Annotated in this window: 54 protein-coding genes, 2 tRNA genes and 2 pseudogenes (1 of these 58 cut by a window edge); 27 read left to right on the forward strand and 31 right to left on the reverse strand. The window is 67.5% G+C overall.

The genetic code is table 11. The features are described from left to right. Positions 1-96 precede the first annotated feature (96 nt). On the forward strand, positions 97-642 hold the full coding sequence (locus tag GQS65_RS18205) for a dihydrofolate reductase (RefSeq protein ID WP_368280318.1): 546 nt from the start codon (positions 97-99) through the stop codon (positions 640-642). Positions 643-657: 15 nt separating this feature from the next. On the opposite strand, the gene GQS65_RS18210 is transcribed toward GQS65_RS18205, so the two are convergent. Both GQS65_RS18210 and GQS65_RS18215 read right to left on the reverse strand, forming a co-directional pair. Next, positions 658-1,530, reverse strand: a complete 873-nt coding sequence (locus tag GQS65_RS18210) for an ABC transporter permease (RefSeq protein ID WP_158206054.1) — start codon at positions 1,528-1,530, stop codon at positions 658-660. Next, entirely contained in the window at positions 1,527-2,570 is a 1,044-nt protein-coding gene (locus GQS65_RS18215; protein WP_158206055.1) for an ABC transporter ATP-binding protein, read from the reverse strand. Before GQS65_RS18215 ends, GQS65_RS18210 begins: the two co-directional genes overlap by 4 nt. 206 nt (positions 2,571-2,776) lie before the next feature. Between GQS65_RS18215 and GQS65_RS18220 the strand changes: the two genes are divergently transcribed. The 4 genes and pseudogenes from GQS65_RS18220 (at position 2,777) to GQS65_RS18235 (ending at position 6,380) form a co-directional block, all read left to right on the forward strand. Beyond that, positions 2,777-2,965, forward strand: coding sequence for an HVO_2922 family protein (locus tag GQS65_RS18220; RefSeq protein WP_158206056.1), 189 nt, complete (start codon positions 2,777-2,779; stop codon positions 2,963-2,965). Between the two features lie 179 nt (positions 2,966-3,144). Continuing rightward, positions 3,145-4,963: pseudogene (locus tag GQS65_RS18225) on the forward strand (acyl-CoA dehydrogenase family protein). Between the two features lie 96 nt (positions 4,964-5,059). Continuing rightward, positions 5,060-5,986, forward strand: a complete 927-nt coding sequence (locus tag GQS65_RS18230) for a poly-gamma-glutamate hydrolase family protein (protein WP_368280320.1) — start codon at positions 5,060-5,062, stop codon at positions 5,984-5,986. Between the two features lie 25 nt (positions 5,987-6,011). Continuing rightward, positions 6,012-6,380 carry a carboxypeptidase-like regulatory domain-containing protein gene (locus GQS65_RS18235; protein WP_158206057.1) on the forward strand — a complete coding sequence of 123 codons (369 nt, stop codon included), beginning with the start codon at positions 6,012-6,014 and terminating at the stop codon, positions 6,378-6,380. A gap of 7 nt (positions 6,381-6,387) precedes the next feature. Here the strand turns inward: GQS65_RS18235 and GQS65_RS18240 are convergent, their stop codons facing one another. The 3 genes from GQS65_RS18240 to GQS65_RS18250 form a co-directional block, all read right to left on the reverse strand. Beyond that, positions 6,388-7,551 carry a poly-gamma-glutamate hydrolase family protein gene (locus tag GQS65_RS18240; RefSeq protein ID WP_158206058.1) on the reverse strand — a complete coding sequence of 388 codons (1,164 nt, stop codon included), beginning with the start codon at positions 7,549-7,551 and terminating at the stop codon, positions 6,388-6,390. Positions 7,552-7,689: 138 nt separating this feature from the next. Further along, positions 7,690-8,880 carry a Mur ligase family protein gene (locus GQS65_RS18245; RefSeq protein ID WP_158206059.1) on the reverse strand — a complete coding sequence of 397 codons (1,191 nt, stop codon included), beginning with the start codon at positions 8,878-8,880 and terminating at the stop codon, positions 7,690-7,692. Continuing rightward, positions 8,880-10,055: a poly-gamma-glutamate biosynthesis protein PgsC/CapC gene (locus GQS65_RS18250; RefSeq protein ID WP_158206060.1), complete on the reverse strand. Its 1,176-nt coding sequence runs from the start codon at positions 10,053-10,055 to the stop codon at positions 8,880-8,882. The genes GQS65_RS18245 and GQS65_RS18250 overlap by 1 nt, the downstream gene beginning before the upstream one ends. Before the next feature lie 380 nt (positions 10,056-10,435). Between GQS65_RS18250 and GQS65_RS18255 the strand changes: the two are divergent. The 3 genes and pseudogenes from GQS65_RS18255 to GQS65_RS18265 form a co-directional block, all read left to right on the forward strand. Beyond that, a pseudogene (locus GQS65_RS18255) lies at positions 10,436-13,516 on the forward strand (FAD-linked oxidase C-terminal domain-containing protein); the annotation flags it as partial. 356 nt (positions 13,517-13,872) lie between these two features. After that, positions 13,873-15,045, forward strand: coding sequence for a helix-turn-helix transcriptional regulator (locus GQS65_RS18260; protein WP_158206062.1), 1,173 nt, complete (start codon positions 13,873-13,875; stop codon positions 15,043-15,045). Between the two features lie 67 nt (positions 15,046-15,112). Further along, a tRNA-Glu gene (locus GQS65_RS18265) sits at positions 15,113-15,187 on the forward strand. A 168-nt stretch (positions 15,188-15,355) separates the two neighbouring features. Here GQS65_RS18265 and GQS65_RS18270 read toward each other — a convergent pair. Continuing rightward, positions 15,356-15,835, reverse strand: a complete 480-nt coding sequence (locus GQS65_RS18270) for a Rieske (2Fe-2S) protein (RefSeq protein ID WP_158206063.1) — start codon at positions 15,833-15,835, stop codon at positions 15,356-15,358. A gap of 57 nt (positions 15,836-15,892) precedes the next feature. Beyond that, complete coding sequence (locus tag GQS65_RS18275) at positions 15,893-16,660, reverse strand: SDR family NAD(P)-dependent oxidoreductase (RefSeq protein ID WP_158206064.1); 768 nt, start codon at positions 16,658-16,660, stop codon at positions 15,893-15,895. Positions 16,661-16,863: 203 nt separating this feature from the next. Here GQS65_RS18275 and GQS65_RS18280 point away from each other — a divergent pair, with 203 nt between their 5' ends. Next, positions 16,864-17,481 carry a class I SAM-dependent methyltransferase gene (locus GQS65_RS18280; RefSeq protein ID WP_158206065.1) on the forward strand — a complete coding sequence of 206 codons (618 nt, stop codon included), beginning with the start codon at positions 16,864-16,866 and terminating at the stop codon, positions 17,479-17,481. Positions 17,482-17,559: 78 nt separating this feature from the next. Here the strand turns inward: GQS65_RS18280 and GQS65_RS18285 are convergent, their stop codons facing one another. Continuing rightward, positions 17,560-18,396 (reverse strand): YihY/virulence factor BrkB family protein, encoded by an 837-nt coding sequence (locus GQS65_RS18285; RefSeq protein WP_158206066.1) that lies wholly within the window; start codon positions 18,394-18,396, stop codon positions 17,560-17,562. Between the two features lie 71 nt (positions 18,397-18,467). After that, the gene (locus GQS65_RS18290; RefSeq protein ID WP_158206067.1) at positions 18,468-19,346 is read right to left on the reverse strand and encodes an amidohydrolase family protein; all 879 of its coding nucleotides are present in this window, start codon (positions 19,344-19,346) and stop codon (positions 18,468-18,470) included. Between the two features lie 147 nt (positions 19,347-19,493). Here GQS65_RS18290 and GQS65_RS18295 point away from each other — a divergent pair, with 147 nt between their 5' ends. Both GQS65_RS18295 and GQS65_RS18300 read left to right on the forward strand, forming a co-directional pair. Continuing rightward, positions 19,494-19,904 carry a DUF7518 family protein gene (locus GQS65_RS18295; RefSeq protein WP_158206068.1) on the forward strand — a complete coding sequence of 137 codons (411 nt, stop codon included), beginning with the start codon at positions 19,494-19,496 and terminating at the stop codon, positions 19,902-19,904. A gap of 46 nt (positions 19,905-19,950) precedes the next feature. After that, positions 19,951-20,472 (forward strand): hypothetical protein, encoded by a 522-nt coding sequence (locus tag GQS65_RS18300; protein WP_158206069.1) that lies wholly within the window; start codon positions 19,951-19,953, stop codon positions 20,470-20,472. Between the two features lie 16 nt (positions 20,473-20,488). Here the strand turns inward: GQS65_RS18300 and GQS65_RS18305 are convergent, their stop codons facing one another. Then, positions 20,489-21,403, reverse strand: coding sequence for an EamA family transporter (locus GQS65_RS18305; protein WP_368280326.1), 915 nt, complete (start codon positions 21,401-21,403; stop codon positions 20,489-20,491). 90 nt (positions 21,404-21,493) lie between these two features. Here GQS65_RS18305 and GQS65_RS18310 point away from each other — a divergent pair, with 90 nt between their 5' ends. After that, positions 21,494-21,946, forward strand: a complete 453-nt coding sequence (locus GQS65_RS18310) for a DUF4112 domain-containing protein (RefSeq protein ID WP_158206070.1) — start codon at positions 21,494-21,496, stop codon at positions 21,944-21,946. Positions 21,947-21,952: 6 nt separating this feature from the next. Here GQS65_RS18310 and GQS65_RS18315 read toward each other — a convergent pair whose 3' ends face one another. The 4 genes from GQS65_RS18315 to GQS65_RS18330 form a co-directional block, all read right to left on the reverse strand. After that, positions 21,953-22,426 (reverse strand): SRPBCC family protein, encoded by a 474-nt coding sequence (locus GQS65_RS18315; RefSeq protein WP_158206071.1) that lies wholly within the window; start codon positions 22,424-22,426, stop codon positions 21,953-21,955. Between the two features lie 96 nt (positions 22,427-22,522). Continuing rightward, positions 22,523-22,951: an HTH-type transcriptional regulator LrpA1 gene (gene lrpA1 / locus GQS65_RS18320; protein ID WP_158206072.1), complete on the reverse strand. Its 429-nt coding sequence runs from the start codon at positions 22,949-22,951 to the stop codon at positions 22,523-22,525. A 477-nt stretch (positions 22,952-23,428) separates the two neighbouring features. Continuing rightward, positions 23,429-24,364, reverse strand: coding sequence for a thiamine pyrophosphate-dependent enzyme (locus GQS65_RS18325; RefSeq protein WP_158206073.1), 936 nt, complete (start codon positions 24,362-24,364; stop codon positions 23,429-23,431). A gap of 2 nt (positions 24,365-24,366) precedes the next feature. Next, the gene (locus tag GQS65_RS18330) at positions 24,367-26,256 is read right to left on the reverse strand and encodes a 2-oxoacid:acceptor oxidoreductase subunit alpha (RefSeq protein WP_158206074.1); all 1,890 of its coding nucleotides are present in this window, start codon (positions 26,254-26,256) and stop codon (positions 24,367-24,369) included. Between the two features lie 283 nt (positions 26,257-26,539). Here GQS65_RS18330 and GQS65_RS18335 point away from each other — a divergent pair, with 283 nt between their 5' ends. Continuing rightward, entirely contained in the window at positions 26,540-27,265 is a 726-nt protein-coding gene (locus GQS65_RS18335; protein WP_158206075.1) for a DICT sensory domain-containing protein, read from the forward strand. 38 nt (positions 27,266-27,303) lie between these two features. On the opposite strand, the gene GQS65_RS18340 is transcribed toward GQS65_RS18335, so the two are convergent. Continuing rightward, a complete protein-coding gene (locus GQS65_RS18340) occupies positions 27,304-28,176 on the reverse strand; it encodes an RAD55 family ATPase (RefSeq protein ID WP_158206076.1) in 873 nt (290 codons plus the stop codon). A gap of 90 nt (positions 28,177-28,266) precedes the next feature. After that, positions 28,267-29,064, reverse strand: a complete 798-nt coding sequence (locus GQS65_RS18345; protein ID WP_158206077.1) for an N-acyl homoserine lactonase family protein — start codon at positions 29,062-29,064, stop codon at positions 28,267-28,269. A gap of 110 nt (positions 29,065-29,174) precedes the next feature. Between GQS65_RS18345 and GQS65_RS18350 the strand changes: the two genes are divergently transcribed. From GQS65_RS18350 to GQS65_RS18370, 5 genes are all read left to right on the forward strand, one after another. After that, on the forward strand, positions 29,175-29,975 hold the full coding sequence (locus tag GQS65_RS18350; protein ID WP_158206078.1) for a translation initiation factor IF-2 subunit alpha: 801 nt from the start codon (positions 29,175-29,177) through the stop codon (positions 29,973-29,975). Positions 29,976-29,987: 12 nt separating this feature from the next. After that, entirely contained in the window at positions 29,988-30,170 is a 183-nt protein-coding gene (locus GQS65_RS18355; protein WP_158206079.1) for an RNA-protein complex protein Nop10, read from the forward strand. A gap of 5 nt (positions 30,171-30,175) precedes the next feature. Further along, positions 30,176-30,916 (forward strand): proteasome assembly chaperone family protein, encoded by a 741-nt coding sequence (locus GQS65_RS18360; RefSeq protein ID WP_158206080.1) that lies wholly within the window; start codon positions 30,176-30,178, stop codon positions 30,914-30,916. A 106-nt stretch (positions 30,917-31,022) separates the two neighbouring features. Beyond that, the gene (locus tag GQS65_RS18365) at positions 31,023-31,652 is read left to right on the forward strand and encodes a DnaJ domain-containing protein (RefSeq protein ID WP_368280321.1); all 630 of its coding nucleotides are present in this window, start codon (positions 31,023-31,025) and stop codon (positions 31,650-31,652) included. Positions 31,653-31,664: 12 nt separating this feature from the next. After that, positions 31,665-32,363, forward strand: coding sequence for a metallophosphoesterase (locus GQS65_RS18370; protein WP_368280322.1), 699 nt, complete (start codon positions 31,665-31,667; stop codon positions 32,361-32,363). A gap of 39 nt (positions 32,364-32,402) precedes the next feature. Here the strand turns inward: GQS65_RS18370 and GQS65_RS18375 are convergent, their stop codons facing one another. Further along, on the reverse strand, positions 32,403-32,768 hold the full coding sequence (locus GQS65_RS18375; protein WP_158206082.1) for a hypothetical protein: 366 nt from the start codon (positions 32,766-32,768) through the stop codon (positions 32,403-32,405). Between the two features lie 161 nt (positions 32,769-32,929). Continuing rightward, positions 32,930-34,192: an NAD(P)/FAD-dependent oxidoreductase gene (locus GQS65_RS18380; protein WP_158206083.1), complete on the reverse strand. Its 1,263-nt coding sequence runs from the start codon at positions 34,190-34,192 to the stop codon at positions 32,930-32,932. Positions 34,193-34,279: 87 nt separating this feature from the next. Here GQS65_RS18380 and GQS65_RS18385 point away from each other — a divergent pair, with 87 nt between their 5' ends. Both GQS65_RS18385 and GQS65_RS18390 read left to right on the forward strand, forming a co-directional pair. Continuing rightward, on the forward strand, positions 34,280-35,452 hold the full coding sequence (locus tag GQS65_RS18385) for a pyridoxal-phosphate dependent enzyme (protein ID WP_158206084.1): 1,173 nt from the start codon (positions 34,280-34,282) through the stop codon (positions 35,450-35,452). Between the two features lie 268 nt (positions 35,453-35,720). Beyond that, positions 35,721-36,389 (forward strand): LysE family transporter, encoded by a 669-nt coding sequence (locus GQS65_RS18390; protein ID WP_368280327.1) that lies wholly within the window; start codon positions 35,721-35,723, stop codon positions 36,387-36,389. A gap of 27 nt (positions 36,390-36,416) precedes the next feature. On the opposite strand, the gene GQS65_RS18395 is transcribed toward GQS65_RS18390, so the two are convergent. Next, the gene (locus GQS65_RS18395) at positions 36,417-37,115 is read right to left on the reverse strand and encodes an HD domain-containing protein (protein ID WP_368280323.1); all 699 of its coding nucleotides are present in this window, start codon (positions 37,113-37,115) and stop codon (positions 36,417-36,419) included. A 106-nt stretch (positions 37,116-37,221) separates the two neighbouring features. On the opposite strand from GQS65_RS18395, the gene GQS65_RS18400 reads away from it, so the two are divergent. Then, positions 37,222-37,998 carry an alanine--tRNA ligase-related protein gene (locus GQS65_RS18400; RefSeq protein ID WP_368280324.1) on the forward strand — a complete coding sequence of 259 codons (777 nt, stop codon included), beginning with the start codon at positions 37,222-37,224 and terminating at the stop codon, positions 37,996-37,998. 113 nt (positions 37,999-38,111) lie between these two features. After that, positions 38,112-38,843 carry a GNAT family N-acetyltransferase gene (locus tag GQS65_RS18405; RefSeq protein ID WP_158206086.1) on the forward strand — a complete coding sequence of 244 codons (732 nt, stop codon included), beginning with the start codon at positions 38,112-38,114 and terminating at the stop codon, positions 38,841-38,843. A gap of 257 nt (positions 38,844-39,100) precedes the next feature. On the opposite strand, the gene GQS65_RS18410 is transcribed toward GQS65_RS18405, so the two are convergent. The 8 genes from GQS65_RS18410 to GQS65_RS18445 all read right to left on the reverse strand — a co-directional run bounded on the left by GQS65_RS18410 (position 39,101) and on the right by GQS65_RS18445 (position 47,862). After that, positions 39,101-39,204: transfer RNA gene (locus GQS65_RS18410), tRNA-Gln, on the reverse strand. A 68-nt stretch (positions 39,205-39,272) separates the two neighbouring features. Beyond that, the gene (locus tag GQS65_RS18415) at positions 39,273-39,719 is read right to left on the reverse strand and encodes a metal-dependent transcriptional regulator (protein ID WP_158206087.1); all 447 of its coding nucleotides are present in this window, start codon (positions 39,717-39,719) and stop codon (positions 39,273-39,275) included. Positions 39,720-39,780: 61 nt separating this feature from the next. Continuing rightward, a complete protein-coding gene (locus GQS65_RS18420) occupies positions 39,781-40,269 on the reverse strand; it encodes a ferritin-like domain-containing protein (protein ID WP_158206088.1) in 489 nt (162 codons plus the stop codon). A 66-nt stretch (positions 40,270-40,335) separates the two neighbouring features. Continuing rightward, the gene (locus GQS65_RS18425) at positions 40,336-41,187 is read right to left on the reverse strand and encodes an alpha/beta fold hydrolase (RefSeq protein ID WP_158206089.1); all 852 of its coding nucleotides are present in this window, start codon (positions 41,185-41,187) and stop codon (positions 40,336-40,338) included. Between the two features lie 157 nt (positions 41,188-41,344). Further along, positions 41,345-42,565 carry a Fe-S cluster assembly protein SufD gene (sufD, locus tag GQS65_RS18430; protein WP_158206090.1) on the reverse strand — a complete coding sequence of 407 codons (1,221 nt, stop codon included), beginning with the start codon at positions 42,563-42,565 and terminating at the stop codon, positions 41,345-41,347. Then, on the reverse strand, positions 42,566-43,993 hold the full coding sequence (sufB, locus tag GQS65_RS18435; protein WP_158206091.1) for a Fe-S cluster assembly protein SufB: 1,428 nt from the start codon (positions 43,991-43,993) through the stop codon (positions 42,566-42,568). Positions 43,994-44,022: 29 nt separating this feature from the next. Beyond that, entirely contained in the window at positions 44,023-44,934 is a 912-nt protein-coding gene (locus tag GQS65_RS18440; protein ID WP_158206092.1) for an ABC transporter ATP-binding protein, read from the reverse strand. A gap of 126 nt (positions 44,935-45,060) precedes the next feature. Next, positions 45,061-47,862 carry a DNA-directed DNA polymerase gene (locus GQS65_RS18445; RefSeq protein ID WP_158206093.1) on the reverse strand — a complete coding sequence of 934 codons (2,802 nt, stop codon included), beginning with the start codon at positions 47,860-47,862 and terminating at the stop codon, positions 45,061-45,063. Positions 47,863-48,064: 202 nt separating this feature from the next. Between GQS65_RS18445 and GQS65_RS18450 the strand changes: the two genes are divergently transcribed. Genes GQS65_RS18450 through GQS65_RS18460 form a run of 3 tightly spaced genes read left to right on the forward strand, consistent with a single transcriptional unit; the run spans position 48,065 to position 49,081 of the window. Next, a complete protein-coding gene (locus GQS65_RS18450; protein ID WP_158206094.1) occupies positions 48,065-48,250 on the forward strand; it encodes a DUF7331 family protein in 186 nt (61 codons plus the stop codon). Positions 48,251-48,285: 35 nt separating this feature from the next. Further along, positions 48,286-48,621 (forward strand): DUF7322 domain-containing protein, encoded by a 336-nt coding sequence (locus GQS65_RS18455; protein WP_158206095.1) that lies wholly within the window; start codon positions 48,286-48,288, stop codon positions 48,619-48,621. 25 nt (positions 48,622-48,646) lie between these two features. Continuing rightward, positions 48,647-49,081: a DUF7346 family protein gene (locus GQS65_RS18460; RefSeq protein WP_158206096.1), complete on the forward strand. Its 435-nt coding sequence runs from the start codon at positions 48,647-48,649 to the stop codon at positions 49,079-49,081. Between the two features lie 11 nt (positions 49,082-49,092). Here the strand turns inward: GQS65_RS18460 and rad50 are convergent, their stop codons facing one another. From rad50 to GQS65_RS18480, 4 genes are all read right to left on the reverse strand, one after another. Next, a complete protein-coding gene (rad50, locus tag GQS65_RS18465) occupies positions 49,093-51,762 on the reverse strand; it encodes a DNA double-strand break repair ATPase Rad50 (protein ID WP_158206097.1) in 2,670 nt (889 codons plus the stop codon). Continuing rightward, positions 51,762-53,096 carry a DNA double-strand break repair protein Mre11 gene (mre11, locus tag GQS65_RS18470; protein WP_158206098.1) on the reverse strand — a complete coding sequence of 445 codons (1,335 nt, stop codon included), beginning with the start codon at positions 53,094-53,096 and terminating at the stop codon, positions 51,762-51,764. Before mre11 ends, rad50 begins: the two co-directional genes overlap by 1 nt. A gap of 1 nt (position 53,097) precedes the next feature. Further along, positions 53,098-53,394, reverse strand: coding sequence for a hypothetical protein (locus tag GQS65_RS18475; RefSeq protein WP_158206099.1), 297 nt, complete (start codon positions 53,392-53,394; stop codon positions 53,098-53,100). A gap of 66 nt (positions 53,395-53,460) precedes the next feature. Continuing rightward, complete coding sequence (locus GQS65_RS18480) at positions 53,461-53,730, reverse strand: winged helix-turn-helix domain-containing protein (RefSeq protein WP_158206100.1); 270 nt, start codon at positions 53,728-53,730, stop codon at positions 53,461-53,463. A gap of 161 nt (positions 53,731-53,891) precedes the next feature. Between GQS65_RS18480 and pan1 the strand changes: the two genes are divergently transcribed. Continuing rightward, complete coding sequence (gene pan1 / locus GQS65_RS18485; RefSeq protein ID WP_158206101.1) at positions 53,892-55,109, forward strand: proteasome-activating nucleotidase Pan1; 1,218 nt, start codon at positions 53,892-53,894, stop codon at positions 55,107-55,109. Positions 55,110-55,348: 239 nt separating this feature from the next. Beyond that, positions 55,349-55,729 carry the 5' portion of a DUF7541 family protein gene (locus GQS65_RS18490; RefSeq protein ID WP_158206102.1) on the forward strand. It continues 45 nt past the right edge of the window, so 381 of the gene's 426 nt are visible here — the first part of the coding sequence; it begins with the start codon at positions 55,349-55,351; its stop codon lies beyond the right edge, outside the window.

Below are 55,729 nucleotides of genomic sequence, written 5' to 3' on the forward strand. Positions count from 1 at the left end.
GCTGACGTACCGCTCGACGAGTTACGGTTCGAGGACGTCGAACTGTACGACTACGACCCGGCCGACGGCATCCGATTCGCCGTCGCGGAGTGAGTCGTGGCCGAGGACTCACCCACGGGCGAGGACGTCCCCACCGACGAGGGGCTTCGAATCGTCCTCGTCGCCGCCGTCGCCGAAAACGGCGTCATCGGCCGGGCCGGCGCGATGCCGTGGCACCTTCCCGCGGACCTCGCGCACTTCGAGGAGACGACGACGGGCCACCCCGTCGTGATGGGCCGACTGACCTACGAGTCCATCGCCGCCGATATCGGTGGGCCGTTCCCGAACCGGACGAGCGTCGTCCTCACGACGACGGGCGTCGACACCGAGGACGAACGCGTCGTGGAGGTCGGAGGCGTCGACGCGGCGCTGGCGGCCGCGGGGGCCGACGCCCGCGAGCGCGGGGTCCGGACGGTGTACGTCGGCGGCGGCGAGACGGTCTACGAACAGTTCCTCTCGCACGCCGACCGTCTCGTCCTGACGGAACTGGACGAGTCGCACGAGGGAGACACGCGGTTCCCGGAGTGGGACCGGGAGGCGTTCGTCGAAGTCGAGCGAGAGGAGCGAGAGGGGTTCGCGTTCGTCACCTACGAACGCCGCTGAGGCGACACGGACGGCTCAGACCCGTGCGGACGACGCCCGCGTGAGCATGAAGACGGCGACGGCCCCGAACACCACGTCGAGGCCGACGAGGACGGCGAGGTCCGGCGCGAGCGCGCTCCAGTTCCAGCCCTCTATCATCAGCGTCCGGGTCGCGTCGACGCCGTAGGTGATGGGGTTGAGGCGGGCGACGACCTGCATCCACCCCGGCAGGGACTCGATGGGGAGGAACGCCGAGGAGACGAACAGCAGCGGGAACGTCAGCAGGTTCGCGCCGATGATGGTCGACTCCTGGTCGCGCGTGACGAGCGCGAGGACGTTCGAGAACGCGGTGAACCAGACGCTGAACAGGACGGCGACGCCGAGCATCGCCAGCGCGCCGAGCACGCCGGTTTCGATGGTCGCGCCGAGGAGGACGCCGAGGACGACGATGAGCGTCCCCTGCACGGCGACGCGAATCATCTCCGAGAGCGTCTTACCGACGAACACCGCCGAGCGACGCATCGGCGTGACGAGTACCTTCTCGAACATCCCGTTCTCGATGTCGTTGACGAGGCCGATACCGGACGACGAGGCGGCGATGAGCGCCACCTGGATGACGATAGCCGGGACGAGGAACGTCAGGTAGCCCACACCGGCCGCGTCCCCGATAGTCGCACCGACGACGCCGCCGAACACCTCCGAGAACAGCAGGAGGAAGACGACGGGCTGGACGACGCTCCCGACGACGATAAACGGGTTCCTGAGGGCCTTGCGGTTCCAGCGTTTGAAGTTGACCCACACCTCCGCGAGGTAGGCGGTCGACCCGGTCCGCCCGCTCGTCGTTGTGACGGAGTCGGCGAACTGCGGGTCCTCGACCGTCGCCGTCCGGGTCTCGGCACCGCCGTTCATCGGCCCGCCCCCGTGGTCGCGTTCGCACCGGCCACCCGCTCGCCGGCCGGCACACCGGTGATAGCGAGAAACACGTCGTCGAGCGTCGGTGAGTGGACCTCGAACCCCTCGACGAGGATGCCGGCGTCGCGCAGCGCGACGAGCAGGTCGGTCCCCACACGTCGGGCACGCTGGGACGTGACGCTCAGGCCGGTGTCGGTCCGCGAGACGACCCCTTCGCCGTCGAGCAGGCCGGACTCGCGGACGACGCGCTCTGCACGTTCGACGGTCACCGCGTCGGCGTCGACGAGGTCGACGCTGAGCACGTCGCCGCCGACGCGGGCCTTCAGTTCGGCGGGCGTCCCCTCCGCGACGATGCGTCCGTCGTCGATGACGGCGAGGCGGTCACACAGCTGGTCGGCCTCTTCGAGGTACTGCGTCGTCAGGAACACCGTCGTCCCCTCCTCGTTGATTCGTCGGAAGTACTCCCAGAGGCGGTTGCGAGCCTTCGGGTCCAGCCCCGTCGTCGGTTCGTCGAGGAAGACCAGCGGCGGGCGGTGGACGAGCGCCGTCGCCACGTCGAGGCGTTTCTTCATCCCGCCCGAGTAGGTCTTGGCCTGGTCGTCGGCCACGTCGGCGAGGTCCACGAGGGCCAGCAGGTCGTCGATGCGGGCGGTACGCTCGCCACGCGGGACGCCGTAGGCCTCGCAGGCGAACCGGACGTTCTCGCGGGCGGTGAGTTCGAGGTCGATACTGGTCTCCTGGGCCATGTAGCCGATGGAACCGCGGAGCGCGCGGCGGTCACGGCGAGCGTCGAAGCCGTTGACCGTGACCGCCCCACCGGTCGGGTCGAGGAGCGTCACGAGCGCCTTGATGGTCGTCGTCTTGCCCGCGCCGTTGGGGCCGAGGAAGCCGAAGAACTCGCCTTCGGGGACGGTGAGCGAGACGTTCTTGACGGCCTCCGTCCCGGAGGCGTAGGTCACGGAGACGCCGTCGGCGCGAATCGCGGCGCGGCGAGGCGTCTCGGCGGGACTGCTGGTCGTCGCGGATACGGGTTGCATTGGGAACTCCGACCGAAGCGGCGGGTCCGAGCACTCGACGGATAGCGCCGTGGCTCTGGACGGTCGGTTCGGTACTACCTCAGGGAAGGTCGGGGGAGCGGATAAACTCGACTGTCGACCGACTGTCGACCGACTGTTGTCCCTGGACAGACTATTCGGTCGCACGCTGTCGGGGTACTTTACTCGTCGCTGTACTCGGTGAAAGCATGTCCCACGCGACATTCGAGCTGTACGAGGACGCGGCAGGCAAGTACCGCTGGCGACTCGTCCACGACAACGGCAACATCATCGCCGACTCCGGGGAGGGGTACGTCAACGAGAGCGACGCGCGCAACGGCATCCACAGCGTTCGCTCGAACGCGCCCGAGGCCGCGACCGAGGAGGTCGACGGCTGAGGGAGAGACTCCGCTCGCACCGGCTGCACCGAGGCGGTGGTCCGCGCGGCCCGCACGCTCGCCGTGACCGGCGGCCACCACCGTCGTCCCTGTTCTGACGGCCCGTCCGGTTCGACCACGGGCGACGACGTGGGAGGCCGCCCCACAGCAGTTATGTCGTCGCTCCGTCACCCTCGGACATGGACGACCCTATCGACTACGGCACGCTCGACAGCGGGCGTGACTGCAACTACTGGGTGCTCGACCGGACCCTCCAGCGTGTCGCCGAGCGCGCCTACCCGGACGCCGACTACGAGTGGGCCGAGTCACGACTGGACTGGCTCGGCGAGCAGACCGGGACGCGCATCGTCGACAACAGCGAGGCCGTCGAGCGCCACCCCCCCCGAACTCGACACCTACGACGACTGGGGCGAGGTGGCCAACCACGTCGACTACCACCCCGCGCTCGCCGACACGGAACTGGCGACGTACTGCGAGTTCGGCCTCGCACACGACGTCTTCCACGCCCCCGACGGACGGGACGAACCGCTCGGCCTGACCCACGCCATCGCGGGCGAAGCGATGCTCTCGTACGCCGACCCCGGGTTCGTCTGTCCGGCGTCGATGACCGTCGGCGCGGCCATCGTCCTCGACCGGTTCGGCCGGGACGACCCGCGAATCGAACGCTACGTCGAGGCGTTGACCAGCGACGACCCCGAGGCGTACGTCGAGGGGGCGATGTTCCTCACCGAGAAGCAGGGCGGAAGCGACGTCGGCGCGAACGAGACCACCGCCGTCGAGACGGACGAGGAGGGCGTCTACGAACTCACCGGCGAGAAGTGGTTCTGCTCGAACATCGACGCCGAGGGGACGCTGGCGCTCGCCCGCCGCGAGGGCGCGCCCGAGGGGACGAAGGGCCTCTCGCTGTTCGTCGTCCCCCACACCGTCAGCGAGGAGGGCGACCCACGCGGCGAGAGCGAGGACGCCCGACTCAACGACCAACTGTACCGTCGTCTGAAGGACAAACTCGGGACGCTGTCGGTCCCTACCGGTGAGGTCGAACTGCGCGGCGCGACGGGCTACCTCGTCGGTGACCCCGAGCAGGGCTTCCGGTATATGACCGAGATGCTCAACTTCGAGCGCCTGTCGAACGCCGCCGCGAGCGTGGGCATAATCGGACGCTGTCTGCTCGAAGCGAAAGTGTACGCCGCCGACCGCGAGGCGTTCGGGTCGACCATCGACCAGCATCCGCTGCTGCGCCGCGACCTGACCGAGATGGCGACCGACTACGAGGCGGCGTCTGCGTTCGTCTTCGCCGCCTCGCGCCTGCTCGACGAGTACCGTGCGAGCGACGACGGCCACGAATCGGACGCCTTCCGCCTGCTGCGCCTGCTCGTCCCCATCGCCAAACTCCGTACTGCTCGGGAATCGGTCGACACGGCGTCTTACGCCTGCGAGGTGCTGGGCGGGAACGGCTACGTCTCCGGGTTCACGACCGAGCGAATGCTCCGCGACGCGCAGGTGCTCCCCATCTGGGAGGGGACCTCGAACGTCCTCTCGCTGGACGTGCTCCGCGTCCTCGCCAAACAGGCCAGCCACGAGGTGTTCGTTCCCGCAGTGGAAGAGCGTCTCGATGCGGCCGCCGAGCACGACGCACTGGCGGCGGCCGCCGAAACGGTCCGCGACGAACTCGCGGACCTCCAGACGGCGATGGCGACGCTCGCCACCGAGGACCGCGACTACGCCCAGTTGCAGGCGAAGGAACTGGCGAACTACGTCTACGACGTGTTCGCCGCCGCCGAACTGCTCGACATGGCTTCGGAGGACCTCGCCGCGGGCGACGGGCGGCGTGTCCTCGTGGCCCGCGAGTTCGTGACCCGGCAGTTCGGCCGCGAGTCGGGCCGCGGTATCGCGTCGGGTGACCGGACGGCGATGGACCAGTTCGACGCTATCGTCCGGTATGGGAGCGTCGCCCCCGAGGAACTGGAAGGAGCAGCGTCCGCACCTGCCGACGACTGAGCGGAGCCGACGGGACCTCACGGGACCGGACAGAACGACCGTCAGTTTCCGTACGTAGTAGAGAGTGTTAAGTGAACGTGGTAGTCACGAATAACTGTGAAAGGACGCTTGATGACGAGGCGGCGGTTGCTGATTCAGAGCGTCGCAGCCGCCGGCACATTCGGTGCCGGCCGGGCCGCGACGGCTGCGGCCGGCAGTGACGACGAGCGACGGGAGGTGCGTGTCACCGGGGCCATCTCCGACGACGAGGTCTGTCGACTGCCCCGCTCTGTCACGTCGTCGCTGGGAGTCGTCGCCGGTCAGCAGGTCCGCCTCCGCCACGAGGACGGGCCGGCGGTGTTCACCGTCGTCCCGACCGACGAGGCGGTGGGAGCGGTGGGCACCGGTGGCCGCGACCGACTCGGCGCGACTGGTGACGCGTTCGACGTCGAGGTGAGCACACGAGTCGTCCACCCGACCAGAGACGAGGCGACGGCGGCCGACACCGGCGGGTTCGTCGAGCGACTCGTCGACGCCGACGACGAACGCCTGGTCGTGCTCGCTCCACACGGCGGCTACATCGAGTACGGGACCGACGAACAGGCCACCCACGTCGGCGAACGACTCGACGTGCCGGTGTGGTACTGCGCCGGGTGGTGGCCCGGCGGCGGTGCGTTCGACCGGTGGCACGTCGGGTCGACGGACATCCACCCGGCGTCGTTCCCCCGACTCGCCGAGGTGTCGAACCGGTCGTTCGACGCGGTGGTCGGCTTCCACGGGTGGGGTGAGGACCACGTCGCCGTCGGCGGAGCCGCCCCGCTCGACCGGAGGCGGACGGTCCGTGACACCATCGCGGCGGCCGTCGGAGACGCGTTCGACGTACGACTGGCAAGCGACGAGAGCCGCGACGGCGACCACCCGGACAACGTCGTCAACTGGCTGAGTGCCTCCGGTCGGGACGGGGTGCAGATAGAACAGCCGTGGGACGCGCGCCGCGAGTACGGCCGGACCATCGCCGACGCCGTGGCCGACGTGTTCGAGTGACGGCTGGGCCCTCGCAGTCGGTGTCGTGACCGGCGTCTCGGGGTGCAACGCGTCGAACACCTCGGGGACGACCACGACGAACGGCGAATCGACGGCGAGGAGTGAGACGACCAGCGAACCCGATGGGGCGTCGTCGCGTATCGACGGCCAGGTGTTCGACCTGTCGAACGAAGCCGTCCCCGGGGCGACGGTCGAGGCTATCGTCCCGAGCACTGGAGTCGTCGACCGAACGACCGCCGACGAAGCGGACCGGTTCGAACTCGCCACGACCGACGAAGCTGCGGAAGGTGGTCGGGAGTACGACCACATCCGGCTCGGTGGCCCCGCGACGGTGGAGTTCGAGACGAACGAGGCGTCGCCGGACGGCGTCGTGTGGTCCAGAACAGGGACCTGAAGCCGAATCAGGTCCGACGGTTCAGCGCGTCGGCGACGGCGTCGGCGACGGCGTCGCCGTGCTCGTCGCGGACGGACTTCGGCTGGCCGACCCAGATGCCGTCGTCGTCGGTGAGTTCGTTGATGAGGACGTCCTCGTCGGTCGCCGCGTACCGTCCCTCCGCGAGGACGGGCGTGGGCATGCTGTCGGGCAGGACGCCAGCGATGGCGTCACGGACCGCCTCACGCGTCTCCTCGGAGGCGTTGCCGCCGACACGGACGCGAGCGGTGCAGGTGCCGTGGAAGCTCACGCCGAACCGGAACGTGTGGTCGGTGATGGACGCGAGTTTCGGGAACGACGCGGGCGAGAGCTGCGTCGAGGGGACGTGCCAGCGGACGAACGCGCCGCCGCCGTCGCGGAAGCCGTACGTACGCCAGGTGGTCACGGGCGGGTCGTAGCTGGCGGCGAAGCGCTCGGCCTGTTCCGCGGTGCCGGCTTCGACGTCACCGCCGTGTGGTGCGAGGGCGACGACCAGCGAGCGCTCGTCGTAGTCGAGGACCTCGACGAGTTCGTCGTTCTCGCGGGCCTCCTCGACGGTCATGTCGGGAGCCGGGAGGACGGGGTCGACGACGGCGTCGAACGACTCGTCGGCGAGCGAGCAGCCGCCCTCGTAGGTGGGACAGCCCTGCTGTTTGTCGCCGGTGTTCTCCCAGTTCAGTTCGTCGAGCGCGAGGCGGCAGCGAGCGCGACGGTCGATGCGGACGGTGTCGTCGGCACGCTCCTGTCGCGCTCCGGCGACGGTGTAGGCGGCGTACTCGTCGTCGGTGCGACGGACGCGGACCTGCTGACCGGGGGCGACACCGAGCGCGTCGAGCAACGCGGGGTCGGCCGTGAGTTCGGTGAACGACTCCGCGAGCGAGTCGGGGCCGCTACCGCCGGGGAAGTCGACGGTGACCGAGGCGGTGTCGCGGCCGTCGGCCTCGGTGTCCTGCTGGACGACGGTCGAGAGCGCCGACGAACGGGCGTTCGCCTCGACGGCACCGACACCGAGTCCGAGGAGCGCCGGTGAGGCGAGTCCCGCGGCGAGGAACGCACGCCGCGAGGTACCGTCCGTGGCCTCGGTGCTGTCGGTCGAGTCGTCCGCTGAGTGGTCGGAAGTCGGTTCGTCGGGTCGATGTGTATCGTCTGTCATCGTTGTCTGTGGTTGGGGGGTACTCGGAAACGAGTCGGGAGACGGCGGCCGGCAACCGTCGACTGCCGGCCGAGGGGCGTTACACCCCTCCCACCTCCGGGGTCGCTTCGTAGGCGGACCGGCACCGTCGAGCGCCGGTCACCGGGTCGCCTCCACGTTCGACGACGAGGGCTTCGTCGACTCGGCGGCGGCCGCCCGGCGCTCGACTTCGGCCTCCATGCCGCGCATGAAGTCGGCGACGGTGTTGCCGACGAGGAAGACCGGCCACCCGTCGTCGAGCGCGGCGTCGAGGACCGTCGCCGGGTCGTCGCCGTCGTGGCGGACCACCGGGAACGGCGCACGCCGAGCGAACCGAGCGGTGTCGTCGCCCGCGACCCGGACCTGCTCGAAGACGCCCTGTTCGTAGCACTCGGAGAGGTACTCCAGGAACGCCGCGGTCCGCCCACGACGGTCGCCGCGGATGTAGAACAGGGGCTGTATCGTCCCCGGTCGGTCCGCGGCGAGGGCACGGCGAACGACCTCCGTACTCTCGGTGTCGTTGACCGACGCGGCGTTGAAGACGTGACCGCCCTCGATAGCCCGCCACTCGACCCGCATCTCGTCGAGGTAGCCTCCGAGTAGCTCCCGCGACAGCGGCTCTTCGCCGACGGCGTCGAGCACTTCGTTCAGCGCGTAGATGGACTCCGCACCCGGGACGTTGGCGTGCTCGTCGGGAACCGAGACGTGCGAGACGGTCGCACCACGTCGGTCGAGTTCCGTCTCCAGACACTCCCGCAGGGCCGGCGACTGCTCGCCGTTGACGACGTGCGTGCCGGCCGGGATGGCTCGGGCGAGCGCCCGAGCGATGGCGAGACGGTCGCCGCCGAGGGTGTCGAGGTGGTCGCGGCGAACGTTCGTCAACACGACCACGTCCGGGTCGACGAACTGCTCGGCGACCATCCGGGTCGTGTAGTCGGAGATCGCCTGGTTCTCGACGACGAGGACGTCGTCGGGTGGGTTCTCGCGGAGCTCTCGCTCGTTCTCGTACAGCGTGACCCGTTCGCCGCGAGTGATCGGTCGGCGCTCGTCGCCCCGGAGCATCGCCGGGCGATTGCCGGTTATCTTCGCACCGGTGTCGTAGCCGCGGGCGTCGAACACGTCGTGGAGCCGTTCGGTCGTCCCCGACTTGCCGCGCGTGCCGGAGACGACGATACGCGTGTCGATGTCGGCGAGGCGTTCGCGGTGGTCGGGACCCCGAGTCACGAACCTCCGGACCGCGTCGAGGCGCTCGTGTGCCCCCGACAGGAATGGGAGGCGTTCGCCGGCCGCCGAGAAGACCGTCGACAGCATCAGGCGACCCCCTCCGCGGTGAGTCGGCGGGTGAGCCGACGCCGCTCGCGCTCGAACCGGGTCACGCGGACACCGGCGAGCGCACAGACCGCGACGCCGAGCAGCGACAGGGCGACGGTGACGACGAGGCTCTCGGCGAGCATCGTCCCGGAGAGCGGCCGGGCGACCGGCAGCGCGACGGCGAGCGAGACGACGAACAGCGCCGCGGAGAGCAGCGCTCCCGTCGACCGTTCGGCGGGCGCGAGTCGGTGGAAGTTGTACGCGCCGATGCCGGCGAGGATCGAGAGGAACAGCAGGACGAACCCGCTCACGCCCGGCAGGAACGCGGCCGCCGGAACCGCCAGCACCACCCCGGCGAGGACGGCGACGGAGAGCAACACCCGACCGTACAGCAGCGTTCGCCGGTTGATGGTCCGGACGACGAGGAACACGGCGACGGTACCGACGAGGTACAGCGGGACGACGCTCGGTGACTGGAGCGCGAACAGCGCGAGCAGCGGGGCCGCGATGAGCCCGTTGAGTCGGACGCCGTAGCGACCGTAGACGGCCTCGGAGACCGCACCGCCGGCGAGGAGGAGCGCGACGGAGGCTCCGAACCCGACCCCCGTCGCGGTGAGTGCGGGGTCGGCCAGTGCTGCGCCGCGAAGCGTCGCCACGTCGGCCGACGACGCGAACAGCACGGTCGGCGTCAGCCGACCGAGCGTCGCGGCGACCGTCGGGTTGAGCACGGTCGCTCCGAGGACGAACAGACCGACGAACGCCGAGAGGCTCGCACCGACGTCTTCGATTCGCCGGTCGCGGTCGAGTCGGTGGTAGTTGTACGCGGCGACACCGGGGAGAACGCTCCCGAGGAAGACGAGGTGTGCGTACACCGGGTCCGTCCCCGTCAGCACGGAGAGAGCGGCGAGGCCGACGATAGGGACGACCGCACCGATGGCGATGGCCGAGAGCAACAGGACGCGCCCGTAGAGCATCGTCCGACGTTTCAGGAGCGCCAGTCCGAGATACGCGGCAGCCGTGCTGACGACCGCCAGCGGGAACGCGTAGAGGTCGTACAGTGAGTAGACCGCGAACAGCGGGACGACGAGCACTCCCGACATCCGTAGCCCACGCGCCTGTGTGACCACGATACCCATCAGGAGACCGAGCGCGACGAGGAGGGCGGCGACTATCACGCCCGACCCCCGTCGCGGTGGTGACCCGTTATCGAGGGTGGGTCCCCGTGGTCGTCCCATCGATGCACCGAGACGGGGGGTCCGCCCTGGACTCCCCCTCCTACCGTCGTTGACGCCTCTGACACGGCCGTGGCGACTCGTGGATGCATCTTTGTTATCCGTGGGGGCCGGCCTCACAGGGTGCGTCGTAACTCCGATAACAGTCGCGTTACGGACGGTTTCGAGACTCGTACACTCCGTCCTCGGAGAACGTACTTGCCGAGTGAAAAGACGGAGAAACGGTCGGTCGAAACCGTTTCGCGGCGAAAAGGCCCTGCTTTCGGCCGACGGATCCCACCGACCGCACGCGGTTTTTTATCCCCGGACGGGGTTGACGAGGTATGGCACTCGGGGAGCGCTCGGGGGACCCGGCCGAGGACCCACGAGCGACGTACGACTACGAGATGGGCGACGTGGCCCGTCCGGGACTCGTCGAGGACCTCGAATCGCTCGTCGAGGGTGACGTCCGGTTCGACGACTACTCGCGGGCGCTCTACGCGACGGACGCCAGCGCCTACGAGCAGGTGCCCATCGGCGTCGTCTTCCCGACCAGCACCGAGGACGTGGCGGCGACGATGCGCTACTGCGCGAACCGGAAGATTCCGGTCTTGCCGCGTGGCGGCGGGACGAGTCTCGCCGGGCAGACGGTCAACCGCGCCGTCGTCCTCGACTTCACGCGACACATGGACGCGGTGACGGACGTCAGTCCCGGTCGGCGCAGAGCGACCGCGCAGGCCGGCGCGATTCTCGGCGAACTCAATCGAGAACTGGCCGACCACGACCTGAAGTTCGCGCCGGACCCAGCGTGGGCCGACAAGTCCGCCATCGGCGGTGCGGTTGGGAACAACTCGACGGGCGCACACTCGCTGGTCTACGGCAAGACCGACGCCTACGTCGAGTCCTGTGAGGTGGTGCTCGCCGACGGGCACGTGACCCGATTCGGCGAGATATCGGTCGAGGAGTTGCGCGAGAAGGCCGACCCCGACAGCGCAGCGTGGGGCGACGGTCCCGACAGTCCGCTCCTGCCGCGCATCTACGCCGAAGTGGTTCGGATTCTGGACGAGGAGGCCGACGAGATAGAGCGACGATACCCCGACCTCAAACGCAACGTCTCGGGGTACAACCTCGACGTGTTGGTCGAGGAGGCCCACGAGACGGACAGCATCAACCTCGCTCGACTCATGGCCGGGAGCGAGGGGACGCTGGCCATCGTCACGGAGGTGACCGTCTCGCTCGAACTCGTCCCCGAAACGAAGGCCGTCGCGTTGCTCACCTACGACTCGCTGCTGGACGCGCTGTCGGACGTCGCGGCCATCCTCGAACACGACCCGGCGGCCGTCGAGGTGATGGACGACGTGTTGCTCGACCTGGCCCGCGAGACGCCGGAGTTCGCGGACGTCGTCGGGCTGCTCCCCGACGGGACGGACTCGGTGTTGCTCGTCGAGTTCTACGCCGACGGCGACGCCGAGGGCGAGCAGTTCGTCGCGGACCTCGTCGCCGACCGGGTGGGCGACGTGGCGACGGTCACGGACCCGAGCGAGGGCGCGACCGAGACGACGGGAGGCGAGCGGTACGCCAGCGCGGCGCTGGAGGCTCACGACGCCGAGCAGCGAGCCCAGTTCTGGAAGATGCGCAAGTCGGGGCTTCCCATCCTGCTCTCGCGGACGAGCGACGAGAAACACGCCTCGTTCATCGAGGACACCGCGATTCCGGCGGAGAACCTCCCCGCCTACGTCGAGGAGTTCGAGGAAGTGCTGGAGGCCGAGGGGACGTTCGCCTCCTACTACGCCCACGCCGGCCCCGGCGTCCTCCACATCCGGCCGCTGGTCAACACGAAGACCGAACGCGGCCTCGAATCGTTCTACGCCATCTCCGACGCCGTCACGGAGCTCGTCGTCAAGTACGGCGGGTCGGTGTCGGGCGAACACGGCGACGGACGCGCTCGCACCCAGTGGAACCGCCGACTCTACGGCGACCGACTCTGGCGGGCGTTCGGCGAACTGAAGACGGCGTTCGACCCCGAGTGGCTGCTCAATCCGGGCACCGTCTGTGGCCGGGACGACGCGGATGCGTCGTCGGCTCACGGCTCCGCCGTGGAGAGCCACGACATGCGCCGCCACCTCCGGTTCGACCCGGAGTACGTCTACGAGGCCGGCTTCGAGCCGACGCTGAACTGGGACGAGGAGAACGGGATGCAGGGGATGGTCGAACTCTGTCACGGCTGTGGGGGCTGTCGGGGCTCTCAGGAGACGACGGGCGGCGTGATGTGTCCGACCTACCGCGCGATGGACGAGGAGGCGCTGTCGACCCGTGGGCGGGCGAACGCGCTCCGGAGCGCGATGAGCGGTACGCTCCCGGAGGACCCCGCCAGCGACGAGTTCGTCGAGGAGGTGATGGACCTCTGTATCGGCTGCAAGGGCTGTGCGAAAGACTGCCCGAGCGGCGTCGACATGGCGAAGCTCAAAGCCGAGGTGGAGTACGAGTACCGCCAGCGCAACGGGAGCAGTCTCCGGGACCGCCTGTTCGCCAACGTCGACGGCGTCAACCGACTCGGGTCGGCGTTCGCGCCGCTGGCGAACGCGCTGACGCGTCTGCCGGGGGTGAGCCGACTCCAGGAGTCGCTGTTCGGCATCGCCAGCGAGCGTGACCTCCCGGGGTTCGCCACGGAGTCGTTCGAGGACTGGTGTTCGAAACGGACCCCGACCGTCACGCCCGAAGCGGCCCACCGGAAGGTGCTGCTGTTCCCCGACACCTACACGAACTACAACCGGCCGGCCGCCGGGAAAGCCGCCGTCGAGGTGCTCGAAGCGGCCGGCGTCTACGTGCAGGTACCCGACGTCGGCCCGAGCGGACGGGCCGCCCACTCGAAGGGGATGCTGGGCCTCGCCCGCGAACGGGCACAGTCGGTCGTCGACGACCTCGCGCCACGAATCCGGGAGGGCTGGGACGTCGTCGTCCTCGAACCGTCGGACGCGGTGATGCTCCAGCACGACTACCTCGACCTGCTGAGCGGGCCGGACGTCGAACACCTCGCGGAGAACGTCTACGGCTTCTCGGAGTACGTCGACGTCCACCGTCTCGGCGAACGCCTCCCCCTGTCGGGGACGGGCCGACTGACCTACCACGGCCACTGTCACCAGAAGTCGACGCTGAAAGACCACCACGCCGTCGGCGTCCTGCGACGGGCGGGCTACGAGGTCGACCCGCTCGACTCCGGGTGCTGTGGGATGGCCGGCAGTTTCGGCTACGAGGCCGAACACTACTCGATGAGTCGCGCCATCGGCGACGTCCTCGTCGAACAGGTCGAGGGCGCGGACGGTGACCGGACCGTCACACCGGGCGCGTCCTGTCGGTCACAACTGGAGTCGTTCGAGGATCACCCCGAACACCCAGCCGAACTGCTCCGGGAGGCGATGGCGATGTGGGAACGCGGCCAGGACACGCCGCGGCCGGAGGGCGTGGACGTGGTCCGAACGCGCGAGTCGTCGAGCGGCGGACCCGTCGACGAGGATACCGGACCCGAACCGCCACGGCAAGCAGGGGAGTGGGTCGACGTGATTCGGACCGACGACGGCGACACCGACCGGGAGCGTCGACCGACGACCGACGACCCGGCGGAACGGACCGACGACGAGTGAGACAGCGGGCGAGTCGCTCACGCCGGCGTCGACCACCGTTCGGGTTCCGTCGTCGTCCGCTTCGCTCCACGTCCACACAGCGGTCGCACGACGAGCGTCGGTCGTATCGATTTTATACTTCGACTGCTACCGATTGCCAGATGCATCGGGTGTTGATGGTCGGGGTACTCGTGGTACTCGTGGCGGGGACGCCGATGGCTGTCGCTGCGTCGACGGCCCCCGAGAGCGGTACGCAACAGGGGTTCGACCGCGAGGAGTTCACCATCCACGTCCACGAGAACGGGACCGCGCGGTGGACGTTCAGCTACGAGCGTGTGCTGGCGAACCAGTCCGAACGGCGACAGTTCGAGACGTACGCCGAGCGCTTCGACGAGAACGAGACCCAGTCCTATCGGAACTTCGTCACCCGAGCGAACGCGCTGACGAGCGCCGGCGCGGACGAGACGGGTCGTGAGATGGACGCGGCCGGGTTCTCGAAGGACGCGTACGTCCGGAGGGGCCTCAACGACGTCGGCGTCGTCGAGATGTCGTTCCTCTGGACGGGGTTCGCCGTCGAGGCCGAGGAGGGACTCGTCGTGGGCGACGTCTTCGAGGGAGGGTTGACGCTCTCGGCCGATCAGCGCCTCGTTGTCACGTGGGACGACAGCCTCACGCCGACGACGGTCGAACCGTCGCCACAGCAGGGCGTCGAGGAGACCGGCGACACGCTCCTCTGGCACGGCGAGAGCGGCGGCACGCAGTTCCTCGACCAGCAACCGCGGGTCGTCTTCTCGCCCGTGGACCAGGCCGATCCGGGAGCGGGTGCGACGACCACTGACGGAACGACCGAGGACTCGGGAGCGGGAGGCATCGGTGGCGGAGAGGAGACGCCTCCCGGCGGGGAGGGTGAGGCGGGTGACCTCGTCGTCTGGCCGTTCGCGTTCGGTGCTATCGTCCTCGTCGCCCTGGGGAGTCTCGCGTTCCGACACGGCTACCTCGACGACGAGACGCCGAACGGCGGCGGGACCGACGGTGAGACGTCGAGTCCCGAGTCGACGCCCGAACCGGCACCCGAACCGGAACCGGCGGTCACCGACGAGGAACTACTGAGCGACGAGGATCGCGTCCGGTCGCTGCTCGCGGAGAACGGCGGGCGGATGAAGCAGGTGAACATCGTCGACGAGACCGGGTGGTCGAAGTCGAAGGTGAGCATGCTGCTCTCCGAGATGGAGGAGGACGAGGAGATTCACAAGCTTCGTGTAGGCCGTGAGAACATCATCTCGCGGTCCGGCGACGAACCCGACGCGACCCGGTCGACGTTCGATGACGAGTGACACAGAGCGCCCCGAAACGCAATCGTTATACGTCGTTCTCCGATACATTAGCGTGCAGACGAGGACTGCTCTGATGGTGTAGTCCGGCCAATCATATCACCCTCTCACGGTGATGACCGGGGTTCGAATCCCCGTCGGAGCATTGTAGTGAGCGTCACTCTGTGACGCGAACGAAACGCGCACGAGGTGGATTCGAGCAACGAGCGGCTTCGCCGCGAGTGAGTTCGAATCCCCGTCGGAGCATTTTCTTACTACCGACCCGCGAGCGACGGCGAGCGACGTCGGCCAGCCACACCGGGCGACTGTTTCGTCAGAACGAGAGGTGTGAGGTCGACCCCGGCATGTCGTCGTCATCGTCGTCGGTCGTCGCGTCCCCCGCCTCGATGCCGCCGGCGTGGAGGTACGTCAGGTCGTCGTCGGTGAGGTAGACGTCGCCGTCGGCGACCGAGACGGCGACCGGTGCGAGCGTCGACCCCTTCGCCTTCCCGTTGTCACAGTACCCCGAGCAGGCGTCGAAGAACGACCCGTGTTTCGGGCAGACGAGTTCCCCGTCGCGCATCGCCACACCCGTCCCACGGTCGAGTCGCTGGTCGGTCTCGTGTTGGCAGTAGTTCTTCCAGGCCAGGACGGCGGTCGTCTCGTCGACGGTCCCACCCGTCACGGTGTCACAGTCCGCCGACCGAACGAGGACGACCTCTTCGGCACTGCCGTCGGCCTCCCGGACGGTGAACAGGTGCGACCCGACGTCGGGGACGTCGTCGACGCTCGTGATGCGTGTCGCGTCGTCCATGTGAGTGGGACCGTCAGAGGTGGCTTGAACGTTGGTGTGGGGGCGCGTGTAGCCGGTTCAGCGAGCGGTCATCCCGCCGTCGACGACGTGGACCTCGCCGGTGGCGTAGGCCGCCGCAGGACTGGCGAGGTAGACGGCGGCGTACGCCAACTCCTCGGGGTCGGCGAACCGGTCGGCGGGGATGTTCGACAGCAGGTCCTCGCGGATGGAGTCGTTCTCGCGGACGCCCTTCGTGAACTCCGTCGTGACGTAGCCCGGCGCGAGCGCGTTGACGCGGATGTCGGGAGCCCACTCGACGGCGAGGCTCTTCGTCAGGCCGACCATCGCGTGTTTCGAGGCGGTGTACGGGGCCTGATAGGGGAGGCCGACGACGCCGCCGACGCTGGCGACGTTGACGACGACCCCCGTCCCATCGTGGTCGGCGACGTGCCGTGCGAACGCCTTCGTACAGCGGAACGCGCCGGTGGTGTTCACGTCCGTGATGTGCTCGAACGTCTCGGTGTCGAGCTTCCGAGTGTCGCCGAAGTACGGGTTCGTCCCGGCGTTGTTGACGAGCACGTCGACCGGCCCGAGTTCGTCGGCGACGGAGTCGACCAGACCGGCGACGGCGTCGTCGTCGGTCACGTCGACGGTGCGGGCGACACCGCTCGACCCGGTCCCCTCGATGCGCTCGACCGTCTCCTCCAGAGCCCCCTCGCTCCGTGCGACGGCGGCGACGTCCGCCCCGGCCTCGGCCATCGCCACGGCCGTCTCCTCGCCGATTCCCCGAGAGCCGCCGGTGACGATCACGACCGACCCGGCCAGCGAGAACGCGTCCAGTGTCATGGTCGGTCGACGGTAGCCACCACCGTCAACGCTCCGGCCACGCTGCATCCCGACGTGGGCCGCTCGGTGCAACCGTCGGGCCCTCGACCGGCGGCCGGGGAGACGACCGCCGCGGCGGTGGCGACGGTCCGACGCCGGCCCGCCGGGCGAGTCACGCGACCCGAGACGGCGGGGCTTAACTCCCCCGAGGCGGGACGTGGCGCATGGACCCCGAGGATAACCGACGCGGCTGGGCCGAGCGGTCGGGTGAGTACTCCCCCGAGTACTACGCACACATCGGGACGAACGAGGTGAGCGAGACGCTCGAATCGGTCTTCGGGTACTATCTCCCCGACGACGCGACCATCCTCGAAGTCGGCTGTAGCGCCGGGCGGCACCTCGACCACCTCCGGCAGGCGGGCTACGAGAACCTCACGGGCGTCGACATCAACGCCGAGTCGTTCGACGTGATGGCCGACCAGTTCCCCCGACTCGCCGAGACGGGGACCTTCCACACGGGAGCCATCGAGGACGTCGTCCCCGAGTTCGAGGACGACGCCTTCGACGTGGTCTACTCCGTCGAGACGCTCCAGCACATCCACCCCGATGACGAGGCGGTGTTCGAAGAGCTGATCCGCGTCACGAGCGACCTGCTCGTCACCGCCGAGAACGAGGGCAACAGCCCCGAACGCGGCCGCGACGACCACGAAGTGAGCGTCGTCAACGACGACTTCCCGCTGTATCACCGCAACTGGAACCGGGTGTTCACCGACCTCGGCCTGGCCGAAATCGTCTGCGAACCGACCAACCGCGACACGATTCGCGTGTTCCGGGTCGTCTGAACGGCCGACCGCCCCCCGTGGTCCGGTCGACGACTCCTCGGAGGAGGCCCGAACACGGCGGGACCGCTCGGCGTGACGTCAGGGCCGCGTTCTGGTCGCTCTCCCGGCGGGGGTCTCGACGACGTCACCGACACGCCCGAGAACGACGGCGTTGAGCGTCGCGCCCAGCAGCAAGACGACACCGGTGAAGTAGAGCCACGTGACGAACAGCAGGATACTGGCGACGAGGTTCCCGCCGCCACCGCTGAGCGAGACGTACACCTGGAACAGCACCTGCAACACGGTCCACCCGACGGCCGCGAAGACGGTTCCCGGAAGCACGTCCCGTGGCTCGTGGTCGACGTCCGGGAAGAGGTAGTACATGGGGAAGAACGCGAGGACGAGGCCGACGACGAGCACCAGCGGGACGACGACGTGGACGAACGGGACGAACGAGAGGTATGCGACGACGCTGGTCGCCCCGACCATGGCGACGACACCGACCGTGAGGACGACGAGGACGAGCAGGCTCTTCTTGAGTTGCCCGACGAGCGACTCCTGGGCGGTCGTCTCGTAGATCTCGGAGAACGCCGTGTCCAGCCCGCGGAACACCTTGATAGCCCCCCAGACGAGCGTGAGGATGCCGATTATCGAGGCACCGACGGCCGACCCCGTCCCGGACTCGCTCTGTGAATCGATCATCACGCCGATGACCTCGCCCACGGCGGGCGAGACGTTCTCGGTGGCGACCGTGACGATGCTGTCCTGGAGTTCGGGTGCACCGGCCAGCGCGACGACGAGGAAGAAGAACATCACCAGCGGGACCAGCGAGACGAACGCGCTGTAGGCGATACTGCCGGCGAGGAAGGTGACGTTCTTCTCGCTGAACACGGCACCGGTCGCTTTCGCCCGCGAGACGGTCGATTCGAATGCCATGCTGCCCCATGACGTCCCAAGGAGTTAATCGAAGAGGCTTGCGACACCGTCCCGAACGACGGTCGGGCGAGTTACAGTCCCAGGAACGTCTCGGCGTTCTCCCAGAGGATCTTCCGCTGGACCGCCTCGGAGAAGTCGGTGTACTCGGCCAGCTGGTCGAGCCACCGCTCCGGACGAATCATCGGGTAGTCCGTGCCGAACATCACCTTGTCCTGCAGGACGCTCCCGGCGTACTGGAGCACCTGTTCGTCGATGTACTTCGGCAGCCACCCCGAGAGGTCCATGTAGACGTTGCCCTTCTGCTGGCAGATGGCGAGTTGCTGTTTCTCCCACGGGAACGCCGGGTGGGCGATGAGGATGTCCATCTCGGGGTGTTCGGCGGCCACGTCGTCGAGCAGCATCGGGTTGCCGTACTTGATTTTGAGGCCGCGACCGCCCGGCGTCCCCGCGCCGAGCGTGGAGTTCCCGCCGTGGAACACGCAGGGGACGCCGAGGTCCTCGATGGTGTTCCAGAGGTGGTCGTGGCGCTCGTCGCTCGGGTCGAACCCCTGTGCGATCTGTTGGAACTTGAACCCCGAGAGGTCGAGGTCCTCGACGCAGCGAATCGCCTCCTGCACGCAGTCGTCTTTGAGCGGGTCGACGCTGCCGAACGAGACCATGAAGTCGTCGTACTCGTCGCGCACCTCCGCGACGTAGTCGTTGGACACCGGCGGGTTGCCCGTGTTCGTCTCGGCGTCCCACCCGAGCATCACGACCCTACCGACACCCGCCTCGTGGTACTCCTCGCGCATGGCGTCGTAGTCCCACGTCTCGATACTCGTACCGAACTTGGTCGCGGCGTCCTGCATCATCTCGCCACCGGCGTCTTCGAGGAACTCGGCGGTCGGCTGGTGTGCGTGCGTGTCGATGGCTCGCGGTTCCGACCCGTCGAGCGCGGCAAGCTTCGCCATGGCGCGCGCTTCGACGGGTCGTCGTATAAACGCGACGACGACGAGCCGACCCTCACCAGCGGGGGCTTCGATGGAGACTCCCATCTGAGGGTACCACGGGGTCGTCTGACATAGACTTATAAGATACGAGGAACGAATCAACAGCAAATGCGTCGCGACGAGGCTCTCGAAGCGCAAGTGGGGGAACTACAGCGGGAGCTTCGTGACCTCCTCGACGAGTACGTCGAGGTACAGGAGCGACTGCGGGCGCTCGAATCGGTGACCGGGTGTGAGACCACGCAGGCGGGCGAACGAGCGGTCGCCGACCTCCCGGAACGACTCCAGCGTGTCGCGGAGGCGACCGACGCCGACACCGCCGCGACGGACACGGACGACGAAGGCGACGCCAGCCACGACGCCGCGACGACGTGTGCGTCGCAGGCAGAGGTCGCAGCGGCCGTCGAACGTGTCGAGGAGTCCGAGGAGGAAGCGGAAGTGACGGAGGGGCCGGAGGAGACAGCCGACTCGGACGACGCGGCCACCGACGACGAGGGTCTCGACGACATCATCATCGGGTAGTCGACTTTCCGACAGGTATCTCCCCGTTCCCGACGGACGCCACGGTGTGTTCTCTGTCGACGCGTCACTGACCACCGACTGTTCGGACCTCGAACTCGACGTCACCGACGTCCGCCCAGCCACGGCGACGCGTCCACCGTCGTTCACGCTCTGTCTCCAGAACGTCGGGACGGTCACTCACGACGTCTCCGGGGGTGGGTCGATGCCGCTGAGTCAGTACTCCGCGCGGGACGCAGCGCAACCACGTCGTATCATCGTCTACCCGACACGCAACGACGGCGACCCGAAAGTGGTTCCCGACGAACCGACCGACGCGACCTGGGCGATGGAGGAGGCGTTCCACGACTCGATGCACGCCATCACCACGCGACTCGACCCAGAGGCCGAGCAGTGTGTGGAGTACGCGATACTCACGTACCGACCGTACCACGACGGCTATCCGCCCGGTCGGTACGTCGTCACCGACGAGTTCGGAGTCGACGCGAGCCGACACGACGACGGAACGCCAGCGCAGGTGACGGTGACCGTCACCATCGAGGGCGGAACCTCGTCGGAACGGACTCCGTGACCCGCGACAGAACGAGTCAGTCCACCGCCGCGTCCGGGGGTCGGTCGCTGGCCGTCAGGTAGATACCCGAGAGGACCACCGCACCACCGACCACCGTCGCCGTCGTCGGGAGTTCGGTGAGCACGACCACCGCCAGCAGCGTACTCCCGACCGGTTCGCCGAGCAGCGAGACGCTCACCACCGACGACTCGACGTGTGCGAGCGCCCAGTTCAACACCGTGTGACCGAACAGGCCCGGCCCGAGCGCCATCGCCGCGAACAACAGCCACTCCTCGCGCGGGTAGCCGACGAGCGGTTCGCCTGCACCGACCGCGAGGCCGAGGAGGACGACCGCACAGACCGCGTAGACGACGGTGACGTACGGCAGAAGCGCGACCCGCTGTCGGAGCGAGCGACCGGCGAGGACGTACGCCGCCGACATCACCGCCCCGACGAGTGCGAGCGCGTCGCCGTAGAGCGGTCGACTGCCGGCGACGGCGGCCCCCGACAGGAACTCGCCGGCGGACATCACGACCATCCCCCCGAGCGCGACGGCGATACCGACGGCCATCCGGCGGGAGAACCGCTCGTCGAGGACGAAGAACGCGCCGAGTGCGACGAAGACGGGTTGGGCCTGGACCAGGGTGACGCTGGCGGCGACGCTCGTCCACCGGAGGCTCTCGAACCAGGTGGCGAAGTGGACGGCGAGCGCCGTCCCCGCGACCGTCGCGCCGAGGTAGTCGCGGCCCGTCAGTCGCCCGAAGGCGTCGGGATGACGGACGAGGGCCACAGGACCGACCACGAGGAGCGTGAACAGCACGCGGTAGAACGCCTTGACGAGACTCGGGGCCGACGAGAGGTCGACGAGGATGGCGCTCGTCGAGACGGCGACGACCGCGACACCGAGGCCGAACGCTGGTGAGACGACGGGTGACTCGGTTCGTGTCGGGATCGCCACGTCACACCGTGTGCGGACGATGGGTAAACTGGTTGCGCTCTGCCGGGCGCGGCGTTATCAGTGGGCCGCCGGTACGGGGTGACGATGGCACTCACCGATGCCGACGAGACGCTCGAACGCTGTCAGTTCCTCGCCAACCTGCTCGACGACGCGGTCCCGATTCCGGGAACCGACCAGCGAATCGGCCTCGACTCGATTCTGGGCGTGCTCCCGGTCGCCGGTGACGCCGTCACCGCCGTCGCGTCGTCGTACATCGTCCTCGAAGCGGCCCGACTGGGCGCACCGAAGAGGACCGTCGCGCGGATGACGGCCAACGTCGTCGTCGACTTCCTCTTCGGGTCGGTCCCGCTGCTCGGGGACCTCTTCGACATGTTCTTCAAAGCCAGTCGGAGGAACGTCGAGTTGCTCGAAGACTACCTCGACGCGGACGGCGAGGAGGCTGCCGACGACGCCGAGGCCTCGGCCGACGACGGCGACGAGAGCGGCGACGAGACGACGGCCGACGACGAGGCGACCAACATCGACATCGCCGACTGAGGTAGACTACCCTTCGAGCAGTTCGCGGGTTCTGCGGTGGCGATAGCGGAACATCGGCTCGAACCCGACGTCACCGAGCGGTCCCACCGTGCCGACGACGGGCAGTTCGTACTCCACCTCGTCCTCGACGACCGTCTCCTCGCCGTCGGCGTAGAACCGGTGGGTGTGTCGCCAGTGCGGGAACGGCCCGTCTTCCATCTCGTCGACGAAGTACGCGACGCCGTCGCCTTCCTCGCGTTCGACGATGACCGACACCCAGCGCTGGCGCGGACCGACGCCGAACGGCCGGACCGAGGCGTGGATGCGACTCCCCGTCTCCAGCACCTCCGGGTCCCGTTCGTCGTCGGGGCCGACCACGTCGTCGACACGGAGGTTCATGAACGCCGGCGTGAGCGCTTCCAGTCCCGCGACACCCGAGTGGAACTCCCAGACCTCGTCGAACGGCGCACGGACGCGCGTCTGGCGTCGGTAGGTGGGCATACCGTCGATACGCGCGAGCGCCGTAAAACGCCGACGGCGACGGCAACGACGACGGCAAAACAGAGGTGCGACGGGGCCGAGAGCGCGTCGACGGCGCTACTTCAACCGCTCCTGTAAGAACGAGGGGTGAGCGGCGGTGACACCGTCGATAGTGAGGATGCGGTCCGCGATGACGTCCCCGACGGCGTTCCCGTCGGTGCCCCGGACTTCGGCCATCAGCATGTGGTCGCCGGAGGAGGAGTAGAGCGACTCGACCTCCTCTAACCCTCGGAGTTCGCGGGTCGCCTCGACGTAGCGCTCGCTGGCGACGTCGATACCGACCATGGCGATGGACTTGCTCGTCAGTTTCTTCGGGTCGATGTCGGCCGAGTAGCCGACGATGACTCCGTCAGACTCCAGTTTGTCGATGTACTTACGCACCGTCGGCTTCGACACCCCCGCTCGCTTTGCGATGTCGGCGTAGGAGGCCTGCGCATCGTCTTCGAGAACAGAGAGGATGCGATCCTCGGTGGTGTCCGCACTCATACAACCTGTTTTTGCGTCCGCGAAAAAATACCTTGCGAACCAGAAAACGGCTAGGAGTTGGACTGGTTCCCTGCAGTGCTGTCAGCGAGTCTGGAACCACCTCGAAAGTCCCTGTGCTCTGGGAGACTGCGACTCGCTGCGCTCCTCGCTCCTTTCGGTCGCTGTGGTGCTTACTTCGTCACCAGAAGCCGGAGGCTTCTGGCTGGCTCACGAGAGCGAAGCTCTCGTGAACGTCTCGGCTCACCAGAGCACGGCCGCTTTCAGTCCACCCGCGGTAGCTGGCTGCACAGTCGTCCCGGGCGGACTGAAAGGGGGCGACTGCGCGGCGGCGTTGCCGCCCCACCGAGTCCAGCGAGTCGGGGCTTTCGAAGCCTCTCCAGCAGCGGTTTACGGGACTCATCGAGGGGACGTCGAGCCAACTACGCGTCGCTACTCGACGTACACGCCATCGAAAGAAACGGAACGCCCTGATGCCGTTTACTTGTGGGCGTCGAGCAGGTCGTACGACCGTTCCCACTCGTAGTCGTCGTCGAAGTACCGCTCCGCGAGCGGTTCTTCGGGCATCTCGCCGAGCGAGCGCTTCTCCTGGCCGTAGGAGTGGCGGTTGTCCTGTGTGAAGAACCGACCGGTGAGCACCTCGCCCTCGTAGAGCGCGGACTCGGCCTCGTACATCGCCTCGCCCGCCTCGCGGCGGTCGGTGACGTCGAAGTCGTGCTCGTCGGACTCCTGGATGTCCGTATACGGGACGTACTGTCGGGCGTCCTTGTTCCACGTCGGGCACTGCGTCAGGAAGTCGATGTGCGAGAAGCCGTCGTGCTGGATGGCCTCCTTGATGATCTCCTTGGCCTGGTTGGGGTTGACCGCGGCGGTGCGCGCGATGTACGACGCACCGGAGGTCAGCGCCAGCGACAGCGGCCGGATGGGGTCTTTCGCGGACCCGGCGGGCTGGGTCTTCGACTTGTGACCCTTCGGGCTCGTCGGCGAGGTCTGGCCCTTCGTCAGGCCGAAGATCTCGTTGTTGAACACGATGTAGGTCATGTCGTGGTTCTCGCGGGCGGTGTGCATGAAGTGGTTCCCGCCGATGCCGTACCCGTCACCGTCGCCACCCGCGGCGACGACTTCGAGGTCCGGGTTCGCGAGTTTCGCCGCCCGAGCGACGGGCAGGGAGCGACCGTGGATGGAGTGGTAGCCGTAGGACTCGAAGTAGCTCGAGAGCTTCCCCGAGCAGCCGATGCCGGTCACCAGCAGTATCTCCTCGGGGTCCTTCCCGAGGTCGGCCATCGCTCCCTTCAGCGCCTTCAGGACGCCGAAGTCACCACAGCCCGGACACCACGTCGCCTGCGGTTCGATACCGGGAGTGTACTCGTTCTGGTCGACGTCTCGGTCCTCGCCGATTGCTGAGAATGCGCTCATGATTAGTCACCTGCCGCGGGGACGAACTTGGTGGTCTCGCTGTCTAAGTCCCCGCCGTTGATACTCGCTTCGAACCCCTCGACGATCTCGTGGGGTTCGAACGGGTTGCCGTTGTACTTCAGCAGGCTCGTCATCTTCTCGCCGTAGCGACCCAGTTCCTTCTGGGTGAGCCCGCGGAACTGTGCGGAGGCGTTCATCTCGACGACGAGCGCCTCGTCGACGCTCTCTAAGAACGCCTCGACCTCGTCTTCGGGGTACGGCATCATGTCGGAGACGCCGAGCGACTTCACGCTGTGACCGTCCTCGTTGAGACGGTCGACGGCCTCCTCGACGGTGCCCTGCTGGCTGCCCCACGTGAGGATACCGTACTCGGCGTCGCCGTCGCCGTGGAGCGTCTGGTTCGACTGGTCGCGCCCGTCGAGGTCGGCGCGAATCGCGTTCAGTTTGCGCTCGCGGCGTGCCATCTGGGCGACGCGGTTGCCGGGGTCCTCGCTGATGTGTCCCTCGGGGGTGTGTTCGTTCCCCGACGCGAGGAACCGGCCACCTTTCTGGCCCGGAATCGTCCGCGGACTGACCCCGTTCTCGGGGTCGTGCAGGTAGCGCTGGAACTTCCCGGAGGCGTGGTGGGCGGCCTCCGAAATCTCGTCTTCGGTGAGCGTCGCGCCCAGCGACGGGTTGGGCTCGCGGTCGAAGAAGGACTCGTCGACGTTGACGAGTTCGCCCGAGAGCTTCTGGTCGTAGATGATGATGCTCGGAATCTGGTAGTTCCAGGCGATCTCGAACGCCTTGCGCGTCTGGTCGTACGCCTCTCTCGGCGTCCCTGGGGCCATGACGACGCGGTTGGAGTCGCCCTGACTCGTGTACAGGACGTGTTCGAGGTCGGCCTGCTCGGGTTTCGTCGGCATCCCGGTCGAGGGGCCGGCACGCATCGACTCGACGAGCACGATCGGCGTCTCGTTCATCTCGGCGAGGCCGAGCGGTTCGCTCATCAGGGCGAACCCGCCGCCCGACGACCCCGACATCGCCTTGACGCCGGCGTGGGACGCGCCCATCGCCAGCGCCGCGGCGGCGATCTCGTCTTCGACCTGCTCGGAGATGCCCCCCATATCCGGCAGGTTCTGGGTCATGATGGTGTAGACGTCCGTCCACGGCGTCATCGGGTAGCCCGCGATGAACCGACAGCCCTCGTCGAGCGCGCCGTAGGCGATACCGGTCGACCCCGAGACGAGTACCTGCGTGTCGTCGTGCGTGCCCGTCGGCACGTCGAGGTCGTGAGTGAACTCCTTCTCTTCGGTCTGGTCGCGGGCCATCCGGAGGATCTCGATGTTCTGTTCGAGGATGTCCCCGCCCATGCGTTCTTCCATCAGTTCCTCGATGGGGTCGAGGTCCATGCCGATGAGCGCGCAGGTGACGCCGACACCGGCGGTGTTGCGCATGACCTCGCGGCCGTGTTCGCGCGCGAGACCGCGGAGGTCGACGGGGTAGACGTGCCAGCCCTCCTCCTCGGCACGCTCGTCGAGGTCGTCGACGTCCTCCTCGTCGAGGAGTCCCTCGTCGTAGACGATGATTCCGCCCTCGCGGAGGTCGTCTAAGTTCTCGGTCAGCGGTTTGACCTCCTCGTTGCCGTAGTAGGCTTCCTGCTTGGGGTTCCGAGCGAAGGAGTCCCCCAGCGCGAGGAGGAAGTTGTAGCCGTCGCCCCGAGATTTCACTTCGTCGGGGGCCGCTCGAATCTCGACGTACGTGTGGCCGCCGCGAATCCGCGACGGGTAGTGGCGATGCGTGAACACGTCGAGGCCCGAACGCATCAGCGCCTTGGCGAAGTTCTGGCTGGTCGAATCGATGCCGTCACCGGAGCCACCGGCGATTCGCCAGACCAGTTCGTTTGTAGTCATAGTAGGTCGTGGCCCGAAGGCCCTATGCGAGAAACGACTGCTCCCGACTAAAGCGTTTATCATGTGTTAGCACACATTGATAATGAGGGTTTCCGGGTGATAGCCCCACGCCCGTTCGACCCACCGTCCGACAGGCAGAACCCGGTCGAACGTTCGTGGACGTTCGGTCGGCGAGACGAGTTCGCAAGCCGCCAGGGGCGGACGCGGACGACTGCGGATTCGGGGCCCGTCGCACGTCGGGTAAAGGTCTATATCCAGGGGTGGCGTGACCCCGTCTAGCGAGATGTCCCTCACGGAACTGATCACCGGCGTCGAAGCCCACGAGATGGTGTTGACGGTGTTCAACGCCGACAGCGACGCCGCCGACGACCTGCGCGAACGGTTCGCAGACCGGAACCTGATCGTCACCGAGGGGACCACCATCGACGGACCGGAGGAGTACGTCGTCCTCAGCAAGGGCGAGGAGTTCATCACCGCAGCGAGCCTCGACGAGATACGGAACCCGACGCTCGACGCCGACCCACACTTCGAGGGCGGTCGGCATCGCGCCATCCTCGACCACCTCGACGAGACGATGTTCACCTCCTACGACGCCAAACAGATGGTCGCGGCGTCGAGAGAGATAGAGGACCGCGCGTGGCGAATCGGTGCCGGACAGCTCCACGCCGGCTTTCAGAACATCTCCATCATCGAGTCACAGCTGGACGTCTACGAGCAACTCGCCTCGAAACGGAACCTCGACGTCCACGCGTACGGCTACCCCGACATCGACGTCCCCAGCCACGAGGGGTTCACCGTCCACATCGAACGGGCCGAGGAGATCGCCAGGTCGTGGTTCGTCATCTACGACGGTGCGGGCGTCGACTCCAACAAGTGCGCACTGCTCGCCGAGGAGCGCGAACCCCGCGAGTTCTACGGCTTCTGGACCTACGACCCCAGCACGGTCGACTGGATCCTCGACCACCTCAACTCGACGTACGGGATGGTCGAGACCGACGGCGGTCGCTGAGTCGAGGTCACGGGACGCCCCCGTCCCGCGCGACGGTCTCAGACCCGTCTGTTGCTACTGATGGAGAACCCCGAGTCGGTGACCTGCGTGTCGTAGACGACCTGTCGCCGGCGACTCAGCGCACCACCGAACTCGCCGATGCGCATCGTCTTCTGGGCGTTCGTCCCGCTGTCGTTGGTGTAGAAGTAGAGACAGCCGTGGAGCGCGGTGTTGACGATCTCGTCCGCGCGAATCACCTCGGGGCGGGCGTGGTGGAGCACGGAGACGATACCACCCCACGACTCCGCGGCGCTCCGGATGCCACTGAGGAACCCGAGGATGTCCGCCTGCGAGAGACCGAACGCCCGTGCGCCGTTGAGCGCGGTCAGCGAGTCGAAGACCACCATGTTGTCGTCGCCGACGGAGACCAGGTAGTCGCTCACCTCGCCGAGGAACGAGTCGAAGGTGGCGTCGTCACGCTCGGACGGGCCGTCGTCCGCGGTCGTGTCCCCGCGAGCGGCCTGCCGGAGCGACGGCGGCATCGGCGTGAGGTCGAGAAAGCGGTCCGAGAAGTCCTCGATGTGCAGGTGTTCGGTGAGCGTGTTGAACCGCCGTGCGCCGAGCACCGAGTCCATCTCGTGGAGGAGGTGGCTCCGCGTCCGGTCGACCGTGACGTAGTGGACCTTCTCGGGCAGGATGTCGGGGGTCGTGATTCGCCCGTCGTACATGCCGGGGTAGTAGCGAGCGGTCATCAGCGACGCGGCGTGGGTGTGCGCGTAGGCGTCCGTCCCGGCGTCGGGCGCGCCACAGAGCAGGACGCTGCTGCCGGCCGGAATCCCGCTGAACCGGCCGTCGAGCGTCGGCGAGCCGAACGGAATCCGGCCGATGCTTCGACTGGCGCGTTTCGCACCGATTGGTGTCTCGTCGGTCATGGGTAGGCCTACGAGTACGCTATCGTGACTGTACCGACTATACTGATAGTACAGTCCCCTCGTTCGATGGGGTGGACCGACCGATACCCCCTACAGCTCGTCGCGGACGCGCCGGAACCGGTCGAGGTCGTGGCCCAGGATCACCGTCGCGTCGTGGCGTGCTTCGAGGTCACGGGCGTACGAGAGGCTGGAGCGCCACTCCCGGTTCGACCAGAGCAGTCCGGCCCCCATCGACTGCCCGTCCTCGTAGTTCGCGTCGACGTACGCCTCGTCACCGACGACGAGGACGTTCCCGGCGTCACGCCGAATGAGCGCCCCCATGAGACCGGGCGTGTGTCCCGGCAGGTGGAGCAGTTCGACGCCGGGGACGAGCTGTGAGCGGTCCCCGTGGACGACCTGCCAGTTCAGGTCGTGGTCGAAGTCCGGCGCGAAGTACGCGATAGAGCCCTCGGCGGTCTTCGCGGAGAAGTACGCGTAGGGCAGTTCCTCGCGGTGGACGTAGACGGGCGTGTCCGTGTCCGCGAACTCCTTCAGCCCGCCCGCGTGGTCGAGGTGGAGGTGGCTCATCACGACGGCGTCGATGTCCGAGAGCGCGTAGCCCGCGTCGCCGAGGTCGCCTTCGAGGGTGTGGTCGGCGGCGTCGACGTGCGCGAACGCCTCGTAGAGCGGCCGTGGCCAGTAGCCGTCGCCCGCTTCCGGGTGCGAGCCGGTGTCCCACAGGATGGTCGTCTCGGGCGTCTCTATCACGAGGTTCCAGACGACGAACTCGGCGTAGTCGTGGTCCGGGTCGCGGTCGCTCGCGGTAGCGACGGCGTCCCCGTCGACGACGAAGTTCGTGTCGGCGTGCACGCGGCCCCGGTCGAGGAGGGTCAGGTCGATGGCTCCCATCGATAGGGAGTAGTCCCCGAACGAACATAACTCCGAGTTCCGAGGGTCGTCGTGAGACCACACTGCGCATGACGGAGGGTTTAACCACGCGAGCAAGCTACCCATCGTACATGAAATTCAGTGGCTGGCCAGAGCCGGGTGAACTGGTCGTCGGCAAGGTCGACGAGATCGAGGACTTCGGTGTGTTCGTCGACTTAGAGGAGTACCAGGACCGACGCGGTCTCGTCCACGTCAGCGAGGTCGCCAGCGGGTGGATCAAGAACGTCCGTGACCACGTCACGGTCGACGAGACGGTCGTCTGTAAGGTGCTGGAGGTCAACGAGTCCAGCCAGCAGATCGACCTCTCGATCAAGGACGTCAACGACCACCAGCGTTCGGACAAGATACAGGACTGGAAGAACGAGCGCAAGGCCGAGAAGTGGATGACCCTCGCGTTCGGCGAGGAGATGAGCGACGAGCAGTACACCACCGTCGCCACCGGCCTCTACAACGAGTTCGGGTCGCTCTACGACGGCTTCGAGCAGGCCGCCATCCACGGCAAGGAGGCGCTCGAACCGACCGACCTCGACGACGAGGACGTCGACACCATCGTCGAGACGGCCCGCGAGAACGTCTCGGTCCCGTACGTCAACGTCACCGGCTACCTCCAGTTGCGCTCGTCGAGTCCCGAGGGTGTCGACGACGTCCGTGACGCGCTCGAAGCCGCAGAGGGCAACGGCGAGGTGCCCGACGAGATCGAACTCACCGTCACCTACGTCGGCGCGCCGGAGTACCGCGTGAAGGTGAAGGCACCGAACTACAAGGTCGCCGAGGACGCGCTCGAACAGAGCGCCGACCGCGCACGAGCGGCCATCGGCGAGCGTGGTGGGTCCGCCGAGTTCCACCGCGAGCGACAGACGGACGACGAGTAACCCGATAGGCGGATGAGATCCGACATCCACGTCTGTGGCGACTGGCGTGTGGCCCACGACCGGCCGGTCTACACGCTCGGTGACACCTGTCCCGAGTGTGGCGCGGACGCGGTCAACAGCGCCCCAGCGCCGTTCGACCCGACCGACCGCTACGGCGAGTACCGACGCGCACTTAAGCGACGCGAGCGCCAGTGAGGGCTATGGACGAATTCGAAATCGAGCGACTCGACGAGGCCACTCTCGACGCGCCCGTCCTCGTCGAGGGACTGCCCGGCGTCGGGCACGTCGGGAAACTCGCGGCCGAACACCTCCTCGAGGAGTTCGACGCGACGCTCGTCGCTCGTCTCTACTCCGAGCACTTCCCCCCACAGGTGACCGTCGAGGACGGCCGGTCGCAGCTCGCCTGCCTCGAGTTCCACGCCGTCCCCGAGACGGACATGCTCGTGCTCACCGGCGACCACCAGGCGCAGGACACCGTCGGCCACTACCGCCTGACCGACCGCATCCTCGACGTCGCCGCCGAGCACGGCGTCGAACGCGTCTTCGCCCTCGGCGGCGTCCCGACGGGCGAACTCATCGAGGAGTACGGTGTCATCGCCGCCGCCTCCGACGACGGCCTGCGCGACGAACTCGACCCACTCGTTGAGTTCCGCGAGGACGAACCCGCCGGCGGCATCGTCGGCGTCTCGGGCCTGCTGCTCGGCCTCGGCGAACGCCGTGACCTCCCCGCCGCCTGTCTCATGGGGGAGACGTCGGGCTACCTCGTCGACCCCAAGAGCGCTCGTGCGGTGCTCGAAGTGCTCCAGACCATCCTCGACTTCGACGTTGGCTACGACTCCCTCGAAGAGCGTGCAGAGGAGATGGAGGAGGTCGTCAAGAAGATACAGGAGATGGAGCAGGGCCAGGCCCCGAGCGACGACGACCTGCGCTACATCGGCTGAGCCCCCGGCACGACGCGTCTTCACACTCCGTTCGGTGGCGATTCCTCGACGACGTACGGCGACGACGTCCCGAGAGACTTTTCGGTCCAACCGCCCAATGGAGAGTGTGAACACGGTGGTGGTGGCGCTTCCCAACTGGCTGTTCCTCGGCGTGCTCATCGGCGTGGCCCTGAGCGTCCTCGTCGCGGGTACGTTCGTCGTCGGGGGGCGGCTGTTCCCGGACCCACCGATTCGACCGGGCAGGGGTGAGGACACCGAGTCACGTCGCCGCACCGAGATTCGTGAGTACCTCACACACATCGACGAACCGTTCGCCGAACGCCACTTCGTCGAGGGCCACACCGTCGACTTCTACCTCCCCAAACGGGACGTCGCCATCACGTTCGACGCACGGACGTTCCTCGCCATCGACACTGACGCCGGCGGCCGGACCGACGCCGTGCTCGTCGAACACGAACTCCCAGGGGTGGGCCTCGGCGGCCGACTCCCCTTCGAGACCCCCCAGGTGGGGTTCGACGACGAGGGCGGGGACGGCGAGTACGGACTCGCCGGGCGACCCGACCCCAACCCGGCGGCGTTCGCCCATCTCGGCCTGTCGACGAACGCGAGCGAGGACGAGGTGCGACAGGCGTACCGCCAGCGCGTCAAGACCGTCCACCCGGACCAGGGCGGCGACCCCGAAGCGTTCAGACAGCTACAGGAGGCGTACGCCGCCGCACGGGAACAGGCTGCGTGAGTCCCTGACACCGTGGCGCTCGCCGACCTCTCGTTCGCCGACCGGGCCGTGTTCCTCGACGGGACGCTCGTCCTCGCCGACCTCCACCTCGGGAAGGACACACGGAGCAGCGTCGAGTTCTCGCTCGGTGAACGGGCGGACCTGACCGACAGACTCACCGCACTGGTCGAGCGGTTCGCTCCCGAGGCGGTGGTCTTCGCGGGCGACGTGCTCCACTCGTTCTCGACGGTTCCCGACGACGTTCCCGACAGTCTCGCCGCCCTGGAGCGGGTCGTCCGCGAAGGCGGGGCACGACTCGTCGTCACGCCCGGGAACCACGACACGCTGCTCGACTCGGTGTGGGACGGCCCTGCCGACGCCGAGTACCGCCTCGACGACGGGACGGTCGTCTGCCACGGCCACGCCACACCGGAACTCGACGCCCCTCGCTACGTCGTCGGCCACGACCACCCGAAGATCACCATCGAAGGCGACGACTGGCCGTGTTACCTGCTCGGTGAGGGCGTCTACGACGGTGCCGACGTACTCGTCCTCCCGGCGTTCACCCGACTGGCCAGCGGCGTCTCGGTCAACGGCGGCTACGGACGCGGGACGCTCGAACGGTCGCCGCTGGTGCCGGACGTCGACCGGTTCCGGCCGGTCGTGCGCGACGAGGCGAGCGACGAGACTCGACGGTTCCCACGGCTCGGAGAGCTCAGACGACTGCTGTGAGGTCCGACGGTAGCGCCGTCGGTGGCGATACGGCCACCGTCACTCCGGGTGTCTGGTGTCGCCGGGTCGACCGTCCGGCGTCGTCGTCCGACCGTCGTCTCGCCGTAGACAGAGGAAGTGCTCGTCACAGAACCGGAGCGTCTCCGCGTCGATGCAGTAGTCCACCTTACAGACCGTGCGGCCGCCGACCGCCTCGTGGTACGGCTTCCACTCGGGGAGCGCGTAGTAGCCGTCGCGGTCACAGAGCGCACACCCGTCCGACGACGTCCAGTCGCCGCGGTCCAGACAGCGACCGAACTCCGACTCCTCACACCGGAAGCAGAACCCCCCGAGTTCGGTGTCGGTGACGGTGTCGACGACGGCGCGGTTGTACCCCGCGCCGAGTCCACAGCTGATACAGTTCATCGCCCGCTCCCTGTTTTCCCTCGCGCACGTCCGTTGCCCACTGTCACCATTTCGCTCACGTGAGGAACGACCAACAACACATAACCGTTTCGGAATGTCTCTCCACGAACGACGACGGTGCTCGGGCGACCGGACAGTACGTGGTGGCGTCGGGACGGGGCTCAGTCGACGTGACGACCGACGGTCTCCGCCGCGACTCGGCCGCTGTCGAGCGCGCCGTTGATGGAGGACCACCGAGTGTAGTCGCCCGCGAGAACGACCGGTCCGGCGGGCGCGTCGGCGTCCGGGAGCGTGTCGCGGAACCCCGGTGGCTGGGCGAACTGCGCGAACTCGATGCGGTCGGTCCGGAGCAGGTCGAGTTCGCTGAACCGCCGCGAGGGGTACCACGATTCGAGCGCCTCGCGGACTTCGGCGGCGAGCACGTCGTCGTCCTGCGTCGGCGTCCCGAGGAACGTCGCCGACAGTAGCTGCTGCCCGTCGGGAGCGTACTCGGGGGCGACCGACGTCATGGGAACGACCTGGTTCGGGCGGTCGTCGGCGGTGTTGAGGACCAGTCGCTTACCCGTCTCCAGGTCGACGTGTGCGGGCAGCGAGAAGTGCTGCGTGACACAGCCCCGGCTCTCGGTCGGCGTCTCGACGCCGGTCAGGTCAGCGGCGGCCTTCGGGTCCGTGGCGACGACGACGGCGTCGGCGTGCACCTCGTCGTCGAGCGTGTCGACTCGAACCCCGTCACCGGTCGTGTCGAGACTCCGAACGGGGACGCCCGTTCTGATGGTCGCGCCCGCTTCGGCCGCCGTGTCGGCGAGCTGCTCGCCGATGGCTCCCATCCCGTCGGCGGGCACCGCGATGTCGCCCGCCGAGAGCATCTTGAACGTGTACTCGAAGACGGCGCTCGACGTCCCGAGCGAGCGGTCGAGCGTGATACCGCCGTAGAACGGCGCGGCGAAGTTCTCGACGTACGCCTGTGAGAACCCCCGCGCCGCGAGATACGACTCGATGGTGTCGTCCGGACCGTCGAGAACCTCGTCGGGGTCGCGGTGGCGCAGTTCACGCTGGAGCGCGAACGTCCGGAGTTTGTCCGTGAGCTGAATCTCTCGGTTGAACAGTGTCTCCGTGGCCGAACCGGGGTCGCGCAACGGGTCGGAGAGGACCGACCGATGGCGTGGGCGGGCGAGCACCGCACCGGGGGTGAACCGGCGCAACGAGAGCGCACGAAGGTCGAGTTCTCGCTGGACGGCGGGGTAGGCGGTGAACAGCACCTGGAACCCGCGGTCGAACGTGAACCCGTCCTCGTGGGCCGTCCTGACGCGGCCGCCGACCGTCTCCTCCCGTTCCAGCAGTTCGACTTCGGCCCCCGACTCGGCGAGTCGACGGGCCGCGACCAGCCCCGCGAGCCCGCCACCGACGACCGCGACGTGTGACATACGAGCCACCACTCGGGGCGAGGAGAAAAAGCCCACCGCGACGGCCAGACGGACACGGCTTAGTCCGTTCCGTCCGAACCCTCCGGCATGGAGACGACTTCGGCGTTCGAGGGACTGGTCTGTCCCGAGACCGACGAGCGCTTCGACCCGACGACGACCCACCACCCGGACGGCGGGGTTCTCGATGCGACCTACGACTACGACTCCGTGACGCTCTCGCGTGAGCAACTCGAATCCCGACCGACCGGTCCGGCGAAGTACGGCGACCTGCTCCCGTTCCCGGCCGACGCGCGGGCGTGGCTCGGCGAGGGCGGGACGCCGCTCCTCGAAGCGCCGCGACTCGCCGAGGAGTTGGGCGTCGGACGCGTGCTCGTCAAAGACGAGGCACAGAACCCGACCGGGACGGTGAAAGACCGGGGGGTAGGGATGGCCGTCGCGGCGGCCGTTCAGCACGGTGCCGAGGACGTCGCGCTGGCGACGACGGGCGACGCGGGCCAGTCGATGGCCGCCCACGCCGCCCGCGCCGGCCTGAACAGTCACTCGTTCGTCCCCTCCCGGTCGACGTTCGTCACCAAGGCGATGATCAACGTCCACGGCGGGGCCATGAAGGTCGTCGAGGGTCGCCTCCCCGACGCACGCGCGGCGTTCGAGGACGCGCTCGTCGACGGGTCCTGGTACTCGCTCGAAGCGTTCGCCACGCCGTACCGCCACGAGGGGACGAAGACGCTCGCCTACGAGGTGCTGGAGGCGCTGGACTGGGAGGCTCCGGACGGCGTCTTCTACCCGCTCGACGGGACGGCGGGACTGGTCGGCTTTCACAAGGGCGCACGCGAGTTCCGTGACCTGGGTCTGGTCGACGACGTGCCGCCGCTGTACGCCTGCGAGGCGGCCGGCTGTGCTCCCGTCACCGAGGCGTTCGAGGCCGGCGACCCGACCCACGACCCGTGGGAGGTCCCCGACACCGTCTGTGGCGGACTCGAGGACCCCGACCCCCGCGGCGGGCGACTGGTTCAGACGGCGCTGCGCGAGAGCGGCGGCGGTGCGGTGGCGACCGACGACGGGGACATCCTGTCGAGTGCGGCGACGGTGGCGAGCCACGAGGGCATCGAGATGGGTGTCTCGGCGGCCGCGGCGGCGAGCGGCGCGTGGTCGGTGGCCGACCGGTTCGACGAGGACGCGACGCTCGTGCTCGTCAACACCTCGACGGGCAACAAGGACGCGGACCTGCTGCGCAGTCACCTGATGGGACAGGGCATCTGAGGGATCGGTCGGGACGCTCGACACCGAGGGGCGAGCAGGCGACACGAGGGGAGAACACGAGCGGTGTGACGCACGCCGCGACGGTGTCGGCCGCGGGTCGGGCGGGTTCTGGAATCCGGCCCGGTGGGACGCTCGTGGCCGTGCTCAGCGCACGGGGGCGGTAGGCTCGGCCTCCGGTATGAACCCTCGTCGTGCAACCGAACGGTTTTGTCCGCGAGTGCGATAGACGGAGTAGATGGCCCTCCTGACGACGCTCCTGGCGGGTGTAGTGTTCGGCCTCGCACTCGCGGCTCCACCGGGGCCGATGAACGCCGTCATCGCCGAGGAGAGCGTGGTCAACGGCTGGTTCTCCGGCTTCCGGGCCGGATTGGGTGCGATGGTCGCCGACCTGCTGTTCATGGTCGGCGCGCTCCTCGGCGTCGTCGCCGTCGTCGCCCGCTATCCGGTGGTCCACGCCGCGATGGTCGGCGTCGGTGGCGTGCTGATGCTCTACTTTGCCTACGGTGCGGCCGTCGAACTCCGCACGGGGTTCCGTGACGCAGAGACCGACGGCAAGGGATTCCACAAGGCGTTCGTCCTCGCCATCACGAACCCGTATCAGGTGCTGTTCTGGCTGACCGTCGGCGTCGGCCTGCTCGAACCGGGGACGCTCGACGTGCTGGCGGCGCTCTCGGACTCGCTGACCGGTGTGCTGGTCGTCGAGACCGGGAGTCCCGCACTGCTCGTCGGCCTGTTCGGCGGTATCGCCTGCTGGGTGACGGGCTTCCCCGCCGCGCTGGTCGCGGCCGAGCGACGGGTCGAGCGCCTGACACCCGTCGTCGCCGTCGCCAGTGCGCTCGTCCTCGCCGGCTTCGGCGTCTACTTCCTCTACGACGCGGCGAGGACCCTCCTCGACGTGCTGTACCCGCTGCTCGAACCACTGCTCGTCGAGTGGTGAGTCGTCGAGGGACGGGCGGAGACCGGGTCAGCGGAACTCGTCGAGCGGGTCGGTCGTCTCCATCTCGGCGACCTCTCCTTCGAGCCACTCCTTGAACCACCGGACGCGCTTGAGACGCTGGTGGGCGATGGACTCGGCCGTGTCGGACTCGATACGCTCGACGGCGTCCTCGCCGCGTTCGAGGACACGGGCGACCATCTCGCTGGCGTCCATGTGGGTGCGGGCCTCGTAACCCATTCGCAGGAGCATCAGCGTCGTCCCGTTGGCCCCGACCTTGTCGAGCAGGTCGGCCTCGATGAGACATCTCGTCTCCAGTGAGAGGTCCGTCAGCGGCCCCTGATAGGAGTGGTCGGTGATACACTCACAGACTCCCTCGACGAACGACTCGGGGTACTCCCCGTGTGCAGCGAGGTACTCGCGGGCGACGCGGGCGCCCTCCTCGGCGTGGACATCCTGGTCGGCTTCGAGTTTGGAGATGTCGTGGAACAGCGCGGCGACGCGGACGACGTCGACGTTCGCGCCCTCTCGCTCGGCGATGCGCGACGCCAGGTCGACGACGTTGAGGATGTGGTTGAACCGGTAGTCCGCGGAGTGCCACGGGTACCAGCGCATCCGACCGCCGGTCTCTTCGCTCTGGACGCTCGCGTCGAGGTAGTCGTGGACGAACGTCTGCATCCGCTCGAACGCGTCGTCTGAGACGGGAGATTCGCGGATTTCGACCCCCACGCTACCACCTCCGGAGGGTGAACTCGTTCATATTGGCCGTAATTACAACAGTTCCGCTCTTGAGGCTTACGACAGCTAAAATACCTACGAGACCGGACCGTCCGCCGTGACAGAACCACGGTACCTGACGGCCTCGTCGGAGCGACGGTTCGAGGCGACCGTCGACCGGATGCTCGACGACCGGGTCGTCCTCGACACCACGCTGTTCTACCCCGAAGGCGGTGGACAACCCGCCGACCACGGCACGCTCTCGGTCGAGCGTGGCGACGGCGACGAGAAAGACGGTGCGGACGCCACCGACCGCTGGCGCGTCGTGGACGTGCAGAAGCGCGATACCGTCCACCACCACCTCGAACCGGCAGCGGGGACCACCGGGATGCCGAGCGAGGGGGCGACCCTCGTCGGCGAACTCGACTGGGAGCGCCGCTGGGCGCACATGCGCTATCACACCGCCCAGCACCTGCTCTCTGCGCTCTTGCTCGACGAGTTCGACGCGAAGACCGTCGGCAACCAGTTGAGTACGGAGTACGCCCGACTCGACGCCGCCTACGAGCGGTTCGACGACGAGGACCTCGCACTCGTCGAACGGCGGATGAACGAACTCGTCGACGACGCCCGACCCGTCGAGTGGTACACGATGGACCGCGAGACGGCCGAAGCGACCCTCGACACCGAACGGACCCGCATCGACCTCCTCCCCGAGAGCATCACCGAACTCCGCATCGTCGAAGTCGGCGGCGACGCCGAGGGCGACGACCCGTTCGACCGAACCGCCTGCGCCGGGACACACGTCTCCACGACGAGCGACGTCGGCACGGTCCGTGTGACGGGCCGGACGACACAGGGCCGAGAGAGAGAGCGTATCACGTTCGAGTTGGACTGACGAGCGGACCGGCGGCACAGTCGGGCGGTGGAGTGTCCCCCGAAACGGCGGGTTCCGCGGGGGCAGGGCGTTGCCGCGCGTACTTTTATCTGCCCGCCCGGTGAGGACAGGTCATGGAGATTCGCCCAGCAGAACACGACGACACCGAGGCGATTCGGGAGCTCGCCCACCGTTCGATGGAGGCCTCCTACACGCTCAGTCCACAGACGATAGAGGGGGCGGTCGAACAGTGGTACGACGACGACACGATGGCCGAGAAACTGGACGACGAGGACCTCGTCTTCCTCGTCGCCGAGGGCGACGACGCGCTCCTCGGGTTCAGCGAGGCGGTCCTCCTCGAAGAGGGCGGCGACGGCGACCTGAACTGGCTCCACGTCGACCCGGACTACCGTGGCGACGGCATCGCTCGCACGCTCTTCGACGCCACGCGAGAGCGACTGATGGACATGGGCGCAGGCCGGATGCGCGGGCGCGTTCTCCAAGACAACACGGCCGGAAACGAGTTCTACGAACACTTCGGGTTCGTCAAGGTCAGCTCCGGCAAGGTCGACATCGACGGCTCGGACTACGTCGAGAACGTCTACGTCGAGGACGACCCCGAGGAACTCGAACCCATCACGAACGACGACGGCCGCGAACTGTTCGTCGACTACAACGACTCCGACCGCGCGACGCTCGCGCCGTTCCTCGCCGTCTACACCGACGCCGACCGTGGCGACCGCTGGGGCTACTACTGTACGAACTGTGAGAGCCTCGACGTCGCCGTCGACACGATGGGCCGCATCGAGTGCAACGAGTGTGGCAACCTCAGCAAGGCGACGCGCTGGGACGCCGCCTACATGTAACCGGAACTGTCGCGGGAGAGGGACAGTCCCCGTCGAACGCCGCATCAGTTATCATCTCGTATACACTACTCTCGTCGGGGCAGTGACCCCGAACTGGTGGGTGTGGCTCCCGACGGACGCTACGGACGCACGGTGTTGGTGTCCACGTTCCCCGTCTCGCCGTTTTCACGCTCCTCCCCGTACCGGGTAGCGACGGACTCCGAGCAGACGCCCGTGGTGAGCACGCGACGCTATCTTCCTGCTGAAGACGGAGGACATAGTCCCGGGCGGATTCGAACCGCCGTCAATGGCTTGCCTCCGAGGACGCTCGGAACCGACCTCGTCCAAAGGCCATTATGATTGGCCACTACACCACGGGACTGCACTGGGTGGTAGTTGGGTCGCGTACAATAGCGTTACCGTTCACGCCGGGCGAGGGAGGCCGCGGCGTCAGTCCGCCGCTTCCGAGTCCGCGAGCGGATACTCCGCTTCGAGGAGCGTACAGACGTCGGCTTCGGGGTCGAAACAGTCCGGGCACTCCGACTCGCGGTCGATGATGGTGTCGAGGCGGTCGGCGACGTTGTCGTCGATGACGCTCTCGAGTTGCCGGGCTTCGACGCGGAACTCCTCGACCTCCAGCACTTCGACGAGGAACCGTTCGATGATGCAGTAGTTGCGAAGCGCCTCCCGAGCGCGGACGATGCCCTCGTCGGTCAGCGAGACCCCCTTGTACTTCTCGTGGTCTGCGAGGCCACGGCCTTCGAGTTTGCCGATCATCTCGTTGGCGCTGGCGGGACTCACGTCGAGTGCGTCGGCGAGTCGGCCGGTCGCCGCCGGTCCGTTCTCCTGCTCCTGGATGAGGTAGATTGCTTTCAGGTACTGGTCTGCCGTGTTCATACGAACCTCCGGGGGACGGACTGTGGTCGTCGGCCGGCACGTCGGTCTCGGGAGGCGCTCATCACCGGGCCTCCATCAGGTCGGTGACCTCCTTGACGCCGTCAGCCTCCTCCTCGCGGATCGAGGCGAGCGTCTCGACGAGGCGACCCCTGTCGATACTGAAACGGGCCTCCGACGCTTCGATGGCGTCGATGACGTCGTCGTAGAACTTGTACGCGGTCTCCTCGTTGTACAGTTGGTCGTAGAGGACGCCGTCGAAGTCCTCGGGTTTGGTCTGGCCGTACTGTGCTTCGACCAGTGCCTCGATCTGGTCGAACGGGACGCTCTCGGCGTCGAGTTCGGCGACGAGTGCTTCGAGCCGTCGACGATGGTCGGCGGACTCCTCGGCGGCGTGTTCGAGCAACGCCCGGACCTCGTCGTCGAGTGCCTCGTCGTCGAGTTCCTGGACGTGCTTGGCGGCACGGGCCTCGACGACCTCTTCGAGCACCATCCCGATCTGGAGGAGGCGGGCGAGCTGGTGGTCCGACCGAATCTGTCGCGTGACGCTCATCGGCGGCGTGGCGAGCGAGGATCGGCGAACGGTTCTCTCATGTCTCGAACTGTCGCGGGCGGACAGTTAAGTCGTTCCCTCGGCCACGCTCGCCCAGAACTCCAAGAGGAGGTCCGTGACCGCCTCGGGTCGTTCCAGGTTCGGCAGGTGGGCCGCGTCGTCGACCACCGACAGCTGCGCGTCGGGTGCCCGCTCGACGAGGAGTCCGGCCGCCTCCCCGACGCTCGGCAGGTCGTACGCACCGACCACCACGTGGACCGGTATCGACAGCGAGGAGAGTCGGTCGGCGGCCGGTGGGTCGAGTACACTCGCGTCCTCGCGGCGTCTCCCGGCCGCCTCCATCCGCAACGCTCGGTCGTCCATCTCGACGATGCGCTCGAGGAGGTCGGCGTCGACGGCCTCCGTCTCGCGGCCCGGCCCGACGACCCACAGCGCGGCCTCGTGTTCGGCCGCCTCCCGGTAGGCACCCGCCTCGAACGCCTCGACGGACGCCTCGTATCGGTCGAGAACCGCCTTCCACTCGGGGCCGGTTCCCTCGTAGTCGTGGCCGCCGACGGTCGGGCCGACGAGCGTGAGCGACCGGACGAGTTCGGGGTGTTCCAGCGCCGCGTCGAGTGCGACGCTCGCTCCGAACGAACTCCCCACGAGGTGTGCCTGCGGGATGCCGAGCGCACCGGTGAACGCCACGAGGTCTCCACGGTCGGTCCCCTCGGCGACGAACGCCGAGTCGCCGAACCCCTGCATGTCGTAGCGAACCGTCCGATAGTGTTCGGCCAGCGTCGAGAACTGCGGGTCCCACATCCGACGGTCGGCGATGCCGCTGTGAACGAGCACGACGGCCTCCCCCTCGCCAGCCACGTCGTAGACCAGTCGTGCCGACTCCGTCTCGACGACTCCCGTTCGACTCGGCGGCGTCATCGAGTACCGGGACGGTACTGGAGCGGATAACGCTAGCTCACGGGCGCGGAACCGTCGAACTGGTCGGACGGTCGGCGAAAGAAGACGAACGGAAGGCGAGTGCAAGACCGAAGGCGAGTGCAAGACCGAAGGCGAGTGCAAGACCGAAGGCGAGTACTCAGTCGAAGCGACCCGCGAGTCGGTCGCGGATACGCCCTTGGAGGTCCTCGCGCAGTTCCTCCACCTCGATCTCTTCGAGGACGGGGACGTAGAACCCCTCGACGAGCATGTTCTTCGCGAGCTGTGGCGGGACACCGCGTGAGGTCATGTAGAACAGGTCCTCTGCGTCGACCTGTCCGACCGTCGCGGAGTGACTCGCCTCGGTGTCGTGGTTGTTGATGATGAGCTTCGGCGAGGCGTCGGCCTCGGACTCGTCGCTCAGCATCAGGGTGTTCTCACGCTGGTACGACGACGTGCTCCAGGCGTCGCGCCCGACGTCCTGGACGCCCTCGTAGACCGAGCGGGCGCGGTCGTCGATGACGCCGCGGGTGACGAGGTCCGCCGTGGTGTGTTCGGCGCGGTGCCAGACACGCGAGTCGACGTCGAAGTGCTGGTCGTCGTGGCCGTAGAACGCGCCGACGAGCTTCGTCTCCGAGCCGTCGCCGTTCAGGTCGGCCTCGACCGACGTCTTCGTCAGCCGCGAGCCGATGTTGCAGTCGATGATGTCGACCTGCCCGTACGTGTCGGTGGCACCGTACTTCAGCTGGTAGTTGTACGTCTCCTCCGAGAGGTCCTGGAGCGAGCCGTACTGGACGTACGCGTTCTCGCCGACCGCCAACTCGGTGATGCCCGAGTAGTAGCGCTCGCCCTCCATCTCGTCGCCGGTCTCCTGGCGTTCGAGGATGGTGACCGAGGAGGACTCCTCGGCGACGACGAGCGTGTAGTTGAACAGCGACCGGCTGTTCATCGTCGTCCGAATCGTCACGTCTTCGGCGTCGACGCCCTCGGGGACGTAGACGACGGTGCCCGTCGAGAACAGCGCCGTCGAGAGCGCCGTCAGGTAGTTCGTCTGCGGGTCGACGATGCTCCCGAAGTGCTCGCGAACGAGCTCCTCGTGGCTGTCGAGCGCCTCGGCGAACGAGAGGACTTCGACCTCGTCGGGGCCGATCTGGTCTTTCTCCTCGGCGGCGTTCAGCGGGTCGACGAACTCCTCGAACGCGAGGTCCGAGAGGTTCGTCCACTTGCGCCCCGGCGTCTGGATGACGGCGGGGAAGTCGATGTCCTCCAGCGCCGCCAGCGCGTCCAGACGCGTCTGGAGGAGCCACTCGGGTTCGCCGAGCGACTCCGAGATTTCACGAACCTGTGCTTCCGTGAGGTTCGCGTGTACCTGCGTGCTCATCTATCCGAGCGAGCCCTCCATCTCGAGTTCGATGAGGCGGTTGAGTTCGACCGCGTACTCGATGGGCAGCTCCTCCGTGATGGGTTCGATGAACCCGGCGACGATCATCTGCTTGGCGTCGTCGTCGTCCAGCCCACGCGACTGGAGGTAGAAGACGTCCTCGTCGCCGATTTTACCCACAGTGGCCTCGTGGGCGACGTCGACCTTCGACTCCTCGATCTCCATGTACGGCATGGTGTCGGAGGTCGATTCGTTGTCGAACATCAGCGCGTCACACTCGACGGCGGTGCTGGAGTGCTCCGCGCCGTCGGCGATGTGGACGAGACCGCGGTAGTTCGTGCGGCCGCCGTCCTTGCTGATGGACTTCGACTCGATTGTCGACTTCGTGTGTGGCGCGTTGTGGTAGACCTTCGCGCCGGTGTCGATGTTCTGGCCCTCGCCGGCGAACGCGATGGTGATGTGGTTGTCCGTCGCGCCGGGACCCTTGAGGATGGTACACGGGTAGAGCATCGTGGCCTTCGAGCCCATGCTCCCCGACACCCACTCCATCGTCGCGTCCTTCTCGCAGATGGCACGCTTGGTGTTGAGGTTGTAGGTGTTCTTCGACCAGTTCTGCACCGTCGAGTACTGGACGTGCGCACCCTCCTTGACGAACACTTCGACGCCCCCGCTGTGGAGGTTGAAGCGGCCGTACTTCGGGGCCGAACAGCCCTCGATGTAGTGCATCTCGGAGTTCTCCTCGGCGATGATGAGCGTGTGCTCGAACTGGCCCATCCCCTCGGAGTTCATCCGGAAGTACGCCTGCACCGGCATCTCGACGGTGACGTCCTCGGGCACGTAGACGAACGACCCGCCGGACCAGACCGCACCGTGGAGCGCGGCGAACTTGTTGTCGCTGGGCGGGACGCACTTCGTCATGAAGTACTCCTTGACGAGCTCTTCGTGCTCCTGGACCGCCTTGTCCATGTCACAGAAGATGACGCCTTTCTCCTGCCAGCGCTCCTGCATGTTCTGGTAGACGATCTCGGACTCGTACTGTGCGCCGACACCCGAGAGCGCGTTGCGCTCTGCTTCGGGGATGCCGAGCTTCTCGAACGTGTCCCGGATCTCCTCGGGGAGGTCCTCCCAGGACTCCTCGCCGCCGCGCGTGTCGATGTCCGGGCGGATGTACGGGACGATCTCGTCGACGTCGACCTCGCTCAGGTCGGGCTGGCCCGGCCAGTCGGTCGGCATCGGCATCTCCTGGAACTGCTTGAGCGCGCGGAGGCGTCGCTCCAGCATCCACTCGGGCTCGTCTTTGTCCTCCGAGATGAGGCGGATGGTCTCCTCGGTGAGGCCCTTCTCGGATTTGAACGCCGACTTCTGCTCTTTCTTGAACTCGAAGCGGGCTTCGGTGTCTGTCTCTTTGAGGTGGTCGTCTGAACTCATGTTGTGTTGGGGTTAGGTCTCAAGACGGTTCAAGCTGTCTCGTACACTTCTTCACGGACCCAGTCGTACCCCTTGTCCTCGAGCTGCTCGGCGAGTTCCGAGCCGCCGCTCTTGACGACTTTCCCGTCGAGCATGATGTGGACGTGGTCCGGCTCGACGTAGTCGAGGATACGCTGGTAGTGGGTGATCTGCAGGATGCCGGTGCCGACCTCGTCGCGCAGGGCGTTGATGCCCGTCGCCACGTCCTGCAGGCGGTCGATGTCCAGGCCCGAGTCGATCTCGTCGAGCACCGCGATGGAGGGTTCGAGGATGGCGGCCTGGAGCACCTCGTTCTGCTTCTTCTCGCCGCCGGAGAAGCCGGCGTTGAGGTAGCGCTGGGCGAAGCGCTCGTCCATGTCCAGCTGCTCCATCTTCTCGGCGAGCAGCTGCTGGAACTCGGCGACACCGACCTCGCCCTCGTCGACGTTCCCCTCCATCGGGGAGGTGTCGTAGCCGACCTCTTCTTCTTCGTCGTCGGCCTCGTCGTCGTCCTCGAACAGCTCTTCTCGCTCTTCGAGCTTCGCGTTCAGGGCGGTGCGAAGGAAGTTCACCATCGTGACGCCCTCGATCTCTGCGGGGTACTGGAACGCGAGGAACACGCCGAGTGCGGCGCGCTCGTTCGGTTCGAGGTCCAGCAGGTTCCACGTGCGCTTGTCCTCGGGGATGTCGAAGTCCTCGCCGAAGTCGTCGGCTTCGAGGTGGATGAACACTTCACCCTGCGTCACTTCGTAGGCTGGGTGGCCGGCGATGACCTTCGCCGTCGTGGACTTGCCCGACCCGTTCGGTCCCATGAGCGCGTGAATCTCGCCCGTGTTGACTTCGAGGTTCACGCCCTTCAGAATCTGCTCTCCGCCGTCTTCAGCGACCTCTGCGTGGAGGTCTTTTATCTCTAATCGAGCCATAATGAGAACACCTTATCTCCTGAGTCGTCGTCCGCGCGTGCGGGGGATAATGGTTTCGTATTCGCCCGATTCCAGTTCAGGGAACGAAAACGAATCTTTCCGTATGTGAAAGCGTGTCGGGGGAGACTATCCGAAACTGCCCAGTCCCATCTGTGTCTGTCCCGACTTCACCTCGTCCCAGGAGACGCCGACGGCTTCGAGGATACGCTCGATGGGACCCTGGAGCGTCTTGTCGAGCATCACGTCCCAGTCCACCTCGAACTCCTCGGGGAGTTGGTCGGCGAACTCGATGCAGATGACGTCCTCTTTCTGCCGGAACTCCCGGTAGATGGGGTTCGAACGGGTCGAGAGGTCACGCTCGTGTTCGATACGCTCGTAGAAGTCGTTGTGGACCCGGCCGAGGTAGAGGCGCTTGGGTTTCGACCCGCGGGCGAAGTTGGTCCCCAACAGGAGGTTGGCGTACTTCGCGCCACGGATGTGGGCGGTGTCGGTGTCGTAGTCGTCGAGTCGCTTCCCGATGCCGCCGGGGATGCCCACCTCCTCGACGCTGATGTCGCCGTTCTCGAAGCGCTGGATGGTGTCGTGGACGTAGTCCTTGACGCCCTCGACGTCGCCCTCCTTGACGATCATCTCCAGCACCTGCTGTTGGACCTCCTTCGTGATGGGCGCGATATCCGAGCGCTTGTACTCGAAGCCCGTGATGTCGATGTCGTCGACGTCCTTCCCCTCCTTCCAGACGATGTGGCCGGCGTAGCGTTTCTTCTTGCCCGCTTGGAAGAACCGGCGATAGAGCTTCTCGAACTCGATCTGGAAGCGGTGCTCGTCGGCGTTCATCTCCGCCGCGAGGTCGTCGTACGCGGCGTTGATGCGCTCTTCGAGGTCGAACGACTGCTCGATGGCCGCCTCCTTCGAGACGCCCTCGCCGAGTTCGAGCATGATGGAGTCGGTGTCGCCGTACGCGACCTCGTACCCCATCTCCTGGACGGTCTGGTCGGTGAACTCGATGACTTTCCGGCCCGTCGCCGTCACCGCCGCGCCCATGTCCTTGTCGTAGAGGCGGAACCGGTCCCACCCCAGCACGCCGTACAGCGAGTTCATGATGACCTTCACCGCGCCCTGCTGGCGGTCGAACGTCTCGTAGGCGTCGCTGCCGGCCTCGTTCTCGTCGCGTAGGCGCTTCTTCTCGTCACGCTCGGCGAGCAGTTCGGTCACCATCTCCCGGATGATGCCGTCCGGTTCCTTCCGGAAGTGCATCCCGTTGGGCGCGACGAACGTGTCCCCGTCGAACGTCTCGGGGTCGACCTTCGTCTCCGGGGAGGCGTTGATAGTCACCATGCACATCGGGTACAGCGACTTCAGGTCGAGGACGGACACCATCTCCTTGACGCCCGTGATGGGGTCGAACACCGCGCCACCCTCGTAGTCCTCCGACTCCACCGCGCCCTTCGAGGGCAGTGCGAACTCGCCGTGGACCTTGTGGAGGATGTACATGTCCACTGCGTCGCCGGGCGTCGTCGCGTCCTCCAGTTTCGCACCGACGAAGGTGGCGACCTCCTCCCAGAACGGGACGATGTTCTGCTTGCGGTCGAGTTCGACACACAGCTCCACGTCGCGCAGGTTGTACTCCAGCAGTCGTCCGGGGTCCTGCTCCCACAGGTCACCGATGTCGCCCGCGTAGCGCTCCTTGCCGACGCCCAGTTCTGCCTCGCCGACGGCGTCGAGTCGGTAGCTGTCGAGTTCGCTGATCTTGATGCGCTTGTAGGCGTACAGCAGGTCGAACGCGACACGGCCCTTGATGTTCGGCCCCTGCCAGTCCGAACGCCACACCTCGTTCACCCGCGAGAGGCGGTTCGAGTCGAGGTCGTCGGGCGCGTCCGGCCCGTCCGAGAGCACGTCGATGCGGTCGAGCAGGTACGGGGCGTCGAAGTCGGTGAAGTTCCACCCCGTCAGCACGTCCGGGTCCGTCTCGTCGACGTAGTCGAGGAACGCGTTCAGCATCGCTTCCTCGGTGTCGAACCGGCGCACGTCCACCTCGGGGCCCTCTCGCAGCGGGTCGTAGTCGGGGAGCGTGTCCGGGCCGGACTCGCCGTCGGGCGCTTCGTAGAGCCAGACGACGTACTCGTCGTGGTAGTTGTCGTGACTGGTGAGACAGACGATGCGCTCCTCGCCCTCCTCGGGGAACCCGTTCCGGTCGTCCACCTCGATGTCGAACGTGTTCACCCGGAGGTCGGCTTCGACGTCCACCGCACGGAGTTCCTGGTGTGGGACGTCGATGACGTCGTCGTCGTTCCGACGGGCCGGGACGCGGACACCGCTCGTGACGTCCTTGTCGATGAGCAGGCGGTTCGGGAACAGGATGTCCGCCTCGTAGTGGTCGAACCGGTCACGCAGCTGTCCGACGTCGCGTGGGGTCTGACCGGTCACCTTCACGAGCGTCTCGCCACGGATGGACTCGTAGGTGACGACCTCCTGAGCCTCGTCGCCCGAGAGTTCGGGGACGAGGTCGCCCCGCGTCTCGACGCCCGTGATGCGCTCTTCCATCAGGCGGTCGTCGGTGAACTGCGTCGACAGCAGCGGTTCGTCACCGTCCTCCTCAGCACCGTCTCCGCCGCCCGCGCGTTCGAGGTCCGCCAGCGGCGTGTAGAAGTACGGCGGGAACTCCCGGACGCGAACGTGTTCGGTCTCGTTGTCGCTCGTCCGACCGAACACGTGGAGGACCGGGTGTTCCTCGCGGCCCGCGCCCTCGATGGTGTAGTCGACCTGCGTGACCGCGAGTTCGACGCTCCCGTCGGGGTCGGGATATCGGTAGTCGGAGGTGTCGACGACCTCCGGCGCGAGACCGCCCCCGTCGCCCGCGACGGCCTCCGCCTCGGCCTCGGGACGCGGCGTGTCGCCGTCGGAGAAGTCGGCGAGCCCACTCTGTTTCATGTTGTCCGAGGTTCGAGTCCTCCGGTAAAAACCCCCGCGGTCGGCGAGAGCCACCCGCCACCACCTCCCGACGGCGGACCGACCCGTCCCCGCCGTCGAGACCGCCCGCCACCGACGACGACGACACCACCTCGTCGGTAGTGGCGACCGTTGCTCGGTACACAACGCATTTACCGTGTCACGGCGTAGCAAGGGAGCGACAATGGTCGACGGAGATGTCACGTCGGAGTCGAGTACAGAGTCGGCCGAGTCCACCGTGACCGCCGAAGACGCGATCGCCACCACCGAATCGTACGAGACCGACGGCGGGTGGGTCCTCTTCGACGGGGAGAACCCGCTGGCGTGGATACAGTCGGCGGTCACCGTCCGACTGGACGACGCGACATAGGGACGCTTTTTCCACCGCCGCCCGTACCGTCCACCGTGATAGACCCCTTCGAGGAGGACCGGCAGGACGACCCCTGGCCCGACGAACCCGAGGAGTTCGACCCGGACAGCCTCGCGCCGTCGGTAGACGTCCCGGAGGCCCCGGGGACGCCGGAGTTCTCGGAGTCGGACGTCGACGACGACCTCTTCCGGGCGTTCTGGGGGGCGGTCGTCATGCTCAACGTCGCGTTGCTGGGGCTGAGCCTCGGCCCGATGTTCCTCTACTTCTGGGGCGACCTGCGTCTCGGCGGCGGTACGACGCTCATCGGCCTGGTCTCGGCCGTCTTCGCCTACCGCTTCTACGCCGGCTACCAGCGTGACCGACAGGACTAACGAGCGACCGACGGTACGGGGAGTCATGCGGACGGTCCACGACGACGACGGCCAGCGCTATCTCCTGGTCAAACGGTCGAGCGAGTCGTCGCTCGTCCGACACCCCGAGACCGGCGAGGAGCGCTACGTCCCGAACGACCGCCTCACCGTCGACGACTCGACGGACCCGCTCTCGCTCGCCGCGGGAGCCGTCTCGGGGCCGGTTCGGCGCGTCCTCTCGGCGTGTCGTGACGACCGGGCGCTCGGTCTCCTGCTCGAACTCGACCGGCGTGGACCCGTCCCGGCCCGCGCGTTACTGGAGTACGACCTCTGTGAGAGCGACGTGCTCGGCCTCGTGGGCGAGTTCCGGGCGGCGGGGCTGGTCGTGGAGGCGGCCGCCGCGGGCGAACGCGGCTACGACCTCACGGACGACGCACGGGAGGCGCTCGCCGTGTTGCGAGCGGGTCGGGGCGACCGGTGACGTCGCCGCGCTCAGTCCGCCAGCACCGACACCAGTTCGTTCTCGCGTTCGACCGTCGAGCGGTTCGAGGTGGGATCTTTCTCGACGTGGATGAGGTCGTCGGCCGCCCCCACGAGTTCCTCGTCGTGGCTGACGACGACGATCTGTTCGACGCCCACGTCGCGCATCGACTCGACGAGTTCGACCAGTTTCGAGACGTGTCCCGAGTCGAGAAACACCGTCGGCTCGTCGAGGATGAGCGGCGGCATCGGTGCGGCCCCCTCGATGCCCTCCGCGAGCAGGCGGTAGATGGCACAGCGCAGCGAGAGGTTGAACAGCGCGCGCTCGCCCCCCGACAGCTGTTCGGGGTCGAGCGGTTCGCCGTCCTTCTGGTAGACCGTCAGCGAGTAGTCGCCGTCCAGTTCGATGCGGGCGTAGGAATCGTTCTGGTAGACCAGGTCGAACGTCTCGTTGAGCAGCGACTCGAGTTTGTCGACGTTGCGCTGTCGTAACTCGGCACGCAGGCCGGCGTACATCTCCTGTAGCTCCTCGGTCTCCTCGTAGAGCGTGTCGAGGCGCTCGACGGTCGCTTCGAGGGCGTCGCGCCGCTCGCGCAGGTCGTCGAGTGCGGCCAGTTCGTTCCGGACGGCTCCGACGTCGCCCTGAAGGTCGTCACGCTGCTCGCGGAGCGTTGGGAGCGCGTCGTCGGCCCACTCGACGTACTCCTCGGCACCGTCGCGGTTCGTCCGGGCCTTCTCGATGGCCGCTTCGTCGAACGCCTCTGCCAACTCCTCGCGCTGGTCGCGCACCTCGCGGAGTCGCTCGCGGCGTTCGTCGTTCATCGAGTCGAGTTTCTCGCGGTCCTCGCGGAGCCGTTCGCGTTCGGCCTCGGCGTCGGCGAGTCGTTCGACGGCGTCGGCGAGCGCGTCGAGTCGCTCACGAGCCGTCTTGACCGTCTGCCGTTCGGCGTTCACCTCGGCGACGACTTCGCGGCAGTCGTCGGCCGCGGCGGCGGCCTCGCCCGCTTCCTCGCGTTTCTCCGCGGCGTCGGCCTCGAACTCGTCGGCCTGCTCGCGCAGTCGTTCGGCACGCTCGCGCTTCTCGGTGACGTCCTCGGCCGCGCTCTCGACGAGTGCGCGCTGGTCGGTCTGCTTCGATTCGAGGGACGCGAGGTCGGTCGCCAGCGCGACCAGTTCCTCGGCGGTCTCGAGCCTCGCTTCGGCCTCCTCGCGGGCCTCTCTCGCGTCGGCCAGTTCGGCTTCGAGTTCCTCGACGCGGTCGCGCCGGTCCGCGATGGCCTCGACGTGTGGCGAGTCCTCGACCGGCTGACCACACTCGGGGCACTTCCCCTCGTCGCGGAGGCGTTCGGCCTCGGTGAGCGAGTCGCGGGCGGTGCCGAGTTCGGTGTCGAGCGACGTGACCCGGTCGCGGGCCTCGCGTGCCCGTTCGGCCGTCCGCTCGCGGTACTCCTCGACGGTGTCGCGGTCACAGGGCGCTTGCTCGAACCGGGCGCGTTTCTCGGCGATGTCGGCGTCGCGCTCCTCGATGGTCTCGCGTCGCTCCTCGACGCGGTCGGCGCGGTCGGTCGCTTCCGCGTCGGCCGTCTCGGCCTCCGTCCGCGCTTCGTCCGCCCGTTCGTCGAGGGCGTCCGCTTCGTCACGGAGGCGTTCGGCGCGGTTCGAGTGGTTCTGTGCTTCGATACGCTGTGCTTCGAGGCGGTCCCGGAGTTCGTCGTCACGGTCTTCGAGCACGTCGAGACGCTCGTCGATGGCCGACGGGTCCGCCGCGTCGAGGTCGCTCGCCGCCAGCAACTCCTCGCGCTCCTCCCGAGCGTCGTCGGCCGTCTCGCGGAGCTCCGAGAGCCGGTCGCCGTGTTCCTGTCGCTCGCGCTGCGCCTCGGCGATACGCTCCCGAAGCTCCTCGATAGTCTCGGCGAGATCGTCGAGGCGCTCGCGGCGTTCGGTGGCCTCGTCGAGACGGCGCTGTTCGTGGTCGCGGGTCTTGACGGCCTGCTCGCGGCGCTCTTCGACCTCCTCGATCTTCTCGTTCTTCCGGTCGCGCTCCGTCCGAAGCCGGTTCAGTCGGCCGTGGAGGTCCGCCTCTTCCTTCTCGGCGACCTCGCGGCGCTTGTCGTCGAGCAACTCCCGCTTGGCGTCACGGACGCGCCCGACACCGCGGCGGGCCATGCTGGCCCGCTCGCGGTACTCCTCCAGCGTGCCGAGCTGGAGGAGGTCGTCGATCATGTCCTGCCGGTCGCCCGGCGAGGCGTTGATGAGCTTGTTGACCTCGCCCTGCCGGACGTAGGCGCAGTTGACGAACGCCTCGGCGTCCATCCGGAGCAGGTCCTCGACGAACCCGCGGACGTCCCGCGCACCCTCGACGGACCCCTGGGGCGTCTCCAGAACGCACGTCGCGGTCTGGGCACGCTCGGCGGTGGAGCGCACGCGGCGTTCGAGGTGGTAGCGTTCGCCGCCGTGGACGAACCAGAGTTCGACGGTGGCGTCCTCGGCACCGATAGTGACCACCTCGTCGAGCGTCGTGTCGAGGGCCGTCGCGCCGTAGAGCGCGAAGAAGCAGGCTTCGAGCAGCGAGGACTTCCCGCTGCCGTTCAGCCCGAAGATGACCGTCACGCCGTCGTCGAGGTCGACGTCGGCGTCGGCGTAGCACTTGAAGTTCTCCAGGCGGACGCGCTCGAAGCGCATCAGTAGTCACCCCACGTCGACTGCCCGTCGCCGTCGGCCTCTACCGTCGCCTCCTCCGGTGGCGTCTCGGAGGGGACCGAGTCGTCGGTCCGTCCGTCCTCGTCCGAGGCGTCGTCATCGTCGGGAGTATCCTCGTCGGGAGCATCCTCGTCTGGGACGTCGTCGGTCGTCCCGTCGGCCGCCGTCTCGTCCGCTACCGCGGGGTCGGTGTCCTCGGCCGATGGCCCGGCCCGTGTGAACGCGTCGGCCTCGTCGACGATGTCGCGGACCCGCGATTCGACCTCGTCGGCGACGTTCGAGTCGGCGACCTTGCTCGCGCGGATGGTCTCGTCGATGTCGCGGGCGGCGCTGCTGAGACCCAGTTCGCGGACCCGCTCGCGGACCGCCTCGTCGGGGTCGGCGAACGACACCTCGTACTCGGTGGTCGTCTCGAACTCCCGGCGGTCGGTGACGCGGGCGACGAGCGCACCACGCTCGTCGAGGGCCGATTCGACCTCCGCAGGGGCGATACGCTCGCCCTCGCCGTCGACCGAGACGACGACGACACAGCCCTCGACGTCGTACTGGCTGGCCTGTTCGCGGACGCGCTCGACACCCTCGTCGGGAGCCAACTCCACGTCGACGAAGACGAACTCGCGAGTGTCGATGCCGCGCCGCGAGATGCTCACGTCGTCGTCGAACTCGACGATGTTGTAGCCGCGGTCCTCGCGTTCGTCGGCGCTCGCCCGCTCGGTCGACCCGCAGTACGTGACCCACGTGTCCGCGACCTGCGCACGGTCGGCCTTGTGGTTGTCACCGAGCAGGAGCGCGCCGAACTCGACCGGCGATCCTTCGAGTATCTCGCGGGCGTCCCAGTCGCCGTAGTCGAACGGCTGGAACAGGCCGTGCGTGACGAGTGCGGCGTGGTCGACGTCGTGGCTCTCGAACTCGTACTCGAGGGCGTCACGTCGGGAGCGGGGGACGAAGTCGAGCCCGTAGAACGCCGTGTTCCCGACGACGTGTGGCGAGGCGTCGAGACGGACCGCGAGGCCGAGCGACTCGAAGAGGTCGAGCCACTGGGCGTCGCGTTTCGCCTCGTGGTTCCCGACGACGGCGAGGAAGGGGACGTCGGCGGCCGCGAGGTCCCGGAGTACGTCGAGCGTACCGAGGATGTCCGTCAGGCTCGGGCGGCGGTCGTGGAAGAGGTCGCCGGCGTGGACGACGGCGTCGACGTCGTCGTCGATGGCGTCCCGGAGGACACGCCGAAACGCGTCGAGGAAGTCCTGGCGACGCTCGGGCCGGTGGTACTGCTGGTACCCGATGTGGGTGTCGCCCGTGTGGATGACCCGCGTCATATCAGTCTGGCACGTCTTTCGGTCCCGGCGATAAATCCGTTACGTGACCGGGGCGGAACTGATGACCGGCCCCCCGGCAGGCCTCGCGGTACCGGTCGAAGGCCAGCAACAGGCCACGACCCTCCCCGGTTCGGTCGACCACTCGACGCAGTCGGGCGAGGCCCCCGGACTCGACGAAGCTGGCCGCGGCGTCGAGGTCGCTTCTGGCGTGGTCGGCGGTCGTGAGAATCGCCTCGTCGCTCGGCGGACCGTCGGCGAGGCCGGCGAGCGCGTGCTTCACGGCGACAGGGTCGGACACGGGGACGGTGGGTCGGTCTGGCTGAAAAAGGCTCGGACGGGACCGGCCGCCCGGAGCGACGCCCGACTACTCGACGGTCGGCGACTGGTCGGTCAGCGAGTAGACCCGTTTCCGCGCGTCGGTGAACGAGACGCGTGCCTCGACGACGTCGGCCTCCTCCAACCGGCCGATAGCGTAGCGGACCGTTCGAGTCGGCAGCAGCGTCGCTTCCGCGAGCTGCCGTTGCGTGTGTGACCCGTCGTACTCCAGCACTTTGGCGACGAGTTTCGCGCTCGGCGGCAGGTCACGCAACGCGGCCTCCCTGTCACACGCCGTCTGCTGCTCGCAGGTGCTCATACTCGCCACGTGGACATGCATTTAGATAATAGTTCCTACTTGGAAATTACCACGGAACATTGACCTCTCGTGGGTCGATTCGGGAGCGGTGAGGCGTGACCGGCCGCTCGGCGGCATCTCGAACCGAAACCTCTTATGAACGCACGTGATAGATAGCCCCAATGACCGACACTGTTGACGACGTCGACATGCCGTACGAAGACGACGCGTCACAGAACGACAAAATCGACTCCCTCCAGGAGCGTCTGGAGGTGCTCGAACGGCAGAACGAGGAGATGCGCGACAAACTTCTCGACGCGAACGCGGAGAACAACAAGTTCCAGCAGAAGCTAGAGCGACTGACCCACGAGAACAAGAAGCTCAAGCAGTCCCCGCTGTTCGTCGCCACCGTCCAGGAGATCACCGACGAGGGCGTCATCATCAAACAGCACGGGAACAACCAGGAGGCGCTCACCGACGTGACGCCCGAGATGCGCGACGACCTCGAACCCGACGCGCGCGTCGCGGTGAACAACTCTCTCTCCATCGTCAAGCGTCTCGACAACGAGACGGACGTCCGCGCTCGCGTGATGCAGGTCGAGCGCAAACCCGAGGTCTCCTACGCCGACATCGGCGGCATCGACGAACAGATCGACGAGGTCCGCGAGACCGTCGAGATGCCGCTGACCAGCCCCGAGATGTTCGACGAGGTCGGCATCGAACCGCCGAGCGGCGTCCTGCTGTACGGCCCGCCCGGCACGGGGAAGACGATGCTGGCGAAGGCCGTCGCCAACCAGACCGACGCGACGTTCATCAAGATGGCCGGCTCCGAACTCGTCCACAAGTTCATCGGCGAGGGGGCGAAACTCGTTCGGGACCTCTTCGAACTCGCCCGCCAGCACGAGCCCGCGGTCATCTTCATCGACGAGATCGACGCCATCGCCTCGAAGCGGACGGACTCGAAGACCTCCGGCGACGCCGAGGTCCAGCGCACCATGATGCAGTTGCTCGCCGAGATGGACGGCTTCGACGACCGAGGGCAGATCTCCATCATCGCCGCCACGAACCGTTTCGACATGCTCGACCGCGCCATCCTCCGGCCCGGTCGGTTCGACCGCCTCATCGAGGTCCCCGTCCCGAGCGCCGAGGGCCGCGAACGCATCTTCCAGATCCACACGCGCTCGATGCAGGTCGACGACAGCGTCGACTTCGCGGACCTCGCGGAGGTCACCGACGAGGCCAGCGGTGCGGACATCAAGGCCATCTGTACGGAGGCCGGGATGTTCGCCATCCGCGACGACCGGACGACCGTCGAGGTGCAGGACTTCGAGGACGCCTGGGAGAAGATCCAGCAGGGCGACGACAGCGACGGCGAGGAAGTCTCCCGGACCTTCGCCTGAACTCGAAACCGCGCGCGGTTTCGCCGCGCATCTCGCGCTCTGCGAACTGCGAACCGACCGGGGACTCTCCGTTCCGGTGACGTCGATTTCTCGCCCTTCTCGTGTCCGCCAGGACGACGTCGCGTGAGTCGCGCGGCTTCGTTTCACTCGGCACGCTCCCGGCCACCGTGCCACGACCCGCAGACGGCACCACACGACGGTTCCGATGTACCTTTGAGTCGCCACCACCTTGGCCCAGTATGGACGAACAACCCGGCGTGAGCGACGAATACCGGCTGTCGAGTCCGTGGCCGATGTTCGTCGCGCTCGGCCTCGCGCTCTCCGAGGTGGGTATCGTCATCAACCTCCTCCCCATCTCCGTCGGTGGTCTGGTGCTGTTCGTCGGCAGCGTCGCCGGCATCGTGCAGGACGCCGGCTACGTCGCCCGGCCGTGGCCGCTGCTCGGTGCGCTCGGCGGGACGCTCGTGGTGCTCGGTGCGGTGCTGGTCCTGACGCAGTCGCCCGCCTCGCCGAGCGGCGTCCTCGACACGGTCGGGTCGGCGATGGCCGCCGACGCCAGTGCGAACGTCCAGCGGGGCCTCTCCGTCGTCGTCGCCGGGACGCTGGCACTGCTCGGGAGC

Source organism: Halomarina oriensis (assembly GCF_009791395.1).
In the GTDB taxonomy this organism is placed as follows: Archaea; Halobacteriota; Halobacteria; order Halobacteriales; family Haloarculaceae; genus Halomarina; species Halomarina oriensis.

Bases quoted from the DNA above. Each gene is read 5' to 3' on its own strand.
- GQS65_RS18210 (WP_158206054.1), bottom strand. From the start codon at position 1,530: ATGAACGGCGGTGCCGAGACCCGGACGGCGACGGTCGAGGACCCGCAG.
- GQS65_RS18215 (WP_158206055.1), bottom strand. From the start codon at position 2,570: ATGCAACCCGTATCCGCGACGACCAGCAGTCCCGCCGAGACGCCTCGC.
- GQS65_RS18220 (WP_158206056.1), top strand. From the start codon at position 2,777: ATGTCCCACGCGACATTCGAGCTGTACGAGGACGCGGCAGGCAAGTAC.
- GQS65_RS18240 (WP_158206058.1), bottom strand. From the start codon at position 7,551: ATGACAGACGATACACATCGACCCGACGAACCGACTTCCGACCACTCA.
- GQS65_RS18245 (WP_158206059.1), bottom strand. From the start codon at position 8,880: ATGCTGTCGACGGTCTTCTCGGCGGCCGGCGAACGCCTCCCATTCCTG.
- GQS65_RS18260 (WP_158206062.1), top strand. From the start codon at position 13,873: ATGCATCGGGTGTTGATGGTCGGGGTACTCGTGGTACTCGTGGCGGGG.
- GQS65_RS18270 (WP_158206063.1), bottom strand. From the start codon at position 15,835: ATGGACGACGCGACACGCATCACGAGCGTCGACGACGTCCCCGACGTC.
- GQS65_RS18275 (WP_158206064.1), bottom strand. From the start codon at position 16,660: ATGACACTGGACGCGTTCTCGCTGGCCGGGTCGGTCGTGATCGTCACC.
- GQS65_RS18280 (WP_158206065.1), top strand. From the start codon at position 16,864: ATGGACCCCGAGGATAACCGACGCGGCTGGGCCGAGCGGTCGGGTGAG.
- GQS65_RS18285 (WP_158206066.1), bottom strand. From the start codon at position 18,396: ATGGCATTCGAATCGACCGTCTCGCGGGCGAAAGCGACCGGTGCCGTG.
- GQS65_RS18290 (WP_158206067.1), bottom strand. From the start codon at position 19,346: ATGGCGAAGCTTGCCGCGCTCGACGGGTCGGAACCGCGAGCCATCGAC.
- GQS65_RS18295 (WP_158206068.1), top strand. From the start codon at position 19,494: ATGCGTCGCGACGAGGCTCTCGAAGCGCAAGTGGGGGAACTACAGCGG.
- GQS65_RS18310 (WP_158206070.1), top strand. From the start codon at position 21,494: ATGGCACTCACCGATGCCGACGAGACGCTCGAACGCTGTCAGTTCCTC.
- GQS65_RS18315 (WP_158206071.1), bottom strand. From the start codon at position 22,426: ATGCCCACCTACCGACGCCAGACGCGCGTCCGTGCGCCGTTCGACGAG.
- lrpA1 (WP_158206072.1), bottom strand. From the start codon at position 22,951: ATGAGTGCGGACACCACCGAGGATCGCATCCTCTCTGTTCTCGAAGAC.
- GQS65_RS18325 (WP_158206073.1), bottom strand. From the start codon at position 24,364: ATGAGCGCATTCTCAGCAATCGGCGAGGACCGAGACGTCGACCAGAAC.
- GQS65_RS18330 (WP_158206074.1), bottom strand. From the start codon at position 26,256: ATGACTACAAACGAACTGGTCTGGCGAATCGCCGGTGGCTCCGGTGAC.
- GQS65_RS18335 (WP_158206075.1), top strand. From the start codon at position 26,540: ATGTCCCTCACGGAACTGATCACCGGCGTCGAAGCCCACGAGATGGTG.
- GQS65_RS18340 (WP_158206076.1), bottom strand. From the start codon at position 28,176: ATGACCGACGAGACACCAATCGGTGCGAAACGCGCCAGTCGAAGCATC.
- GQS65_RS18345 (WP_158206077.1), bottom strand. From the start codon at position 29,064: ATGGGAGCCATCGACCTGACCCTCCTCGACCGGGGCCGCGTGCACGCC.
- GQS65_RS18350 (WP_158206078.1), top strand. From the start codon at position 29,175: ATGAAATTCAGTGGCTGGCCAGAGCCGGGTGAACTGGTCGTCGGCAAG.
- GQS65_RS18355 (WP_158206079.1), top strand. From the start codon at position 29,988: ATGAGATCCGACATCCACGTCTGTGGCGACTGGCGTGTGGCCCACGAC.
- GQS65_RS18360 (WP_158206080.1), top strand. From the start codon at position 30,176: ATGGACGAATTCGAAATCGAGCGACTCGACGAGGCCACTCTCGACGCG.
- GQS65_RS18375 (WP_158206082.1), bottom strand. From the start codon at position 32,768: ATGAACTGTATCAGCTGTGGACTCGGCGCGGGGTACAACCGCGCCGTC.
- GQS65_RS18380 (WP_158206083.1), bottom strand. From the start codon at position 34,192: ATGTCACACGTCGCGGTCGTCGGTGGCGGGCTCGCGGGGCTGGTCGCG.
- GQS65_RS18385 (WP_158206084.1), top strand. From the start codon at position 34,280: ATGGAGACGACTTCGGCGTTCGAGGGACTGGTCTGTCCCGAGACCGAC.
- GQS65_RS18405 (WP_158206086.1), top strand. From the start codon at position 38,112: ATGGAGATTCGCCCAGCAGAACACGACGACACCGAGGCGATTCGGGAG.
- GQS65_RS18415 (WP_158206087.1), bottom strand. From the start codon at position 39,719: ATGAACACGGCAGACCAGTACCTGAAAGCAATCTACCTCATCCAGGAG.
- GQS65_RS18420 (WP_158206088.1), bottom strand. From the start codon at position 40,269: ATGAGCGTCACGCGACAGATTCGGTCGGACCACCAGCTCGCCCGCCTC.
- GQS65_RS18425 (WP_158206089.1), bottom strand. From the start codon at position 41,187: ATGACGCCGCCGAGTCGAACGGGAGTCGTCGAGACGGAGTCGGCACGA.
- sufD (WP_158206090.1), bottom strand. From the start codon at position 42,565: ATGAGCACGCAGGTACACGCGAACCTCACGGAAGCACAGGTTCGTGAA.
- sufB (WP_158206091.1), bottom strand. From the start codon at position 43,993: ATGAGTTCAGACGACCACCTCAAAGAGACAGACACCGAAGCCCGCTTC.
- GQS65_RS18440 (WP_158206092.1), bottom strand. From the start codon at position 44,934: ATGGCTCGATTAGAGATAAAAGACCTCCACGCAGAGGTCGCTGAAGAC.
- GQS65_RS18445 (WP_158206093.1), bottom strand. From the start codon at position 47,862: ATGAAACAGAGTGGGCTCGCCGACTTCTCCGACGGCGACACGCCGCGT.
- GQS65_RS18450 (WP_158206094.1), top strand. From the start codon at position 48,065: ATGGTCGACGGAGATGTCACGTCGGAGTCGAGTACAGAGTCGGCCGAG.
- GQS65_RS18460 (WP_158206096.1), top strand. From the start codon at position 48,647: ATGCGGACGGTCCACGACGACGACGGCCAGCGCTATCTCCTGGTCAAA.
- rad50 (WP_158206097.1), bottom strand. From the start codon at position 51,762: ATGCGCTTCGAGCGCGTCCGCCTGGAGAACTTCAAGTGCTACGCCGAC.
- mre11 (WP_158206098.1), bottom strand. From the start codon at position 53,096: ATGACGCGGGTCATCCACACGGGCGACACCCACATCGGGTACCAGCAG.
- GQS65_RS18480 (WP_158206100.1), bottom strand. From the start codon at position 53,730: ATGAGCACCTGCGAGCAGCAGACGGCGTGTGACAGGGAGGCCGCGTTG.
- pan1 (WP_158206101.1), top strand. From the start codon at position 53,892: ATGACCGACACTGTTGACGACGTCGACATGCCGTACGAAGACGACGCG.